This window comes from Streptomyces sp. NPDC057302, assembly GCF_042667685.1.
Classification (GTDB): Bacteria; Actinomycetota; Actinomycetes; order Streptomycetales; family Streptomycetaceae; genus Streptomyces.
The window spans coordinates 1-54,396 of sequence record NZ_JBHUZJ010000069.1 but is presented as its reverse complement, the minus strand read 5'-3'; the positions used below and the strand labels follow the sequence as shown (position 1 = coordinate 54,396).

Here is a 54,396-nt window from a genome sequence, read left to right as displayed (position 1 = left end):
CCGGTGCGGTGTGGCGGCCCTCGTCGGCAGTTGATGACGTCTGATGGCGCTCGATGGCGCATGTTTCACGTGAAACAGTGCGTTTCACGTGAAACACGCTCACGGGGAGCTCGGTCAGCCTGACGGGCCGCCGAAGATGCCTCCATCGCTGTTCCCACCGTCTTCGCCTGGTGGATCCGGCGTGGCCGGTGGCGACTGTCCACCGGTATTCCCTTCGGAGTCTCCGCCTTCCGAATTACCGCCGTTGTTGTTGCACTGCCAGTCCCAGTCGGCACAGGACTCACCGGGCTCGGGGCTGTCTGACGGACTCGGAGAAGGCCCCGTGTCCGAGGGGGTCGGCGAGGGAGTCTTCTCCGGCTCCTCGGTCTTCGACGGAGTCGGGCTCGGGGCGGGCGGCGGGGTCTCACCGACGACCTGGCCGATCGGCTCCGGGACCGGGAAGTTTTTCACGCGCTGGCCCTTCAGGGCCTGCTCCATGTAGTCCTTCCAGATCTGCGCGGGGAACGAGGCTCCGTGGATCTTCTCCTCGCCACCCGTGCCGAACATCTCCAGGAACTCTCGCTTCTTGTTCCCTTCGTTGTCGTCGAGCCGGTACATGCTGATCGCGGTCGACAACTGCGGGGTGTAGCCGACGAACCAGGCGGACTTGTTACCGTCGGTCGTACCGGTCTTGCCCGCCACTTGGCGGCCGCTCAGCTGGGCCGAGGTGCCTGTGCCCTTCTCGACGACGGTCCTGAGCACGTCGGTGACGTTGTCGGCGACCGACTTGTCGAAGGCCCGCTTGGGCGGCGCATCGTGCTGGTAGACCGTGTTGCCCTTGTGCTCGACCGTCTTGACCGAGTACGGATCGTTCTGCTCGCCGCTGGACGCGAAGGTGGAGTAGGCGCCGGCCATCCGGATCGCACTCGGCGATGACGTACCGAGAGAGAAGGACGGGTAATTGGCGCTGGCCAGGCTGTTCGCCTTGAGACCGGAGTCGACGGCCGCAGCCTTCACCTTGTCCAGGCCGACGTCCATGCCGAGCTGTACATAGGCCGAGTTGACGGACTCGCGCATCGCCTCACGGAGGTCGATCTGGTAGGTCGGCGGGTTGTAGCTCTGGTCACCGTCGTTGGTCTGCAGCCACTCCTTGCCTTCCTTGTCCTTCCAGATGCTGCCGTCGTAGTTCTCGATCTTGAGCTTGTTCTTGCCGCTGTAGAGGCTCTTGGGGTTGACGATGGTGCGCTCGTCGGTCTGGTCCGGCGGCCCCCCCTTGTCGCGGGTGCCGTCCTTGAACGCCGCTGCCAGCACGAAGGGCTTGAACGTCGAGCCGACCTGCGCACCGGTCTGGTCCGCGTTGTTGGTGAAGTGCTTGGTCGCGTCCTCACCACCGTAGATGGCTTCGATCGCGCCATCCTCCGGGTTCACGGAGGCCCCACCGAACTGGACGTGAGTGTCCTTGTCCGGCCGCTGCTTGGGTTTGATCTTCGCCTTGCGGACCTTCTCCACGGACTTCTCGAGCTTCTTGACCTTGTCCCTGTCGAAGGTCGTGTGGATCTCGTAGCCACCCTGCTGGAGGTCGTTGGCCGTGATCTTGCCGTTGCTGTTGTTGATCACGTAAGCCTTGGCCAGGTCGACCAGATAACCGACCTGCCCGCCCAGCTGAGCGTTGGAGCGGGGATTCTCCAGCTTCGGGAAGTCGTCGTACTTGCTGCGGGTCGCGGCGGTCAGGTGACCGTCCTTGACCTCCTCGTCGAGGATCCACCGCCAGCGCTTCGTGGCCCGGTCTCTGTTGGCCTGCGGCGAGGCAGCGGGGTCGACCTCAGGGGAGCCCGCCGGGTCGTAGTAAGTAGCGCCCTTCAGCACCGTCGCCAGGAGCGCGCACTGGCTGGGGTCCAGCTCGCTGGCGTCCTTGTCGAAGTAGGCGCGGGCGGCGGCCTGGATGCCGTAGGCACCACGGCCGTAGTAGGCGGTGTTGAGATACCCCGCCATGATCTTTTCCTTGGATTCCTGCCGGCCGACCTTTATGGAGATGAAGAGCTCTTTGAACTTACGCGTGAACGTCTGGGACTGGTCGCCGAGGCGCGCGTTCTTCACGTACTGCTGGGTGATGGTCGAGCCACCCTGGGTCTCGCCGCCCTTGGCCATGTTGACCACCGCACGCGCGATACCCATGGGGTCGACGCCCTTGTCGTCCTCGAACGACTTGTTCTCGGCCGAGATGACGGCGGTGCGCATCTCCTTGGGGATCTTGTCGAAGTCGATGATCTGGCGGTTCGTCTCACCGCCGGTCGCGACCATCTGCTTGCCGTCGTTCCAGTAATAGACGTTGTTCTGCGCCTTGGCCGCTTCGCCGACCTTCGGTACCTCCACCAAGGCGTACGCGATCCCCGTGACCGCCATCAGGCCGCCGAGGAACCCGACGAACAGGCCGGTGACCAGACGCCAGGACGGAACCCAGCGCCGCAGACCGTCCTTCTCCGCACGCGGGTAGTCGATGAAGCGCTTCTTACGGGGCTCATGGCCGCCACGGCCTCGACCGCGGCCGGGCCCGTTCGGGCCGCCACCACCACGCCGACCGCCGCCACCGGCGCCACCGCGCCCGGCACCGGCCCCGTCGGCCGCTCGGCGTCGGCCTCCGCCCGCACCGACAGCGCCACTGCGCTGCGCGGCACGGCGGGCCTCGGCGCGGCCGCCGTAGGAACGGTCCCCGTCGTCGGGGGCCCCCGTTCCGTGCGAGCCGGTTGAGGAAGTGGGCGATCCATTGGCGCCACGCGGTGCCGCGCGGCGACCCGACGACGCGCCTGGTGCGCCGCGTCTGGCCGCGGCGCGTCCGCCGCCCTGCGGCTGCGGCGGTTTGCGACGGTGCTCGCTCATCGAACGATTACTCCTCGGGCAGGCGCAGGTATCCGCGCCTGGAAACGGCGGCTGGTTTCCGGTCCCCCCGAAGTACGGATGCGCCCCTCTCAGCGCTCACCCGCACTACACCAGGGTCAACGACGCCCTCAGGCATCACTTGGTTCCCGGCGGTCTGCATGGCGCACAGACTACGCACCGTCAAAACCCCCTTAGGACCGAAGTTCACCCCAAATCAGGCAAGTTACTTCCTACGAATCGGTGATGTGACGCCGTTCACCGTTTCCCCCCTTGTCTCAGCAGGTGGGCCGTTCTATCGTCTCGATGTATCGAGTCGATACATCAGCTCGGCATAAAGTCCGTGTCGACAGACGCTGGCAGACGGGAGGCGAAGATGAGCAGACGCTCCGGCATCCTCGAGTTCGCCGTGCTCGGCCTGCTGCGCGAGTCCCCGATGCACGGCTATGAGCTGCGTAAACGACTCAATACGTCGCTGGGAGTGTTCCGCGCCTTCAGCTACGGGACGCTCTACCCCTGCCTCAAGACGCTGGTCGCCAACGGCTGGTTGATCGAGGAGTCGAGCGGCACCCCTGAGGAGGCCCTCGCGGCTCCCCTCTCCGGGCGCCGCGCCAAGATCGTCTATCGGTTGACGGCAGAAGGTAAGGAGCACTTCGAGGAGCTGCTCTCACAGACCGGCCCCGACGCGTACGAGGACGAACACTTCGCCGCCCGCTTCGCCTTTTTCGGCCAGACATCGCGGGACGTACGCATGCGGGTGCTCGAGGGGCGTCGCAGCCGCCTCGAGGAGCGTCTGGAGAAGATGAGCGCCTCCCTGGCCCGTACTCGGGAGCGCCTGGACGACTACACGCTTGAGCTGCAGCGGCACGGAATGGAGTCCGTGGAGCGCGAAGTGCGCTGGCTGAACGAGCTCATCGAGAGCGAGCGAGCGGGGCGCGACCAGCAACGGTCCGCCCCGGACGGCTCCGCTCAGCACGACAGTACATCTGGGGAGTCGGGCGGCCTGCCCCGGCGGCGGGAGAGCAACCCGCCGCCGGATCCGTCCGATGACACCGCCAAGTGAGGCCCCGCGGTCCGCAGGGTCTCATCCGGAATACACAGATCACACAGGGAGCAACCGGAATGGGTTCGGTTCGCGTAGCCATCGTCGGCGTGGGCAACTGCGCCGCCTCGCTGGTCCAGGGCGTCGAGTACTACAAGGACGCAGACCCGGACGCCAAGGTCCCGGGCCTGATGCACGTCCAGTTCGGCGAGTACCACGTCGGCGACGTCGAGTTCGTCGCCGCCTTTGACGTGGACGCCAAGAAGGTCGGCCTCGACCTCACGGACGCCATCGGCGCCAGCGAGAACAACACCATCAAGATCTGCGACGTGCCGAGCAAGGGCATCACCGTCCAGCGCGGCCACACCCTCGACGGCCTGGGCAAGTACTACCGCCAGACCATCGAGGAGTCCGACGAGACCCCGGTCGACGTCGTCCAGATCCTCAAGGACAAGCAGGTCGACGTCCTCGTCTGCTACCTGCCCGTCGGTTCCGAGGACGCTGCGAAGTTCTACGCGCAGTGCGCCATCGACGCCAAGGTCGCCTTCGTCAACGCTCTCCCGGTCTTCATCGCCGGCACCAAGGAGTGGGCCGACAAGTTCACCGAGGCGGGCGTCCCGATCGTCGGCGACGACATCAAGTCCCAGGTCGGCGCCACCATCACGCACCGCGTGATGGCGAAGCTGTTCGAGGACCGCGGTGTCCGTCTCGAGCGCACGATGCAGCTCAACGTCGGCGGCAACATGGACTTCAAGAACATGTTGGAGCGCGACCGCCTCGAGTCCAAGAAGATCTCGAAGACGCAGGCCGTCACCTCGCAGATCCGCGACCGCGAGCTGGGCGAGAACAACGTCCACATCGGCCCGTCGGACTACGTGGCGTGGCTCGACGACCGCAAGTGGGCGTACGTCCGCCTCGAGGGCCGCGCCTTCGGTGACGTCCCGCTGAACCTGGAGTACAAGCTCGAGGTCTGGGACTCCCCGAACTCGGCCGGTGTGATCATCGACGCCCTGCGCGCCGCGAAGATCGCCAAGGACCGCGGCATCGGTGGCCCGATCCTCTCCGCGTCCTCGTACTTCATGAAGTCCCCGCCGGTGCAGTACTTCGACGACGAGGCGTACGCCAACGTCGAGAAGTTCATCAAGGGCGAGGTCGAGCGCTAAAGCTCGCCACGTGAACGGCTGTTGAGGCTGTCGAGGGTCCCCGGGCAATGCGCCCGGGGACCCTCCTCGTATGTGAGGCTGTGCCCCATGGCTGTCGTCGGTGACCTGCGCGTACTGCTGCGCCTGCGGGACTTCCGACGGCTGCTCGCCGTGCGGCTGATCTCCCAGGGCGCGGACGGCGTCTATCAGGTGGCCCTCGCCACGTACGTCGTCTTCTCGCCGGAGAAGCAGACCTCGCCGGCCGCGATCGCCTCCGCGATGGCGGTGCTGCTCCTGCCGTACTCACTGATCGGGCCCTTCGCCGGCGTCCTCCTCGACCGCTGGCCACGCCGTCAGGTCTTTCTGTACGGCAACGTGCTGCGGGCCGGGCTCGCCTCGGTGACCGCGGTGCTGATGCTGAGCGACGTGCCGGACTGGCTCTTCTACGTCTCCGCGCTCTGCGTCACGGCCGTCAACCGGTTCGTCCTCGCCGGGCTCTCGGCGGCGCTGCCGCGCGTGGTCGACACCGAGCGCCTGGTGATGGCCAACTCCCTCTCGCCGACCGCGGGGACGCTGGCCGCGACCGTGGGAGGCGGTCTCGCGTTCGTCGTACGCCTGACGGGTTCCGACTCGGACGCGGTGGTGGTCCTGCTCGGGGCCGCCCTGTACCTCTGCGCGGCGCTGGCCTCGCTGCGAATGGCCCGCGAACTCCTCGGCCCGGATCCGGAGCTGCTGCGGCCCCGGCTCGGCGCGGCGCTGGCCGGTACGGCGCGGGATCTGGTGGCCGGGGTGCGTCATCTGTCGCAGCGGCGTCCTGCCGCCCGTGCGCTCCTCGCGATGACGTTCATGCGGTTCTGCTACGGCGCCCTGTCCGTCATGGTCCTGATGCTCTGCCGGTACGCCTGGTCGTCCTCGGAGTCCGACGGGCTCGCCCTGCTCGGGATCGCCGTGGGGGTCTCGGGGGCGGGCTTCTTCGCGGCGGCCGTGCTGACGCCCTGGGCGGTGAACCGGCTGACGGCCGGCGGCTGGATCGTCGTCTGCGCGGGCTCCGCGGCGGTCCTGGAACCGGCGCTCGCCCTCCCGTTCACCCCCGTCCCGCTGCTGATCGCCGCGTTCCTGCTGGGCCTGACGACCCAGGGAGCGAAGATCGCCACGGACACGGTGGTGCAGTCCTCGGTGGACGACAGCTTCCGTGGCCGGATCTTCTCGGTCTACGACGTCCTGTTCAACGTCGCTTTCGTCGGCGCGGCCGGGGTTGCCGCCCTGATGCTGCCGCCTGACGGGCGATCGGTTCCACTGGTGGTAACGGTGGCCGTTATCTACGCGGCAATTGCAGCCGCTATGGCCAGATTTGACGCACAGTAAGTGTCACATCAATGCCACAGAGCCTCCTTGGGCTACAGAGATGTCACCGCCTCCCTATAACTTACGGACGTCGTATCCGCGCCATCGCGCTTCCGTTCGAGGGGGACCCCCAAGTGACTACTCCGCCCCAGGGCCAGAATCCGTACGGCCAGGGCGTGCAGCCGCACCCCGGCCAGCCGGGACAGCCCGGCCAGCCCACCGTTCCGCAGCAGCCCTACCCGCCCTACAACCAGGGCGCCCCGGTTCCGCCTCCGGCAGCTCCGAGCGGTGGCCGGAAGGTCAGCAAGCTGGTCCTGCGGATCGGTGCCGTCATCGTCATCGGCATCGTCATCGCTGTCGTCAAGTGGCAGCTGGGCAAGAGCGACGCCGAGACCACCGCCGTCGGTGACTGCCTGCACAACAAGGGCACGCAGTCGCAGCCGGACATGAAGAACGCCGACTGCTCCTCCAGCGACGCCGATTTCAAGGTCGTGGAGAAGTTCGACGACACGAGCAGCGTCAGCAAGTGCCAGACGGTGAAGGGGACCGAGGTCGGCTACTACCAGACCGGCGGCGGCCACGACGTGGTGCTCTGCCTGAAGTCCGCGAAGTAGCGACGACGTAGCCGAAGGGGCACTGTTTCACGTGAAACAGTGCCCCTTCGCATATCCGGATCCGGTGCGATGTTTCACGTGAAACATCGCACCTGGCCCCCGCCTCACTCCTGTGCGGCCCACCACTCCTTGAGCGCCGCGATCGCCGCGTCACGCTCCATCGGCCCGTTCTCAAGCCGCAGCTCCAGCAGGAACTTGTAGGCCTGGCCGATCACCGGACCCGGCCGTACGTCCAGGACCTGCATGATCTCGTTGCCGTCCAGGTCGGGGCGGATCGAGTCCAGCTCCTCCTGCTCCTGGAGCCGCGCGATGCGCTCCTCCAAGCCGTCGTACGCACGCGACAGCGCGTTGGCCTTGCGCTTGTTGCGGGTCGTGCAGTCGGACCGCGTCAGCTTGTGCAGCCGACTGAGGAGAGGGCCCGCGTCGCGTACGTAGCGGCGTACGGCGGAGTCCGTCCACTCGCCCGTCCCGTAGCCGTGGAAGCGCAGGTGCAGCTCCACCAGGCGCGAGACGTCCTTCACGAGCTCGTTCGAGTACTTGAGCTCCGTCATCCGCTTCTTGGTCATCTTGGCGCCCACCACCTCGTGGTGGTGGAAGGAGACCCGGCCGTCGTCCTCGAAGCGCCGCGTCCGCGGCTTCCCGATGTCGTGCAGCAGCGCCGCGAGCCGCAGCGTCAGATCGGGCCCGTCCTCCTCCAGCGCCATCGCCTGCTCGAGAACGATCAGCGAGTGGTCGTAGACGTCCTTGTGACGGTGGTGCTCGTCACGTTCCAGACGCAGCGCCGGAAGCTCGGGCAGCACGTGGTCGGCGAGGCCCGTGTCGACAAGTAGAGCAAGTCCCTTCGCCGGGTTCGGCGAGAGGAGCAGCTTGTTCAATTCGTCACGGACCCGCTCCGCGGAGACGATGTCGATGCGCTCGGCCATCGCCTTCATCGCGGCGACGACGTCCGGAGCCACCTCGAAGTCCAGCTGCGCGGCGAACCGTGCCGCCCGCATCATCCGCAGCGGATCGTCGGAGAAGGAGTCCTCCGGGGTGCCAGGAGTGCGCAGGACACGCTCCGCCAGGTCCTCAAGACCGCCGTGCGGGTCGACGAACTCCTTCTCGGGGAGCGCGACGGCCATCGCGTTGACGGTGAAGTCACGGCGTACGAGGTCTTCCTCGATGGAGTCGCCGTACGACACCTCGGGCTTGCGCGAGGTCCTGTCGTACGCCTCTGACCGGTAGGTGGTGACCTCGATCTGGTAGCCGTCCTTCTGGCTGCCGACCGTGCCGAAGGCGATCCCGACCTCCCACACCGAGTCCGCCCACGGCCTGACGATCTTCAGCACGTCCTCGGGGCGGGCATCGGTCGTGAAGTCCAGGTCATTGCCGAGCCGGCCAAGGAGCGCGTCCCTGACCGACCCGCCGACCAGGGCGAGGGAGAACCCGGCCTCCTGAAAACGGCGGGCAAGGTCGTCCGCGACAGGGGACACACGCAGCAGTTCACTGACCGCGCGGCGCTGCACCTGACTCAGTGCGCTGGGATTTTCTTCATTGGCGTTCGGCACAACAGAAAAGGGTACGTGCCCCGGACGCCCCCAGCTGCCCGGTTTTCGACGGGGCCGCCGAGGCCGCGCGCCCCTCCCCGGCCAGGTCTTCCGATCATGTGGAGCAGTCCGCGGCACTTCGCCACAGCGCACCTCGTTACCATGCGTGGACGCACAACCGACGACCACTGACGACAACGAGGACGGGCAACGCGTGGCCGAGGCGGCAGACTTCCCGGGGACCAGTCCCTCACCTGCCCGCCGGTGGCTGCGGCGTACGGCAGCGTTGCTGGCTGGGGCCCCATTGCTGGCCGGCATGCTGCAGCTGTCGGCGGAGCCGACCGCGCACGCCGCGGCGCCGAGCGAGGAAGCAAGCGCGGCAGCAGACGCCACCGGTTCGAACACCGTCGACGTCTCGCTCAACAAACTCACACCCTCCGCCCCGTCGGACGGAGACACGCTCACCGTCTCCGGCACCGTCACCAACGAGGGCAAGCAGGCGGTGACGGGAGCCGAAGTCGGGCTGCGCCTGGGGCCGGTCCTGAACGGCCGGAGCCAGATCGACTCCGCCGCCAAGCGCACCGGCTACCAGCCGGGAACCGACGGCACGGAGGTCGGCGGCAAGTACGTCAAGAAGTTCTCCAAGCTCGCCCCCGGCATCCGTCAGGACTTCAGCATCTCCGTGCCGGTCAAGGCGCTGGACCTCGGCGCCGACGGCGTCTACCAGCTCGGCGTCTCACTCACCGGCCGGACCGCCACCCAGCCCTGGTCCCAGGTGCTCGGCTTCGAGCGGACCTTCCTGCCGTGGCAGTCGGGCGCCACCGGCACGAAGACCAGGACGACCTATCTGTGGCCGCTCATCTCCACCGCGCACCTCACGGCGGAGACCGGCTCGGACGAACAGCAGACGCCCGTCTTCACGGACGACGACCTGGCCAAGGAGCTCGCTCCCGGCGGTCGCCTGGAGCAGATGCTGTCCCTGGGCAGCGGCCTCGATGTCACCTGGGTCATCGATCCCGACCTGCTGGCATCGGTCGACGCGATGACGCGGAACTACCGGGTGCAGACCGCCGACGGCAAGAGCACCACCGCGGGCAAGGGCCAGGCGGTCGCCAAGGAGTGGCTCAACAAGCTCGAGCAGACCGTGAAGGAGAAGAAGGACAAGAAGGTCGTCGCGCTGCCCTTCGCCGATCCCGATCTGGCCTCGCTCGCCCACAACGGCAAGGCCGTCACCGGCTCCCTGGGCCAGCTCAAGGACGCCACCGACGCGGGGGCACTGGCCGTGGAGTCCATCCTCCACGTCAAGCCGCAGTCGGACTTCGCGTGGCCCGTGGACGGCGCCCTCGATCCGTCGATCGTCGATGTCTCCACCTCTGCGGGCGCCCACTCGGTGATCGCCCGCAGCGACAGCCTGCGCGAGGCCGCCGGGCTGCCGTACACGCCCAGCGCGGCCCGGCCCATCGGCGGCGGCACGACGGCCGTGGTGGCCGACGCACGCCTCTCCACGGCCTTCCAGGGCGACATGACGGGCGCCGAGAGCTCCACACTCGCCGTGCAGCAGTTCCTCGCCCAGAGCCTGATGGTCACGCTCCAGGATCCGGACAAGCAGCGGAGCATCGTCGTCGCCCCGCAGCGCATGCCGTCCGCCAGCCAGGCCCAGTCGATGGCGAAGGCGCTGACCGGCCTCTCCGACGAGCGCTGGTCGCAGCCGCAGGACCTGTCGGCGGCCGCGAAGGCGAAGCCGGATTCGGCGGCCAACACCCAGGTGCCTTCGGCCGGGGCCTACCCGGCGTCGCTGCGCAAGCAGGAGCTGCCGAAGTCGGCCTTCAAGTCGATTCAGAACACCCAGAACAAGCTCGACCGCTTCCAGACGATCCTCAGCGAGCCGGACCGCGTCATCACGCCCTTCGGGCGGGCCATAGACCGCGAGATGTCGACGTCCTGGCGGGGCAGGGGCGCCGAGGCAGCCACCTACCGCCAGGGCGTGGAGAACTACCTGACCACGCTCATCGACCAGGTGGCGCTGATCAAGAAGTCCGACGCGAAGCTCTCGGGGCGCAGCGCGACGATCCCGGTGACGGTGCAGAACAACCTGGTGCAAGGCGTCGACCACATGGTTCTGCGTCTGACCTCGGAGAACCCCACGCGCCTCAAGATCGACGACAGTGCCTACTCGGAACAGCCGGTCAAGATCGCGGGCGGGCACGCGCAGTCGGTGAAGTTCACCACCACGGCCAACGCCAACGGCCCGGTCCCGGTCTACGCCCAGCTCTACACCGAGGACGGCCAGCCGTACGGCAAAGCGGTCCGCTTCGACGTGAACGTCACCGAGATCACCCTCACGGTGATGCTGGTCATCGCGGGCGGCGTGCTGCTTCTCGTGCTCGCCGGATTCCGGATGTACACGCAGCGCAAGCGGGCCGCCCGGCAGCAGGCCGAGGAGGGCCCCGAGGACGGCCCGGACGGCGAGTCCGGCACGGAGTCAGGGGAGGACGACCCCGAGCAGCCGAGTGACCCGACACCGGACACCGCTCCGGAAAGCACCGACCCGTCGGACACGGGTGAGAGAGTGGACCGTTGAGCGATGTCGTGGCCGGTGGGCCCGGGGACGATGAGGTGGGGTAATCCATGAACGCGCCGTACGACGGTGACCGTGGCCAGGGCGCGGGCGGTTCCGGTCCCCCTGAGGACGGGCAGGTGCCACCCCAGCCTGCCCCGGACCTGTATCTCCAGGACGCCTACGACCAGGACCCCTACCGGGCACAGGACCTCGCCGCCCAGGACCCGGTGACGGAGGCGCTGTACGACCGCGCCGCGCACCCCCCGCCGCCTCCCGGTTACTACCAGGACCCTCAGCCGCTCTACGCCCAGCCGCCCTCCCCGCAGCACGCCCCCGACCCCCGCGTGTGGGCCCAGACCCCGGCCCCCGAACCCGAAGGCCCGACCCAGTACCTCCCGTACGGCGACGACGCCCGTACGACGCAGTTCGTGGGCGTCGACGACCTGGTCACCCAGGCCGGCGAGGAGCGCCACGAGCCGGACGCCTTCGCCCACCTCTTCCGGGACCAGCAGCCGGGCGGCTACCGCGAGCAGGCCGCCACGTATCAGCAGGGCGGCGGCTATCCCCAGGACGGCTACCCCCAGAACAACGGGTACCCCCAGGGCAACGGGTACCCGCAGGGCAACGGCTACCCGCAGCAGGCCGGCTACCAGCCGCCCGAGCCCCCGATGGTCCCGGCCCCGGCAGCTCCCCCGGCTCCCGCGCCGGCTCCGAAGTCGGGTGGCGGGGGTCGCGCGACGAGCGTGCTGAAGTCCAGTGCGGTGATGGCCGCGGGGACGATGGTCTCCCGGCTCACCGGTTTCGTACGCACCATGGTGATCACCGCGGCCCTCGGCGCCGCAACGCTCGGTGACGCCTGGACCGTCGCGTACACACTGCCGACGATGATCTACATCCTGACCGTCGGCGGTGGCCTCAACTCGGTCTTCGTGCCCCAGCTGGTGCGCGCCATGAAGGACGACAAGGACGGCGGCGAGGCCTACGCCAATCGCCTGCTGACCCTCGTCATGGTCGCGCTCGGCCTCATCGTCGCTCTGGCCGTCTTCGCCGCGCCGCTGCTGATCAAGCTCATGTCGACCCCCATCGCTAACAACCCGCCGGCCAACAACGTCGCGGTCACCTTCGCCCGCTACTGCCTGCCCACCATCTTCTTCATGGGCGTGCACGTGGTGATGGGCCAGATCCTCAACGCCCGCGGGAAGTTCGGCGCGATGATGTGGACTCCGGTCCTCAACAACATCGTCATGATCTTCACGTTCGGCCTGTTCATCTGGGTCTACGGAACGTCCGGTGACTCGGGCATGAGGGTCGAGTCGATCCCGGCGGACGGTGTCCGTCTCCTGGGCATCGGCACCCTACTCGGTCTGATCGTCCAGGCCCTGGCGATGATCCCGTATCTGCGCGAGACGGGCTTCCGGTTCCGGCCGCGCTTCGACTGGAAGGGCCACGGTCTCGGCAAGGCGGTCAAGCTCGCCAAGTGGACAGTGCTCTTCGTCCTCGCCAACCAGGCCGGTGTGCTCGTCGTCACCCAGCTGGCCACCGCCGCGGGCAAGGCCTCCGGCAGGGACGGTACGGGCATCATGGCCTACTCCAACGCCCAGCTGATCTGGGGCATGCCGCAGGCCATCATCACCGTCTCCGTCATGGCGGCCATGCTGCCGCGAATCTCCCGAGCGGCCCACGACAACGACCCCGGCGCGGTCCGCGACGACATCTCGCAGGGGCTGCGGACCTCCGCGGTGGCCATCGTCCCTGTGGCTTTCGCTTTCGTCGCCCTCGGCGTCCCGATGTGCACCCTGCTGTTCGCCTCCAGCGGCAGCCAGTCCGCCCAGTCCATGGGCTTCGTCCTGATGGCGTTCGGCCTGGGACTGATCCCGTTCTCGGTGCAGTACGTCGTCCTGCGCGGCTTCTACGCCTATGAGGACACCCGGACGCCCTTCTACAACACCGTCATCGTGGCTGCCGTCAACGCGGCGGCGAGCGCCCTCGCCTACGTTCTGCTGCCCGCCCAGTGGGCTGTGGTCGGCATGGCCGCCTCGTACGGCCTCGCCTACGCGGTCGGTGTCGGTGTCGCCTGGCGCAGGCTGCGCAACCGCCTCGGCGGCGATCTGGACGGCACTCAGGTCCTGCGTACCTACGCCAGGCTCGCCATGGCCTGCATCCCGGCAGCGATTCTCGGCGGCGCCGCCGCCTACGGGATCCTCAAGGCTCTGGGTGACGGCGCAGGCGGCTCCCTCATCGCTTTGGTGGTCGGCGGGATCATCCTCGGAGGCGTCTTCTTCGTGGCCGCCCGAAAGATGCGGATTGCGGAGCTCAATTCCATGGTCGGGATGGTCCGCGGCCGTCTCGGACGGTGAGATACAGGGGTTCGCACAACCATCACCGGCCACCGCGTGTCGTGCATAGCGCCGGACTGTGGGCACAATTGGGTTTGGCGTCTGACGAAGCGCGATGGATGGGGAGGCAGGAACGACGGTGGCGGAACGGAGCACGGCTGCCGTCGACGTGGCAGACAACAGCGGCGATGAGCCGCTGACCGCGAAGGCGGACGAGGCCACGGCCGACGGGGTGGCCCAGACCCGGGAGCGGGAAACGGCAGAAGAAGGCGCGGCGGAGACCGGTGAGCCCACAAGCCCGGGGGCGGCATCACCCCCCGAGCTGCACAGCGGTCACAAGCTGGCCAGACGCTATCGACTCGAAGAGTGCGTCACCCGTCTGGACGGTTTCAGCAGCTGGCGTGCGGTGGACGAGAAGCTCCGCCGGGCCGTCGGCGTGCATCTGCTGCCGGCCGACCATCCGCGGGCACGATCGGTACTCGCCGCGGCACGCTCGTCGGCGCTGCTCGGCGACCCCCGCTTCGTACACGTCCTGGACGCGGTCGAGGAGAACGACCTCGTCTACGTGGTGCACGAGTGGCTGCCCGACGCCACGGAACTCACCGCGCTGCTCGCTGCGGGCCCTCTCGAGGCGCACGACGCGTACCAGCTCGTCAGTCAGGTCGCCCAGGCCATGGCGGCCGCCCACCGTGAAGGTCTCGCCCACCTGCGGCTGACCCCGAGCGCGGTGCTGCGGACGTCCTCAGGTCAGTACCGCATCCGCGGCCTCGCCGTGAACGCGGCGCTTCGCGGCATCAGCTCCGACACCCCGCAGCGCACGGACACCGAGGCGGTCGGCGCGCTGCTGTACGCCTCGCTGACCCAGCGCTGGCCGTACGAGGACGACGCGTACGGCCTCTCCGGGCTGCCCAAGGGCGTCGGCCTGATCGCCCCCGAGCAGGTGCGCGCAGGCGTGCACAGGGGCCTCTCCGAGCTCGCCATGCGCGCTCTCGTGAACGAGGGGGCGACAGCCTCCCGCCAGGAGCCGCCGTGCACGACGCCGGAGGAGCTGGTGAAGGCGATCGGTGAGATGCCGCGCATCCGCCCGCCGGAGCCCGCGTTCACCGCACCGCCCGAGTATCAGCGCACGACCTACCAACAGGGCACCTACGGCCGCAACGCTCCCCGTCCCGGTGCCACCCAGCCGGTGCCGACCCCGCCACCCCCGCTGCAGAGCCGTACCGGAAAGGCCCTCAAGTGGGCCGTGTCCGCGCTGCTGATCGCGGCCTTGGGCCTCGGCAGCTGGCAGCTCGCGGACGCGTTGATGGACCGGGGCAAGTCAGAGGACCCCGGCAGCTCGGACACGACCGACGAGGGCGACAAGAACAAGCCGAAGCCCACGCACCCGATAAAGATCGCGAATGGCCAGGAGTACGTGCTGGAGGGCGAGGCCCAGGATCTTCAGGGCGTCCGTAACACGTACGACGGCGACGACTCGACGTACTGGCGGTCCAACAGCTTCATAGAGGGTCCCAAGCTGGCCCCCTACAAGCCGGGCGTCGGCATCGTGTACGACCTCGGCAAGGAGCAGGACGTGTCGGCCGCGTCGCTCGGGCTGCGCTACGGCGGTGACCACACGACGGTCGAGCTGTACGCCACGGACTCGATGTCCTCGACGACCCCCCCGAGCTCGATGAAGAAGATCGGGACGGTCTCGACCTCGGGCCAGACCGCGAAGATCAAGGCGAAGAAACCGGTCAAGTCGCGGTACGTACTGGTCTGGCTCACCGATGTGCCGAAGTCACCGCGGGATGAGTACAGCAGCGCCGGGTACAAGCAGGCCATCACGGATGTGAAGTTCACGGGCTGAGGGTCAGGCTCACCGGGGGAGGGGGTTCGACGGTGGACGACACCACGCACGGCGAGATGAACGACCAGGACCTCCTGGCCCGCCATGTGGCAGGGGACAAGGACGCCTTCGGCGAGCTCGTCCGGCGCCACCGCGACCGCCTGTGGGCCGTGGCCCTGCGCACGCTGGGCGACCGCGAGGAGGCCGCTGACGCCGTCCAGGACGCTCTGGTCTCCGCCTACCGTGCCGCGCACACCTTCCGCGGGCAGTCGGCCGTGACGACGTGGCTGCACCGGATCACCGTGAACGCCTGCCTCGACCGTGCCCGCAAGGCGTCGTCCCGGAAGACCTCTCCCATCGACGACACCGAGCGACTGGAGCAGCTCCTCGAGCCGCACGAGTCCGCGGCGGCCCCCGTCGAGCGCGGCGATCTGCACCGCGAGCTCGTCGAGGCGCTGGGCACCCTGCCGCACGACCAGCGCGCCGCCCTCGTCCTGGTGGACATGCAGGGCTACCCGGTCGCTGAAGCAGCCCAGGTGCTGGAGGTGCCCACCGGCACCGTGAAGAGCCGCTGCGCACGCGGCAGAGCCAGACTCCTTCCGCTGCTCACCCACCTGCGCACGGAGCCTCGTACGCAGCGCGGAGACAGCGACGACGACAAGGACGGCAAGAAGTCGGGCCCGGGAAGGAACCGGACGCAGGGGACATCCGTCCCACCTGCAGCGGGACCACGGGATGCGGGACCAAGCGATTCAGCTGCTGCGAAGGGCGGAGGTGGGCGAGCGTGACAACCACGACCGACTCGGCCGGGCACCCAGAAGTCGCTGAGATCTCCGACCTCACGGAAGGACTGCTCCCCCCGTCCCGAACCATCGACGTGCGACGGCACCTGGACGACTGCTCGCTCTGTGCCGATGTCTACGCATCCCTGGAGGAGATCCGCGGCATGCTCGGCACGCTGCCGGGGCCGCCCCGGATGCCTGCGGACATCGCCGGACGCATCGACGCGGCACTGGCCGCGGAAGCTCTGCTGGACTCCATCGCGCCCGGCTCCGTCGGGTCGACCGACCTGGAACCGATGCCCGAGCCAGCGGCAGCTGTGCGTGTTTCACGTGAAACAACGCCCGCCGCAGCGGGATCCTCCGAGCCGTCCGAGTCATCGCGCACCCACGCCTCCGGTCCGCCCTCAGACAGGCCCGCAGGACACCCCCGTGCCGCCACAGGACCTGGACGCGGAAGCAAGACGCGCGGCAGCCGTCGGCGCAACGTCGTACTCGGTGCTGTCTTCACCGCGGCCGCCATCGGTCTCGGCTCCTTGCTGATGCAGAACATGGGCGGCGACTCGGGCGGCACGGGCGACACGCCACCGGGCCACACCGACTCCGCGCACACGTTCTCCGAGGGCACGCTCAAGGGCCAGGTGACCGATCTGCTCACCGAGACGCCCACCAAGGCGCCCGACTCCGGCAGCGAAGAGCCGTCCTTCGGCGTCCGCTCCAGCCCGGAGTCCCCGAAGGACAAGAACGTGCCGAAGCGTGAGTCCACCGTCACCGTCCCGCAGTGCATTCAGCTCGGCATCGGCGACAGGACGCCGCTCGCCGCCGAAGAGGGCACCTACAAGGGGAAGGACGCCTACCTCGTCGTGGCGTCCCATGACTCCGACAGCACGAAGGTCTCCGCGTACGTCGTGGACGCCACGTGCGTGGACAAGGCCTCGTCGGCCACCGCTGCGGGCAAGGTACTGCTGACCACCTCCTACGCGCGGCCCTGACCGTTCCTCGTCGCGACAGGAGAATCGGCCCAGCGTGGCATCCTGACGGTCCCTGACATGCTCCGTGCGCTCGGACACGTCGGGAATGCATGCCCCGTAGGATCCGTTGGGTGGGGTGAGAGACCTGATACAGGCACCCACCAGCAGTACGCAGCAGTCTCCAGAGACGAGGAATCAAGCCGTGACCGACGTCCGTAACGTGATCATCATCGGCTCCGGGCCCGCCGGCTACACGGCGGCGCTCTACACCGCGCGAGCGTCGCTGAAGCCCCTGGTGTTCGAGGGCGCCGTCACCGCAGGCGGTGCGCTGATGAACACCACCGAGGTGGAGAACTTCCCCGGCTTCCAGGACGGCGTCATGGGCCCCGACCTCATGGACAACATGCGGGCCCAGGCCGAGCGCTTCGGCGCCGAGCTGGTGCCGGACGATGTGATCTCCGTCGACCTCAGCGGCGAGATCAAGACCGTGACGGACACGGCGGGCACCGTGCACCGCGCGAAGACCGTGATCGTGACCACGGGCTCCCAGCACCGCAAGCTCGGCCTGCCGAACGAGGACGCGCTCTCCGGACGCGGCGTCTCCTGGTGCGCGACCTGCGACGGCTTCTTCTTCAAGGACCAGGACATCGCCGTGATCGGCGGTGGAGACACCGCGATGGAGGAGGCCACCTTCCTCTCCCGCTTCGCCAAGTCCGTGACGATCGTGCACCGCCGCGACAGCCTGCGTGCGTCCAAGGCGATGCAGGAGCGCGCGCTGGCCGACCCGAAGATCAGCTTCATCTGGGACAGCGAGGTCGCCGAGATCAAGGGCGAGCAGAAGCTCTCCGGCCTGACGCTGCGCAACCTGAAGACGGGCGAGACCGCCGAGCTGCCCGTGACGGGCCTCTTCATCGCGATCGGCCACGACCCGCGCACGGAGCTCTTCAAGGGCCAGCTCACGTTGGACGGCGAGGGCTACCTGAAGGTCGACGCGCCGTCGACCCGGACGAACGTGCCCGGCGTCTTCGCCGCCGGTGACGTCGTCGACCACACGTACCGCCAGGCGATCACGGCGGCCGGTACCGGCTGCTCCGCCGCCCTCGACTCCGAGCGGTTCCTCGCTGCCCTCGTGGACAGCGAGACGGCCGCAGCGACCGTCTGACATCCCATCCTCCCCACCGCACCACCAAGTTAAGGAGCCCGCCGTGGCCGGCACTCTGAAGAACGTGACCGACGCCTCCTTCGAGGAAGACGTCCTGAAGAACGACAAGCCCGTCCTGGTGGACTTCTGGGCCGCCTGGTGCGGACCGTGCCGCCAGATCGCCCCGTCCCTCGAGGCGATCGCGGCCGAGCACGGCGACAAGATCGAGATCGTCAAGCTCAACATCGACGAGAACCCGGGCATCGCCGCCAAGTACGGCGTCATGTCCATCCCGACCCTGAACGTGTACCAGGGCGGCGAGGTGGCCAAGACGATCGTCGGCGCCAAGCCGAAGGCCGCTCTGGAGCGTGACCTCGCGGACTTCATCGCCGAGTAACGACGAGCACCACCGCATCGAGCGATGCGTTGTTTCACGTGAAACAACGAATGGGCCGACCCTCCGGGGCCGGCCCATTCGCATGACAGCGATGAGTGCGTGACAGGAAGCGTCAGAGCGGCCGGAGCACGGGCTCCTTCTGCACCGCCCCGAGCAGTCGGTCGAGCGCCAACTCGACGTCCTCCTTCCAGGAGAGCGTCGTACGCAGCTCAAGCCTCAGCCGCGGATACGAGGGATGCGTGCGGACCGTCTTGAAGCCCACCGCCAGCAGATGGTCGGCGGGCAGCACACAGGCGGGCTTCTCCCACCGGGCGTCCCCGAAGGCCTCGATCGCCTTGAACCCGCGACGCAGCAGATCCTTCGCGACCGTCTGGACGATCACGCGCCCGATGCCCTGGCCCTGATAACCCGGCATGATCCAGGCGGTCATCAGCTGCACGGCATCGGGGGACACCGGGCTCGTCGGAAAGGCGGTGGCGCGTGGCACGTACGCCGGCGGGGCGTACAGCACGAAGCCCACCGGAACATCGTCGACGTAGACGACGCGGCCGCAGGATCCCCACTCGAGCAGGACTGCGGAGATCCACGCCTCCTTCTCGAGCTCGGGCGTACCGGCCTTTACCGCGGCCTGGCCGCTGACCGGGTCCAGCTCCCAGAAGACACACGTCCGGCAACGCTGGGGAAGGTCCGGAAGGTTGTCCAGCGTGAGCGGTACGAGCCGACGCCCCATGAAGGCTGTTCCTCACTTCCTTCGCCCGCCGCATCACGGGCGGCAGTCAGAGCGCTCCGTTCCTTCAGCAGGCTGCCGACGAAACCGCCGACGGCTCCCAGCCCAAGGCCCGCAGTCATCAATCCGGTGCGGCTCACCGATCGCATGGCCCTCTCCTCCCCAATGAGGTGCCGTCAGCTGGATGCGCCATACCCAATCGCATCGTATCCACGATGCGATTGCACCGATACCGTAAGAAAGCAAAGAGCGGGCCGTGTTCCGGTACACACCGGACACGGCCCGCTCTCGGCGGACTACCTGATGAGGCTCAGGCCTCTTCGCCCTCGGACGTGTCGTCCTCGGTGGAGTCCTCGGACAGCCCGTTCTTCAGGACCGGACCCTCGCCCGGGGCGAGGGTCGAGAGGATGCGCTCCAGGTCCTCCAGCGAGGCGAAGTCGACGACGATCTTGCCCTTCTTCTGCCCCAGGTCCACCCGCACGCGGGTCTCGAACCGGTCCGACAGACGAGTGGCGAGGCTGGTCAGCGACGGCGACACCCGAGCGCCCGCACGCGGCCCCTTGGCCCGCGGAGCACTCTGCGGCCGCGAACCCATGAGGGTCACGATCTCCTCGACGGCCCGCACCGAGAGCCCTTCGGCCACGATCCGGTGCGCGAGGCGGTCCTGCTCCTCCGAGTCCTCGACGGACAGCAGAGCACGAGCATGGCCCGCGGAGAGCACCCCGGCGGCGACCCTGCGCTGAACCGCCGGCGACAGCTTCAGCAGCCGCAGCGTGTTCGACACCTGCGGGCGGGAACGGCCGATGCGGTCCGCCAGCTGGTCGTGTGTGCAGTTGAAGTCCCTGAGCAGCTGGTCGTAGGCGGCAGCCTCTTCCAGCGGGTTCAGCTGCGCACGGTGCAGGTTCTCCAGGAGCGCGTCCAGGAGGAGCTTCTCGTCGTCCGTGGCACGGACGATCGACGGAATGCGCTCGAGTCCCGCCTCGCGGCAAGCCCGCCAGCGCCGCTCACCCATGATGAGCTCGTAGCGCGAGGGTCCTACCTGCCGTACGACGACCGGCTGGAGAAGCCCGACTTCCTTGATGGAGGTCACGAGCTCGGCGAGGGCGTCCTCGTCGAAGACCTCACGGGGCTGCCGCGGGTTGGGCGTGATGAAGTCGAGAGGCAGCTCGGCGAAATGCGCGCCGACGGGGCTCTCCTCCGCCTCCACCGCTTCGTTCAGCGGCCGCTCCGTTTCAGGTGAAACGGGGCTCTGCGGGAGCGCCGCCACCTTGGCGGCCGCTACACCCCGCTCGGCGGTGAGTACCGGTGCGGCACCGGGCGAGGCCGAAGCACCGCTCATGGCCTGGGCGGTCGACTTCTCCGTCGGGGCCGCAGGGATCAGGGCGCCGAGGCCACGACCCAGCCCTCTCCGTCGCTCGCTCACTGCATCCCCTCCGTCGTGCTGTGCTGATCATTCTGGGCGCCCATGTGGGCGTGCTGTACGTCGTAGCGAATGCCGACGCCGCGTAGTGCGATCTCCCGTGCCGCCTCGAAGTACGAGAGGGCACCGCTCGACCCCGGATCATAGGTGAGCACCGTCTGCCCGTAGCTCGGCGCCTCGGAGATGCGGACCGAGCGGGGAATGCTCGTCCGCAGGACCTCTTCGCCGAAGTGGGTGCGCACCTCGTCCGCCACCTGTGAAGCGAGCCGGGTGCGGCCGTCGTACATGGTGAGCAGGATCGTCGAGACGTGCAGATGAGGGTTGAGGTGCCCTCGCACCAGATCGACGTTGCGCAGGAGCTGGCCGAGGCCTTCCAGTGCGTAGTACTCGCACTGGATGGGGATCAGCACCTCCGCGCCGGCAACCAGGGCGTTGACCGTCAGCAGGCCGAGCGACGGCGGGCAGTCGATGAGGACATAGTCCAGCGGCTGCTCGTACGCCTGGATCGCCCGCTGCAGTCGGCTCTCCCGCGCCACCAGCGACACCAGTTCGATCTCCGCACCGGCGAGATCGATGGTGGCCGGGGCGCAGAAGAGTCCTTCGACATCGGGGACCGGCTGCACGACTTCGGAGAGCGGCCTGCTGTCGATCAGCACGTCATAGATGGACGGCACTTCCGCGTGGTGGTCGATACCCAGAGCGGTGGAGGCGTTGCCCTGCGGGTCAAGGTCGATGACCAGGACGCGCGCGCCGTGCAGAGCGAGTGAAGCGGCGAGGTTGACGGTTGTCGTCGTCTTGCCCACTCCACCCTTCTGGTTGGCAACCACCATGACTCGGGTCTGCTCGGGTCGTGGCAGGCCCTCGCCTGCACGACCCAGGGCTTCCACCGCCAGTTGGGCAGCACGACCGATAGAGGTGTCGTCCATCGGGGGCGGTGTTTCACGTGAAACATCCTCCCCCGCCGACTCGGTACGGGGACCGGGGACCGGATCGGTCATCGGTCCCGCGATGTTGGCGTCGGACCGCAAGGATTCACTCTCCTCGACTTCAGGCTCGCAATGAACAGAGCCTCCCATGCTTTGAGGGTCGTGAACCAGCGAGGCCCGGTCTTCTGTGGACGAATCCACCTCTGTGGACAACTTCGTTCCCTTATCGAGGGAACCGAGTGGCCGCCGATCGCGAGGTTCCGCAGCGCGGCCGCGACTGATGATGCCATGCAGCAGTGAGCGACGTTTCACGTGAAACACGATGCACGGCAGCCGGGGTGCCGCTTGCGCGACACCCCGGTATGCGTACGTTTGGCAGCTTTTGTGGAGTACGGCTCGTCGTCAGGACGGATGAACGACGAGCGTGAGGGCGCTCAGCGGCGACGCCGGGTCCGTCCCGTCCGGGCGGCCTTCGCGCGCTTGGCTGCGAAGCGCACACCGCCGGGGCTCTCCCCCACCTCGACCCGCACGACCGTGGAAAGCGGGTCCACCACTCCCTCGCCGACGTGGAGCACCGAGGTGTTCACCGCGCCGAGCTTGCCCAGTGCGGCCCCTGCGGCCTTGACCTCTTCCTCGGCCGTGTCGCCCTTGAGCAACAGCATCTCCCCGTAGGGACGCAGGAGCGGCACACCCCAGGCCGCGAGGCGGTCCAGTGGCGCAACGGCCCGCGCGGTCACCACGTGGACGGGAGGCAGCTTCCCAAGGACCTCCTCGGCACGCCCCCGCACGACCGTCACGTGGTCGAGCCCGAGCAGCTCGACCACTTCGGTGAGGAAGGTCGTCCGTCGCAGCAGCGGTTCAAGCAGCGTGATCTTCAGATCCGGCCGGACGAGAGCCAGCGGAATACCCGGCAGCCCCGCACCGGAGCCGACGTCGCACACCATCACGTTCTCGGGCACGACCTCGGAGAGGACCGCGCAGTTCAGCAGGTGCCGCTCCCACAGCCGAGGCACTTCGCGAGGACCGATCAGGCCGCGCTGCACTCCCGCATCGGCCAGCAACTCCGCGTACCGGACCGCGTCCGTGAAGCGCTCACCGAATACCGCCCGGGCCTGCTCGGGCGCCGAGGGGAGCTCCGCTGCCTCCGTCACGGGGACCGTCCTTCCGTACCGCACTGGTGTGGCTGACTATCAGGCTGACAAAGACCGGCCCCGCCTGCGAACAGACGGGGCCGGGGAAACAACGTGCGATCAGGCGGGGAGCACGACGACGAAGCGCTGCGGCTCCTCGCCCTCGGACTCGCTGCGCAGACCGGCGGCCTTGACCGCATCATGCACGACCTTGCGCTCGAAGGGCGTCATCGGCTTGAGGTTGACCGGCTCGCCCGAGCTCTTCACCTCGGCCGCGGCCTTGGCACCCAGCTCGGAGAGCTCCTCGCGCTTCTTGGCGCGGTAACCCGCGATGTCCAGCATCAGGCGGCTGCGGTCACCGGTCTCGCGGTGCACCGCGAGGCGCGTCAGCTCCTGGAGCGCCTCCAGGACCTCACCGTCACGGCCGACGAGCTTCTGCAGATCACGGCCGTTCGAGTCGCTGATGATCGAGACGGCGGCGCGGTCGGCCTCGACGTCCATGTCGATGTCGCCGTCGAGATCGGCGATGTCCAGCAGGCCCTCGAGGTAGTCCGCCGCGATCTCACCCTCCTGCTCAAGACGGGTGAGAGTGTCGCCGGCCTCGACCTCGGCCTCAGCCTCGGCGGGGGCGGTGGTGCCTTCCGTCACGGGATGGACTCCTTCTACTTCTTGGACGGGTGCTTGGGGCGCTGCTGGCCCTTGCGCTGCCCGGACTTGGCTTGGCTGCGTGCGTTCCCTGACCCGGTCTTGCCGCCCGCGGCCTTGCCCTTGGGAGCGGCGTCCTCAGGCTCGTCCGGAGTCTTCTCCAGCGACGTCTTCGCATCCGAAGGCGTCTCCGTGTCACTCTCCGCCTTGCTGTGTGCGGCGGCGGACTGGCGCTGCGACTTGCTCTGGCGCTTGGGCTGCTGCCGCTTCGGGGCACCGCCGCCGGCGACCGGAGTGCCGTCCTCGGTCTCCGTGGCGACGGCGGACTCGCTCGGCGCGACCGAGCCGTCGGCCTGGGCGGCCAGCCCTTCCTTGCTCAGACCGTTGATGAACTTGCGCTCGAACTCGTTGCGGTCACGGCCCTTGGCGACGATCGCCTTGATGACGTTCGCGTTGCCACGGCCCCGCACCTTCTTGGTGTGCGCGAGCTGCTTCTGCAGGCGCTCCAGGAACGCGGCCTGGGCCTTGGAGCCCGGAGTCGGGTTCCGGCGGATCACGAACATCTGCTGGCACATGGTCCACAGGTTGGTGGTCAGCCAGTAGACGAGGACACCGACGGGGAAGTTGATGCCGAACACGGCGAACATGATCGGGAACACGTACATCAGCATCTTCTGCTGCTGCATGAACGGCGTCTTGACCGTCGTGTCCACGTTCTTCGTCATCAGCTGGCGCTGCGTGTAGAACTGCGAGAACGACATCAGGACGATCATGATCGCGGTCACGACGCGGACGTCGGTCAGCGAGGCGTGGAGCGCCTGGACCTTTTCCTCGCTGTCCATGAACTTCGCGGCCAGCGGTGCACCGAAGATGTGCGCCTTCTGCGCGCTCTCGAGCAGCGGCTTGTCGATGACGCCGATGGTGTCGTTCGAGGCGATGCCGGAGAGCACGTGGTAGAGCGCGAAGAAGAACGGCGACTGCGCCAGGATGGGAAGGCACGAGGAGAGCGGGTTGGTACCCGACTCCTTGTACAGCTTCATCATCTCTTCGGACTGACGCTGCTTGTCGCTCTTGTAGCGTTCCTGGATCTTCTTCATCTCGGGCTGCAGCGTCTGCATCGCCCGGGTGGCCTTGATCTGCTTCACGAAGAGCGGGATCAGGCAGATACGGATCAGGATCACCAGGGACACGATGGACAAGCCCCAGGCCCAGCCCGTGTCGGGGCCGAAGATCGCCCCGTACAGCGAGTGGAACTGGACGATGACCCAGGAAACGGGTGTCGTGATGAAGCTGAACAGACTGGCAATCGTGTCCACTAATCAGGCTCCTTGAGCATGGGACGGGGTCTCGGCGGCCGGGCTCGGAGTATCCGGGGAGGTCTCCCCGGACGGCACGCCAGCGGCGGAGGGCCCGCCCTTGCGTTCCTGCCACGTGGCACGCAGCATCTCGTGCCACCGCGGGCGCTTGCGCGGCGGGACATGGTCGACACCACCGAGCGACCACGGATTGCACCGCAGGATGCGCCAGGCCGTCAGCGCCGTTCCCTTGATCGCACCGTGCCGGTCGATGGCGAGGTAGCCGTAGCGGGAGCACGACGGGTAGTACTTGCACACCGGACCAAGCAGCGGACTGATCGTCCACTGGTACAGCTTGATCAGAGCCAGCAGTGGGTACTTCATCGAGCGCCCCCTCCCAGCAGCCGCTGAAGAGCGGCGTCCAGGTCTTGGGCCAGCTGTGCATGGGCGGCGTCGCCCGAACCGGGCAACGCTCGTACGACTACCAGGCTACCGGGGGGCAGCTGGGCCACCCGGTCACGCATCAAATGGCGAAGCCTTCGCTTCACCTTGTTGCGCACGACGGCTCCGCCGACGGCCTTGCTCACGACGAAACCCGCACGCGTCTGGGGAACGCTCTCCCCAGGCGCGTGCGGGTCCGTTGCACCGCTACGTAGATGGACGACGAGGAGCGGGCGTCCGGCCCGTCGTCCTCGGCGTACCGCGGTCGCGAAGTCTTCGCGCCGCCTCAGCCGATGCTCGGTAGGCAGCACGACGTCATGACCTAATGCGATTAAGCGGAAAGGCTGGCGCGACCCTTGCCACGACGGTTCGCGAGAATCGCGCGGCCGGCGCGGGTACGCATCCGCAGGCGGAAGCCGTGGGTCTTGGCGCGGCGACGGTTGTTCGGCTGGAAGGTGCGCTTGCTCACTCGGGGGCTCCAGAAATGATTGTGTGGTGGCGGGACATCGCCTGGCTGTCACCGTGCGCCCACGAGAAGCTCGCGAATACGCACCGAGTGCACCGCTTCACAATCACAGATCGTGATCTTTGCCCATCGGAGGCAGGCGGCAGCAGCCATCGACAACTCGACCTGGTCACGGTACGCGGGGCTACGCCATCCGGTCAAACCGACCGTCAGGGGGAGACACTGTGCACAGCCTGTGGACAACAACTTGAACCGCAGCCGTTGCCCTGACTACCGTGGCCAAACTCCGATTCATTCCCTTCTCCCTGCCCATCCCGATTTCCGTCCCAAGAACCACACCTTCGTGGGACCCCGTGAGAGAGCGTGCCTTGTGGCTGACGTACCTGCCGATCTTGCCGCAGTGTGGCCACGCGTTCTGGAGCAGCTGCTGGGTGAGGGGCGGGGGCACGGGGTCGACGCGAAGGACGAGCGCTGGATCAAGCGCTGCCAGCCGCTGGCTCTGGTCGCCGACACCGCACTGCTCGCCGTACCGAACGAGTTCGCCAAGGGCGTGCTCGAAGGCCGCCTCGCACCCATCGTCAGCGAGTCGCTGAGCCGCGAGTGCGGCCGCCCGATCCGTATCGCCATCACGGTGGACGACTCGGTGGGCGAGCCGATGGGCCCGCCGGCGCCGCCGCTCCAGCAGCAGCCCGGCCAGCAACAGCAGCAGCGCTATGAAGAGCCCGAGCAGCACCCCGGCCCCGGTCAGGGACATGAGTCGTACGACGGTTACGGCCGCCGCACCCCGGACGAGCACTCCTCGGGCCGCGGGCCCGACCAGCTGCCGACCGCCCGCCCGGCCTACCCCGACTACCAGCGCCCCGGCCCCGGCGCCTGGCCGCAGCAGCAGCCCCAGCAGCAGGACGACTACGGCTGGCAGCAGCCGCGGCTCGGCTTCCCCGAGCGGGACCCGTACGCGAGCCCTCAGCAGCCCCAGCACGACTACCGCTCGCAGCCGCCGCAGAGCCGCTCCCCGTACGAACAGCACCGCCAGGAGCGGCAGGACCAGCAGGACCGCCACGACCGGCGTGAGCGGCACGAGCAGCCCCCCGGCTCAGGAGGCCACGATCCCCGGGGCGGTATCCACGGCAATGGACATGGCAACGGCCACGGGAACGGACACGGCGTCCACGGCAGCGGCGCCCCCGGCCCGCTGGCCGCGCAGCCGGCCCCCGCTTCGGCCCCGGGCGAGCCCACCGCGCGCCTCAACCCGAAGTACCTCTTCGACACCTTCGTGATCGGCGCGTCGAACCGGTTCGCGCACGCCGCGGCCGTAGCCGTCGCCGAGGCGCCCGCCAAGGCGTACAACCCCCTCTTCATCTACGGAGAGTCGGGGCTCGGCAAGACGCACCTTCTGCACGCGATCGGGCACTACGCCCGCAGCCTCTATCCCGGCACGCGCGTGCGCTACGTGAGCTCCGAGGAGTTCACGAACGAGTTCATCAACTCCATCCGCGACGGCAAGGGCGACACCTTCCGCAAGCGGTACCGCGAGATGGACATCCTGCTCGTCGACGACATCCAGTTCCTGGCGAGCAAGGAGTCGACGCAGGAGGAGTTCTTCCACACCTTCAACACGCTCCACAACGCGAACAAGCAGATCGTGCTCTCCAGCGACCGGCCGCCCAAGCAGCTGGTGACGCTGGAGGACCGGCTGCGCAACCGCTTCGAGTGGGGACTGATCACGGACGTCCAGCCGCCGGAGCTGGAGACGCGTATCGCCATCCTTCGTAAGAAGGCGGTGCAGGAGCAGCTCAACGCCCCGCCCGAGGTCCTGGAGTTCATCGCGTCCCGCATCTCACGCAACATCCGTGAGCTCGAGGGCGCGCTGATCCGGGTCACGGCCTTCGCCTCGCTCAATCGGCAGCCGGTGGACCTGGGTCTGACGGAGATCGTCCTCAAGGACCTGATCCCGGGCGGCGAGGACGCCTCCCCGGAGATCACGGCTCCGGCCATCATGGCCGCGACGGCGGACTACTTCGGGCTGACGGTGGACGACCTCTGCGGGTCATCCCGCAGCCGTGTCCTGGTGACGGCCCGCCAGATCGCGATGTACCTCTGCCGCGAGCTGACGGACCTCTCCCTGCCCAAGATCGGCGCGCAGTTCGGCGGCCGCGACCACACGACGGTCATGCACGCCGACCGCAAGATCCGCGCACTGATGGCGGAGCGGCGCTCGATCTACAACCAGGTCACCGAGCTCACCAACCGCATCAAGAACGGCTGACAAGGCGTCGAGCGGTTCGCTGAGAGCCACGCAGACGTAGCGCCGAAACGTCGTTCAAGGGCGCCCCGGGACAACTTCCGGGGCGCCCTTTGCCGTTGTGCACGCGCGCGTGGACCCCGTCCGGCCCCCTCCAGTGTTCGATTTCCGCAGCTGAGAGGCCTGTTCTCCACAGATCTGTGCACTTTTTTCCTTCCACACCCTGGGGACCGGGAAGTTGTCCAGATGATGTCCACAGGGGACCCTGCTGAGGGATCATCAAGCCTGGTCAGGTGGTTGTGGATTCGTGGACAGAAACTTTCCACAGGCTGTGGATGAAAATCTCGTCCACAGGGTGTGCGTGAACTTGTCCACCGGCAACCCACAGGCTCGAGCCTGTTGTCCCCAGCTTTCTCCAGCTTCTCCACACGGCTGTCCACTGTTCGGCAACGCAACGCGCCCCGTCACCGTGCCGAGTGAAAGGCGTCACACCAAGGAGGTCGGTTGGCCTGTGGGGAAGGTGGGTAAAGCTGGGGACAGCGCTGGGGAGAAGTACCCCTTGCCTGTGCACCGGGTGTGCAGAACTTTCGCCCGTCCACAGAAACCACCGGTTGTCCACCGCCTCCGCCCACAGGCGCAGTGGATAAAAAACTGGCACTGACCTGCGAAAACAGGGTTATCCACGGTTTCCACAGGCCCTACTACTACTGCCTACTAGAGTCACCGGGAAATTGGCTTCGAAGAGGGGCCTGTGCACAACTCGCGCCTCGGGACTCCGACACCTCTCGTCACGACTTGACCCCGACGGGCACCCGCTGTCAGTGCGGTGCGTCAGACTGGACCCCTTGCCAGCAACAGCAGGAGGGCGGCTCAGTGAAGATCCGGGTGGAACGCGACGTACTCGCGGAGGCGGTGGCGTGGGCGGCGCGCAGTCTCCCGGCCCGGCCACCGGCGCCTGTCCTTGCGGGCCTGCTGCTGAAGGCCGAGGAGGGCGCCCTGAGCCTCTCCAGCTTCGACTACGAGGTCTCGGCGCGTGTCTCCGTCGACGCGGAGATCGACGAAGAGGGCACGGTCCTCGTTTCCGGTCGCCTGCTCGCCGACATCTGCCGGGCCCTGCCCAACCGTCCGGTGGAGATCTCCACGGACGGTGTGCGGGCCACGGTGGTCTGCGGCTCCTCACGATTCACACTCCACACACTTCCTGTGGAGGAGTACCCCGCGCTGCCGCAGATGCCCACCGCGACCGGCACGGTCCCCGGTGAGGTCTTCGCGTCGGCCGCCGCCCAGGTGGCCATCGCCGCGGGCCGCGACGACACGCTGCCCGTCCTGACCGGCGTACGCATCGAGATCGAGGGCGACACGGTCACGCTGGCCTCCACCGACCGCTACCGCTTCGCGGTCCGCGAGTTCCTGTGGAAGCCGGAGGACCCCGAGGCCTCCGCGGTCGCCCTGGTGCCCGCCAAGACGCTCCTGGACACCGCCAAGGCGCTCACGAGCGGCGACACGGTCACCCTGGCGCTGTCGGGCTCCGGTGCCGGTGAGGGCCTGATCGGCTTCGAGGGCGCAGGACGGCGTACGACCACGCGTCTCCTTGAGGGCGACCTGCCGAAGTACAAGACGCTCTTCCCCACGGAGTTCAACTCGATCGCGGTCATCGAGACCGCCCCGTTCGTCGAGGCCGTGAAGCGCGTGGCCCTGGTGGCCGAGCGGAACACTCCGGTCCGGCTCAGCTTCGAGCAGGGCGTGCTGATCCTGGAGGCCGGATCCAGCGACGACGCACAGGCTGTGGAGAGGGTCGACGCCCAGCTCGACGGCGACGACGTCTCGATCGCCTTCAACCCGACGTTCCTGCTCGACGGCCTCAGCGCGATCGACTCCCCGGTCGCCCAGCTGTCGTTCACGACGTCGACGAAGCCCGCGCTCCTGAGCGGCAGGCCGGCCCTGGACGCGGAGTCCGACGAGGCCTACAAGTACCTGATCATGCCGGTACGTCTGAGCGGCTGAGCCCACAGGTGTGAGCGGGCGTCCGGGCGTAGGCTCGGACGCGGGTACGAAGGTGCCTCCACGCCACATCGCTACTTAAGGAACCACTGATGGAGCTCGGTCTCGTCGGCCTCGGCAAGATGGGCGGCAACATGCGCGAGCGCATCCGCCGCGCAGGCCACACCGTCATCGGATACGACCGCAACCAGGACGTCGCGGACGTCCACAGCCTTGAAGAGCTTGTGGGCAAGCTCAAGGGGCCGCGTGTCGTATGGGTGATGGTTCCGGCCGGAGCCGCGACCCAGTCCACCGTCGACGAGCTCGCCGAGCTGCTCCAGCCCGGTGACGTCGTCGTGGACGGCGGCAACTCCCGCTGGACGGACGACGAGAAGCACGCCGAGGAGCTCGCGGCCAAGGGCATCGGCTTCGTCGACTGCGGTGTCTCGGGCGGCGTCTGGGGCCTGAAGAACGGCTACGCGCTCATGTACGGCGGCGATTCCGAGAACATCGCGAAGGTCCAGCCGATCTTCGACGCCCTCAAGCCCGAGGGCGACTTCGGTTCCGTGCACGCCGGCAAGGTCGGCGCGGGCCACTTCTCCAAGATGGTTCACAACGGCATCGAGTACGCCATGATGCAGGCCTACGCCGAGGGCTGGGAGCTCCTGGAGAAGGTCGACTCCGTCACCGACGTGCGCGAGGTCTTCCGCTCCTGGCAGGAGGGCACGGTCATCCGTTCCTGGCTGCTCGACCTCGCGGTCAACGCCCTGGACGACGACGAGCACCTGGCCAAGCTGCGCGGCTTCGCCGCCGACTCCGGAGAGGGCCGCTGGACGGTGGAAGCCGCCATCGACAACTCCGTGCCGCTGCCCGCGATCACGGCCTCGCTCTTCGCCCGCTTCGCCTCGCGGCAGGACGACTCCCCGCAGATGAAGATGATCGCGGCGCTGCGCAACCAGTTCGGCGGCCACGCCGTCGAGTCCAAGAGCGAGAACTGATCCACAGCCTGTGCGGGAAACCGTGCAGGTCTTTCAGCAAGTGAAGTAGGCCGGGGGAGGTCGGCGCACACCATGCACGTCACGCATCTGTCGCTGGCCGACTTCCGTTCGTACGCCCGGGTCGAGGTCCCTCTCGATCCGGGCGTCACCGCGTTCGTGGGCCCGAACGGCCAGGGCAAGACGAACCTCGTGGAGGCCGTCGGCTATCTCGCCACGCTCGGCAGCCACCGGGTCTCCTCGGACGCGCCGCTGGTGCGCATGGGCGCCGAGCGTGCCGTCATCAGGGCCGCGGTCCGGCAGGGCGAGCGCCAGCAGCTGATCGAACTCGAACTGAATCCGGGCAAGGCGAACCGCGCCCGTATCAACAGGTCCTCGCAGGTCAGGCCCCGTGACGTACTCGGAATCGTCCGCACGGTGCTTTTCGCGCCCGAGGATCTTGCGCTGATCAAGGGGGACCCCGGTGAGCGCCGGCGCTTCCTCGACGAGCTGATCACGGCGCGCTCGCCGCGCATGGCGGGCGTCCGGTCCGACTACGACCGCGTACTGAAGCAGCGCAACACCCTCCTGAAGTCCGCGGCCCTGGCGCGGCGCCACGGCGGGCGTTCCATGGACCTGTCGACGCTCGATGTCTGGGACCAGCACCTCGCGACCGTCGGCGCCGAACTGCTCGCACAGCGGCTCGACCTGATCACCGCGCTGCAACCGCTGGCGGACAAGGCGTACGAGCAGCTGGCACCCGGCGGCGGACCCGTCGCGCTCGAGTACAAGCCGTCGGCGCCGGGCGAGGGCCACACGCGCGAGGTGCTGTACGAGCAGCTGATCGCCGCCCTCGAAGAGGCCCGCAAGCAGGAGATCGAGCGGGGCGTGACGCTGGTCGGGCCGCACCGCGACGACCTGCTCCTGAAGCTGGGCCAGCTCCCCGCGAAGGGGTACGCGAGCCATGGCGAGTCCTGGTCGTACGCCCTGGCGCTGCGCCTGGCCTCGTACGACCTCCTGCGCGCCGAGGGGAACGAACCGGTGCTCGTCCTGGACGACGTGTTCGCGGAGCTCGACGCGCGCCGCCGGGAGCGCCTCGCGGAGCTGGTGGCGCCGGGCGAGCAGGTCTTGGTCACGGCGGCCGTGGACGACGACGTGCCGGGCGTTCTCGCCGGGACGCGGTTCGCGGTGGCGGACGGCGCGGTGGACCGCGTATGAGCGCCGAAGAGCCCGCCAAGGACGCCCCCCAGGGCCCTGCCAAGGACACGCCGAAGACGCCCGAGCCCTCCGGCATCGACCTCGCCCGGGTCGCCCTGCGCGCGGCCAAGGAGCAGGCACGCGCGCGTGGCGACGCGGCCCAGCAGAAGAAGCAGGCCCGCAGGGGCGGTCTTCGCTCCGGCGCGCGCGCCGACGGGCGTGACCCGCAGCCGCTCGGCTCCGCCATCAACCGCCTGATCACCGAGCGCGGCTGGGAGACGCCGGCCGCGGTCGGCGGGGTGATGGGCCGCTGGCCGCAGATCGTCGGCGACGACCTGGCCAACCACTGCGTCCCGCAGAAGTACGACGAGGGCGAGCGGATCCTGACCGTGCAGTGCGACTCCACGGCGTGGGCGACGCAGCTGCGTCTCATGGCCCCCCAGCTGGTCGCGCGCCTCAATGAGGACCTGGGTCACGGCACCGTGCGCCTCATCAAAGTCCTCGGCCCCGGCGGCCCTCCGCGCCGCTTCGGACCCTTGCGCGCCCCGGGCAGCACGGGCCCCGGCGACACCTACGGCTGAGGCCGTACCGGGTGGTAGCTCGCGGTTGACACCCCGAAGCGCTGAGTGCCGCTGTGAGCCTCCTAGGGCCCCGGGCCGTATATGGGGAGTCGGGCGAGGCCGGTTCAGGACGGCACATGCGGACTCAGGTACCGGCAAACCCCCATCACTGTCGGCGCTACCGGTAGACTGGGAGCTAATCCCGCCCCACTTGTGGGACGCATAGAACAACGCTGACTATCGCTGAACGACGCAGCCGCTCCGGCCACCGCCGGGTGCTTGGCTTGTGCTGTGCCAGAAAGGGCGCTTCGTGGCCGATTCCGGCAACCCCAACGAGAACATCCCGTCTACCGTCGCTGGCGAGAACGGCGAGGTCACAGCCTTGTACGACGCCAGCGCGATCACCGTCCTCGAGGGTCTGGACGCGGTCCGCAAGCGACCTGGCATGTACATCGGGTCGACCGGTGAGCGTGGCCTGCACCACCTCGTGCAAGAGGTCGTCGACAACTCCGTCGACGAGGCCCTCGCCGGGCACGCGGACACCATCGACGTCACGATCCTCCCCGACGGCGGCGTACGCGTCGTCGACAACGGCCGAGGCATCCCGGTGGGCATCCACCCCGTCGAGAAGAAGCCGGCCGTCGAGGTCGTGCTCACCGTGCTGCACGCGGGCGGCAAGTTCGGCGGCGGCGGCTACGCGGTCTCCGGTGGTCTGCACGGCGTCGGTGTCTCCGTCGTGAACGCACTGTCGACGAAGCTCGCCGTCGACATCAAGACCGACGGCTACCGCTGGACCCAGGACTACAAGCTGGGTGTGCCGACGGCCCCGCTCGCCAAGCACGAGGCGACCAAGGACACCGGCACCACGGTCACCTTCTGGGCGGACCCGGACGTCTTCGAGACGACCGAGTACTCCTTCGAGACGCTGGCACGGCGCTTCCAGGAGATGGCGTTCCTCAACAAGGGTTTGACCATCAAACTCACTGATGAGCGCGACTCGGCGAAGGCGACGGCGGGTGCGGACTCGGTCGAGGCGAAGGATGACGCCGTCGACGAGGCCCGCACGGTGACGTACTACTACGAAGGCGGCATCGTCGACTTCGTGAAGTACCTCAACTCCCGCAAGGGAGAGATGATCCACCCGACCGTCATCGACGTCGAGGCCGAGGACAAGGAGCGCATGCTCTCGGCCGAGATCGCCATGCAGTGGAACTCGCAGTACACCGAAGGTGTCTACTCCTTCGCGAACACGATCCACACGCATGAGGGCGGTACGCACGAGGAGGGCTTCAGGGCCGCGCTGACGGGCCTGGTCAACCGGTACGCGCGCGAGAAGAAGCTGCTGCGCGAGAAGGACGACAACCTCACGGGTGAGGACATCCGCGAGGGCCTGACGGCCATCATCTCGGTGAAGCTGGGCGAGCCGCAGTTCGAGGGCCAGACCAAGACCAAGCTGGGCAACACGGAGGCGAAGACCTTCGTGCAGAAGGTCGTGCACGAGCACCTCACGGACTGGTTCGACCGCAATCCGAACGAGGCCGCGGACATCATCCGCAAGGGCATCCAGGCCGCCACGGCCCGTGTCGCCGCCCGCAAGGCGCGCGACCTGACCCGCCGCAAGGGTCTGCTCGAATCGGCCTCCCTGCCCGGCAAGCTGAGCGACTGCCAGTCGAACGACCCGACGAAGTGCGAGATCTTCATCGTCGAGGGTGACTCCGCCGGTGGTTCGGCGAAGTCCGGCCGTAACCCGATGTACCAGGCGATCCTGCCCATCCGAGGCAAGATCCTGAACGTCGAGAAGGCGCGGATCGACAAGATCCTGCAGAACCAGGAAGTCCAGGCCCTGATCTCGGCCTTCGGCACGGGCGTGCACGAGGACTTCGACATCGAGAAGCTCCGCTATCACAAGATCATCTTGATGGCGGACGCCGACGTCGACGGCCAGCACATCAACACCCTGCTCCTGACGTTCCTGTTCCGCTTCATGCGGCCGCTCGTCGAGTCCGGACACGTGTACCTCTCGCGCCCGCCGCTCTACAAGATCAAGTGGAGCCGGGACGACTTCCAGTACGCGTACTCGGACCGCGAGCGCGACGCGCTGGTCGAGCTCGGCCGCCAGGCCGGCAAGCGCTTCCGGGACGACTCGGTCCAGCGCTTCAAGGGCCTCGGTGAGATGAACGCCGAAGAGCTGCGCATCACGACGATGGACCAGGACCACCGCGTGCTCGGACAGGTCACCCTGGACGACGCGGCGCAGGCCGACGACCTCTTCTCGGTGCTGATGGGAGAGGACGTGGAGGCACGGCGCTCGTTCATTCAGCGCAATGCCAAGGACGTTCGTTTCCTCGACATCTGAGTCGGCCGTACGAGCCGCACCTCGAAAGGACTTTGACCAGCAATGGCCGACGAGAACACCCCTGTGATGCCCGAAGAGGAGCCCGTCGTTCCCGGCGTGGGCATGCGTGTCGAGCCCGTCGGGCTCGAGACGGAGATGCAGCGCTCGTACCTCGACTACGCGATGTCCGTCATCGTGTCGCGTGCGCTGCCCGACGTACGGGACGGCCTGAAGCCCGTCCACCGCCGCGTCCTGTACGCGATGTACGACGGCGGATACCGCCCCGAGAAGGGCTTCTACAAGTGCGCCCGCGTCGTCGGCGACGTCATGGGCACCTACCACCCGCACGGCGACTCCTCCATCTACGACGCCCTGGTCCGCCTGGCCCAGCCGTGGTCGATGCGGATGCCCCTGGTGGACTCCAACGGCAACTTCGGCTCCCCGGGCAACGACCCGGCCGCCGCCATGCGGTACACCGAGTGCAAGATGGCGCCGCTGGCCATGGAGATGGTCCGTGACATCGACGAGGAGACCGTCGACTTCACGGACAACTACGACGGCCGCAACAAGGAACCCACGGTCCTGCCGGCGCGCTTCCCGAACCTGCTGATCAACGGCTCGGCGGGCATCGCGGTCGGCATGGCCACCAACATCCCGCCGCACAACCTCCGCGAGGTCGCGGAGGGCGCGCAGTGGGCGCTCGAACACCCCGACGCCTCGCACGAGGAGCTGCTCGACGCGCTCATCGAGCGCATCAAGGGCCCCGATTTCCCCACCGGCGCACTAGTAGTGGGCCGCAAGGGCATCGAAGAGGCGTACCGCACCGGCCGTGGCTCCATCACGATGCGCGCGGTCATCGCGGTCGAGGAGATCCAGAACCGCCAGTGCCTGGTGGTCACCGAGCTCCCCTACCAGACCAACCCCGACAACCTCGCGCAGAAGATCGCCGACCTGGTCAAGGACGGCAAGGTCGGCGGCATCGCCGACGTCCGCGACGAGACGTCCTCCCGCACGGGCCAGCGCCTCGTCGTCGTCCTGAAGCGGGACGCGGTCGCCAAGGTCGTACTGAACAACCTCTACAAGCACACCGACCTCCAGTCGAACTTCAGCGCCAACATGCTGGCCCTGGTCGACGGCGTGCCGCGCACCCTCTCCCTGGACGCCTTCATCCGCCACTGGGTGACGCACCAGGTCGAGGTCATCGTCCGGCGTACGAAGTACCGCCTGCGCAAGGCCGAGGAGCGGGCCCACATCCTGCGCGGCCTGCTGAAGGCCCTGGACGCGATCGACGAGGTCATCGCGCTCATCCGGGCCAGCCAGACGGTCGACGTCGCGCGTGAGGGCCTGATGGGCCTTCTCTCGATCGACGAGATCCAGGCCAACGCCATCCTCGAGATGCAGCTGCGCCGCCTGGCCGCCCTGGAGCGCCAGAAGATCGTCGCCGAGCACGACGAGCTCCAGGCGAAGATCAACGAGTACAACGCGATCCTGGCCTCGCCCGAGCGGCAGCGCCAGATCATCAGCGAGGAGCTCGCGGCGATCGTCGACAAGTTCGGCGAGGACCGTCGCTCGGCGCTCGTGCCGTTCGACGGCGACATGTCCATGGAGGACCTGATCGCCGAGGACGACATCGTCGTCACGATCACGCGCGGCGGCTACGTCAAGCGTACGAAGACGGTCGACTACCGCTCCCAGAAGCGCGGCGGCAAGGGCGTCCGCGGCACGAAGCTGAAGGAAGACGACATCGTCGACCACTTCTTCGTGTCGACGACCCACCACTGGCTGCTGTTCTTCACCAACAAGGGCCGCGTCTACCGCGCGAAGGCGTACGAACTCCCCGACGCCGGACGCGACGCCCGCGGCCAGCACGTGGCGAACCTGCTCGCCTTCCAGCCGGACGAGAAGATCGCCGAGATCCTCGCGATCCGTGACTACGAAGCGGTGCCCTACCTGGTGCTCGCCACCAAGGGCGGCCTGGTGAAGAAGACGCCGCTCAAGGACTACGACTCGCCTCGGGCCGGTGGCGTCATCGCCATCAACCTCCGCGAGACGGACGACGGTTCGGACGACGAACTGATCGGCGCCGAGCTCGTGTCGTCCGAGGACGATCTGCTGCTGATCAGCAAGAAGGCGCAGTCGATCAGGTTCACCGCAACGGACGATGCGCTGCGTCCCATGGGCCGCGCGACCTCGGGCGTCAAGGGAATGAGTTTCCGCGGCGGCGACGAGCTCCTCTCGATGAATGTCGTCAGGCCGGGTACTTTCGTCTTCACCGCAACCGACGGTGGGTACGCCAAGCGCACCAACGTCGACGAGTACCGCGTCCAGGGTCGTGGTGGCCTCGGCATCAAGGCCGCCAAGATCGTGGAGGACCGCGGCGAACTCGTGGGCGCGCTGGTGACGGAGGAGACGGACGAGATCCTCGCCATCACCCTGGGCGGCGGTGTGATTCGTACGCGAGTCAACGAGGTCAGGGAGACGGGCCGTGACACCATGGGCGTCCAACTGATCAACCTGGGCAAGCGCGATGCCGTGGTCGGTATCGCTCGTAACGCCGAGGCCGGTCGCGAGGCGGAGGAAGTCGACGGCGACATCGTCGTCGACGAATCGGCCGACGCCGAGCCGGTCGTCGGTACGGACGAGGGCACGGAGTCCACGGCCGAGTAGCGCGAGGAGAGAGTCATCGTGAGTGGAGCCACGGGCGCCGGAGCAAGTGGAACCGGCCCAGCCGGTACAGACGGTGTCCGTGGCTCCGCCACTGATTCTGATGACTCACACGAGTCTCGTGGATCCCAGGGGGGAACCGTGACCGACACCCGAGGGCCGCAGCCGGCTCAGTCAGCGCAGTACGACGGGTCCTATGCGGCCGGTGCTCAAGGGACCCAGGGGTCCCAGGGGACACAGGGCGGCTCGGGCGCGCTGCCCGGGGAGCGGCAGCCCCAGCAGGCCCAGCAGGGCGGCCAGATGTACCACCCGCCGCAGGCCTACCAGCAGGACTCCCAGACGGGTTCGGTGCGCAGGCCGCGGACCGGGGCGCGCACGACGCCTCGTACGCGCAAGGCGCGGCTGCGGGTGGCCAAGGCCGATCCGTGGTCGGTGATGAAGGTCAGCTTCCTGCTCTCCATCGCGCTCGGCATCTGCACGATCATCGCGGCCGCCGTGCTGTGGATGGTCATGGACGCCATGGGCGTCTTCTCCACGGTGGGCGGCACGATCTCGGAGGCGACGGGCTCGAACGAGTCCAACGGCTTCGACCTGCAGTCCTTCCTGTCGCTGCCGCGCGTCCTGATGTTCACGACGATCATCGCGGTCATCGATGTGGTCCTCGCCACGGCCCTCGCGACGCTCGGCGCCTTCATCTACAACCTCTCCGCGGGCTTCGTGGGCGGCGTCGAGCTGACACTGGCCGAGGACGAGTAGTCCTTCCGCTTCTTCACGGCTTTCCCTAAGGTCCAGGGCCCCGCTCGTTGAGAGCGGGGCCCTGTCCTGTTTCCTGATCCTGGTCCAGCTCCTGACCGAGCGGGGCTTGGCCGGCGCCTGGTCCCTCACGGCTGGTGGGGCCGGTCCCGGCCCCCGGGGAGAGGGCCGGTCGGGCCGGTCCTGCCTCCCAGGAGGTATCGATTTTGGGACTGGCCCGCACGTGCGCTAATCTTCAGAGGTCAGCGCGCGGGACATACCGCAGCGCGGCGGGGCTATAGCTCAGTTGGTTAGAGCGCATCCCTGATAAGGATGAGGCCACAGGTTCAAATCCTGTTAGCCCCACCAGCCAAAAGACCCCCAGTCGATCATGACTGGGGGTCTTTGACATCCACGGGTGACATCAGCCGATGAGTGGATCTTCCAACAGGTCGGCGAGCAGCGAGACGGCTTCGCGCTCACCGTCGCCCACAACGTGTGTATAGACGTCCATGGTCATGCTGATCTGACTGTGCCGCAGGATCGCCTGAGCGACCTTGGGATGCACCTTCAGGAACGCGAGCAGGGTGCCGCAGGTGTGCCGCGCAAGCCGGACCGTGATCCGGCGGACTCCGGCCCGCTTCACCAGAGCGTTGAACATCCGGGAGAACCCGACCGGGTCCGTCAGCCCGCCCCGCTCGGACGAGAAGATCACGTCATGACCCGGCTCCTGCGCCCAGGCATCACCGACGATCTTCCGCTCCAGCTCTTGCAGCGCACGCCGCTCTTCCAGGGCACGGGCGCAGAACTCCGGCAGGGGCAGCACCGCCTGTGAGGACTCGGTCTTGAGGTCCTTGAGGACCAGGCCCACGCCCTTCTCGCGCTGTACCTGCTTGGTCGGCGTGAACTGTCCGGTCGTGAAGTCGATGTCCTGCCAGCGCAGGCCCAGGACCTCACTGCGGCGGAGCCCGAGGACGAGCACCAGGACGCAGGCCGCGTAGAAGCGGTGGGCACGCGACGCCCGGAGGAAGGTGATCGCCTCAGGGGCGTTCCACGCCTTGCCCTTGTCCTTGCTGACCTTGGGCATGTCGACCAGCAGAGCGACGTTGCGCGTCAGCAGCTCTTCTCGCACTGCGCGGTTGAGCGCGTTGCGGAGGGTCCGCAGAACCTCAAAGCGGGTCGCCGCACCGACTTTCGCGCGCGTGAGAGCACTCATGAACGCACGGAGCTGTGCCGGGGTGAGCTTGACCATCGACTTCTTGCCCAGGTGGGGCGCGAGGTAGAGCCGCACCTTGGACTCATACTTCACGTACGTGTTGTGCTCTTTCTCCGGCTTCACGATGTGCTCCAGCCAGTAGGCCAGCCACTCGCCGAGCGACCACGAGCGAGACGGCACCGGGACACCGTTCCGTTCCTGGTCCTGGAGCTTTCCGAGCTTCTCGGCCGCTTCATCCCACGTGGCGCCGTACACGTACTTCCGGACGCGGTTGCCGTCCGAGTCGGTGACGTACGCGGCTCCCTGGTAGCGGCCATCTGCCCGCTTGGTGATCGTTCCCCCACCGTTGGGGCGACGCTTGGCCATCAGGCAGCCTCCCCAAGCTGACTGCGGACGAAGTCGCCCACGGCATTGGCGGGGATACGTCGGCAGCCATCGACCTTGATGGAGACCAGCCGGTGCGTGCGGATCAGGTCGTAGACCTTGGTCCTGCCGACCTTGAGCATCACCATGACATCCGGCACGGTCAGCAGCTCAGGTGTGGCGGTGGTCATGCTGCGCTCCCTTCCAGGTCGATTTGGTCGTGCAGGGCTTCGCGGGCTGTCTCGCGGTTGAGTTGGATGTCCCGGGCGATGGAGGCGGCGAGCCAGGACTCACCGGGGGTGTAGCCGTGGCCGGCGTAGGTCCAGTGGGCGAGCGTGAGCGTGGTCGACTCGGGGTGTTCGTTGGGGTCCGGTAAGCCGAGGGCGGTGTGTTGCTGGGCGGCTCGGTAGTCGGCGCGGACCTGCCGCAGGGCGCCCAGGGTGGTCGAGTAGCGGCGGGACTTGGTGGAGAAGTGGCCCCGGAAGCCGAGCATGTGAGCCCACTCCCGCAACTTCCGATCCGGGTAGAGGGCGTGCAGGTCGAGGCATGCCTCGATCAGTCGGCGAGGGTGGTCGGGCACGCCGAGCAGCACGAGGGCTTCTTTGTTGCCGACCCGGCGGTCCACGGTGCCGGTGGTTTCGGCGGCCTTGGTGGCGTACTTGGCGACGTAGGAGGCCACGGCCTGCTCGGTGAGGTCTTCGCCATGGCCGAATGCGCCGATGGGCTGCACATCGAGCTGGGTTCCCCACCGCAGGGTTCGGGCGGGTTGGTCGCCGGCCGGGGGTACGTCGACCGCGACACGAGCGGCCGCGGCTTGGATGGCGTCGGTGAGTAGTCCCATGCTGGCCCAGGGCGGGGGTGGGGAGTCGGGTCCTTCGGGTCCGTCGAAGCGGATCACGGCATGGAAGTGCACGGCCCCGCGCTTCTGATACTCAGCGACCTTTCCGAAGGAGAGCCGGGACTGTTCGCGGGCAGCGGTCTGGGTGAGTCCGGCCCGCCGTGCGATCTCGCGGCGGAGGTAGATCGTGAAGTAGCGCCACAGATCCGATGCGTGGTTGTTCCACAGCACTGCGCCCGCGTAGTCGTAGGTGGCCGGGTCGAGGGCAGTGCCGAGGTCCGGGGCGTCCTCGCCGTGCCGTTGGCCGCAGCGGCAGGCCCGGTTGCCGGGGCGGTTGTGGACCGCTCCGAACGAGGGGGCGGTGAGGGTGGCGAAGACGCGGGGGTGATCGCGCACGGTGTGCGGAGTGCCCTTGTCCGGATCTCCCACGAGTCCGGCGCGGATGAGGTGGTAGGTGTCTCCGGCGTAGGTCCAGGCGCAGGAGGGGCAGCGTGAGGCGCGGCGGTTTCCGCAGGCCAGTCGGAGTGTGCCGCCCGGCTCGTGGTCGGTGATGTAGGCGTGCAGCACGGTCTTGGTGGTCGGGTCGATGGTCCTAGTGCCGCCGGTGAGGCGGATCGGGTCGGAGCAGCCGCCGGTGCGGCGGATCTGTTCGTGCCAGCGGTCGAAGTCGTCGGCGCCGGCCACCCGTAGTACGTCGGTGAGGGTGGCCGGGTCGAGACCTGCCAGGGTGGCGGTGTCCATCACGCGAACGCCTCCTGCCGGGCGGTCAGGAAGGCGGTGCCGATCCAGCGTGTGTAGGCCGGGGGGATCGCTTCGGTGAGTTCCTCGCGGACGTCGGTCCAGGTGATGCCCATGGCTTGTTGCATCTCGGGGACCGTGGCCTTGCCGCCGCCCTCCCCGTACGCGGCGACGTAGGGGCCCTCCCGGTAGACGCCGTGTCGGTAGCCGCGCACGTAGCCCCGGTGTCGGGGATGGGCTGGCCGTGCTGTGGCCCAGCGGCCGAGTTCGAAGTTGCGGTGCCGCAGCACGTCGAGCCCGAACATCTCCCCGCACAGGGACACGTCCTTGCGGATCTCTGCCTTGCCGCTGGGCTGCTCGATCACGTACGGCAATCCGGTCTGGTCGAGCAGGTCCCGCGTAGCGGCCACCAGGTCCGTGTGGGCACGGCCCCAGCCCTGCGACTGGTTGGTGCCGACGGTCAGGGCGCAGCCGGCTTGGCAGGGTGGGGAGGCGTGCACGAGCGTGTACCGGGCGATCTCGCCCGTGGTGATCAGGTGGGCGAGGTATTCGAGCGCGTCGCCCCGGTGGTAGGGGAAGGGGTAGCGGGGGCGATCGACGATGTCGCAGCCGTCGACCTGGAATCCGGCGAGGTGGTATCCCCAGCCGGCCCCGCCGGAGCAGGAGAACAGATCCAGGACCCGCAGGCCCATGGGGAGCGCCATGGCTATCACCGCCCGGCCGGAATGCGAGCGGCGGATGCCGGGGTGGTGTGGCCGGTGCCGTTGCAGCCCCGGCAGGTGATGTGGAGGGTGACGCGGGAGCCGTCACAGTGGCGGGCACCGGTGGTGATCGCCACGGTGGGGAAGCCGTCGCAGTTGCGGCAGACCGGCCGCTTGAAGGCGTACTGAGGCATGATGAGTGAGCCCTTTCGGATCGTTGATCTGGATGGGGTGAAGCCGTCCGGGGCGGCGGAAACTTGGCGGTTGAGGCCGCCCCGGAGGGCCCTAGTACTTGCGGTAGCGGCTCTTGGAGCGAACCGGCCGAGAGCGCGCAGGGCGCCGGCGAGGAGAGCGAGAGCGCCCCTTGGAGATGCGGCCGGACGAACCGCCGCTCTTGGACGCGCGGTTGAGGGTGTAGCTCAGACCGCAGCTCGCGGAGAGGACCGCGATGATCGATGCGGCGATGATCTGGACGACGAACGCGATCACGAACAGCACGAGCACGGTCCCGGCGGTGATGGCCAGGGTGAGCAGGATCGGGCCCTTGTAGGAGCGGGGAGCCTCCTGCACGATCACGACCGATCGCGGGTCGGTGCCGGGCGGAAGCCGCTCGTACAGGTCGGCGGGGATGTGACCGGCGCGGAACTGTTCGTCGGGCAGGTGCATGACAGGCTCCTTGTCAGGCCGTGCAGCGGTGGGTACGGGCCGAGAGTTCGGCCGCCGAACGGTCACGGAAGTCCGTGGAGAATCCGCACTTGGGAGCCGTGCAAGCGGCGGTGTGCTTGGTGCGTCCGCGTCCGTCGTTGTAGCTGCCGACCTGGACGGGGCCGATACGGACCAGGTCGTAGAAGCGGTTCGGGCGGGGCATGGTGGATCTCCTTTCGTGTCAGGCGAGTTGGGTGACGAGCGTGTTGGCGAGTGCTTCGGGGACCCCGAGCCGGGCGCGCAGGGTGGCCGCGTCGATCCGGGTTCCGGTCCGTGTGTGGTGCTCGGTGGCGACCTTGCGGGCGTGCTCGACCAAGGCCGGAGGCACCACGGGAGCCGCTTCGGGCAGGGCCGGGGCCGGGTCCGGCGCCGGGATTTCCTCGTGCTCGGGTTCCGGGGTCGGGGTGGGGTTTTCGGGTGCGGGGGCCGGGGCTGCGGGCGCCGGCGGAACCGGCATCCGGTCCCCGGCTTGCTTGGGTGAGTGGGCCAGGAGCGTGCCGCCGAGGAAGGCCAGCGCGGGCCATCCGGCGACGCCGAACCGCAGCCAGGCCGGGGGGTGTTGCATGTCGAGGAAGCCGGCGGTGGCCACGTTGGCACCCAGCGAGGCGACCAGCGCGATCAGGAACCAGCACCAGGCCAGCCGAGCCGGTCCGCCGGCGCGGAGCCGACGCCATGCGGCCACCAAGAGCAGGTCGACCGAAATCGGATACGCCCAGGCCTTCCAGCCGTCTTGTCCGGCAGCGGCGGCCAGGTCATGCAGGTGAGCGAAGGACAGAGCCCCTGCGATCACGGCTTGCACGAGCACCGCATCCACGCGGATCGAACGGTTCATGTCCTCACCTCCTTCGCGGTGTTGAGCCGGGGGCGGGGCGGGGAGTCGTGTCCGGCCGCCCTGCCCCGGCGGGTTCAGCGGCGGTCGAAGCCGGGGCAGCCGTTGACCATGTGGTCCACGCACTGCGGGCAATCCCCACGCAGGCCCTGGTGCACGGTGCGGTCGTGGGCGTGCCGCCAGCACTGCGGGCACTCGCCCTTCGGCGTGGACCCAGCGGTACGCGGTGAATTTCCGAACAGACCCATGACGGGCTCCTCTCTTGTTGGGTGTTCAGTCCTGGAGCGCTTCGCCGGTGCCCCAACACTTGGTGCACAGGGCGGCCTGTTGATCGGCGGTGGCGCGTCCCTTGCGGGCGCCGACCCGGACGGTTTCGGTGATCTCGCCCTTGCCCTTGCACTCCGGGCACTTCTTCGCCGAAGCCTTGGCGGCGGGCTTGCGTGCGGTCATGAGGTGACCTCCCATCTGGTTTGCGGCATGGGCGGGGTAGGGACGTGACGCGAGACGGTCACGCCGGCCGGAGGTGGGTGCGCTGTTACTCGGTGACCGGCCGGGGAGCCACCAGCGGCGGCGCAGGCTCCGGCGTCGGCTCGGTACGAACGACCGGCCGGAAGGGCGACAAGAACGCCAGCTCGGGAGTCAGGTGCGCGAACTCCAGGCAGATGGCCGCAGCCTCAGCGGGGGTCATGGCGGGGGTGCGGATGCGAGACCAGCCGCCGGAAGAGTCACCGGCCACCGCGACACCCGGCCGGTCGGGCGGGATCGTCGTCACGGCCTGGACCGCTTCGGGGGCGATGTCGCCCAGGCCCATTTCACCGGTCTGCTTGTCGTTGACGCGATGGACGACCCGGCCGGTGAGCTGAGCGCGCAGCGTGGTGGCGCCCTTGCCCAGTTCGGAGCCGAAGCGCTGCCCGCAGATCTCCAGGTAGATACCGATGGCGCGGGCCATCTGCGCGAGCCGCACCATCTGCATGACCATCTGGTCCCGAGCCGCCTCATCCTTCTTCGCGGCCACCAGGAACAGTTCGGCCACCTCGTCGACCAGGACCACCAGCGGCACAGACCGGGCCTGTTCGGGCAGGTCCCACAGGTCGGAGACGCCGTGCAGGCTGAGCAGATCGAAGCGGTCTTCCATCTCGGTGACCAGCGCATCAAGGAGGCGTCCGGCCTCTTGTGGGGTGGTCGCCAGCGCCGACAGGCGAGGGGCGTACCGGCTCTGTTCCACCCCGCGCTTGCAGTCGATGCCAACCAGACCCACCGGCAGCTTGGCCAGGCCAGCCATCAGATTGCGCTGATACATCGACTTGCCCGACTGATTGGCGCCCAAGGTCAGCGCCATCGGCACCTTGCGATAGTCCCTGGTGAAGATCGAGCCGTCCTCGCGCAGCGCGATGGGAACGACCATCGGACCCTCAGTCTTTGAGCGACGGGGCATGCGCACCCGGTTGAGGACGTCGTAGCCGGTCATCCGTAGTTCGACGATGCCCGGACGGGTCTCTTGCACGATCACCGAGCGGACTCCCCAGGCGTGCCGCAGCCGTTCGGAAGCCGCCGCGAGATCCGCTGGTTCCAGGCCGGCGGGGAGCCGCAGCGAGATCCGCAGTCCGGTCGAGGTGGGCCGCACCCGGCGGACCTTCGGGGGTTGCGGCCGGACCTCCCGGCGGGCCACATTGCGGGTCATGAACGCCCGCAGACCCGAAGGCTGCACCGTGAGCCCGCACACCTCCATCGTGGAGCGGTAGGTCACCGTGAACCGGCCCCAGGTCAGCGGCAGACCGACCAGCGACCAGTACACGCGAGGAGCACGGACCTTCGCGAAGCCGAGCCCACCGACGATTACCGCCACAGCGGCAAGCAGTAACCAGGTCCGAAGGTCCATGATCAGGCCTCCGTCGAGATGGCGACCGCGCGGAACGAGATCCCGTGACGCTTCTGGCCGTTGAACTCGTTCTCCCAGTCACGCGCCTTGAGGCCGATCACCGAGACCGGCGTACCCGGCGTCAGGCTCTCGGAGATTCCCGTCTCCGGCACGGTCACCTGGTAGAGGTTCCCCTCCCCCTCATCCGAGATCAGCAGACCCACCGTCGAGAGCGCCGCACCGGTCTCCCGGTCCATGGCCCGCTCCCCGGTCTGCTTGCTGATCACCTTCGGCACGGCCGGTGTCGCCACGAACACGACAGCGGTCGAAAGGTCGATCTTGAAGGACGGCATGTAGTGCTCCTTGGTCCAGGGCGCACGCTTGGTGACGCCCAACTGGCTTGAGCCACTTACTGGCTTAAGCCAGTTGACCACACGAGGGTCGTTGGGTCAACAAGGTGGCTTGAGCCAGTTGCTAAAGTGGGGGTATGACTCCGTCCAGTCCCTCGACCCCACCGCCTCCGAGCAGGCGAATTGCTGATGACTTGCGTCGCCAGATCGAGGTTGGGGAGCTACACAGCGGGGACAAGTTGCCGTCCGAACGAGCCCTGGCCGAGCAGTACGGCTCCGCACGCAACACCGCACGAGAGGCCATCCGGATACTTGCGGAACAAGGACTCGTCACCGCGAAGCACGGCAGTGGCGTCTTCGTCCGAGAGCCGCAGAGGCTGTTTCGGTTCGGCAGCGATCGGTACTCGATCAAAAATCGCGAGACGGGACTCACGCCGTTCAGGCTCGAAGCCAAGAAGCAGGGCAAAACCCCGAGGATCGATGTCCCGTCCATCGCGCAAGAGCGTCCGCCGCTGGACGTGGCAGAACGACTGAAGGTGCCCGCCGACGAAGAGAGCGTGATCCACCGCGAGAACCACTACTTCGCAGACGAGGAGCCCGTACAGATCGTTTCGACCTACCTGCGATGGGATGAAGCGCAAGGCACGCTCCTGATGCAGCCCAAGACTGGCAAGGATGGCATCTACGGCCGTCTCGAAGATCTTGGGCACGTCATGACCCACGTGCGAGACGAGATCAGCGCAAGGATGCCCACGCCGGCAGAGGCCGCGATCCTCGACCTATTGCCCGGCGTGCCCGTGCTTGAGGTCTTGCACACCAGCCTCGACCAGGACGGCATCCCGTTCGAGGTCTCTCGGTACGTGCATCGAGCCGATCGAACCGGGCTTCTATACGAAATGCCGGTCGAGTAGAGAGGAACCCCTCATGCAGTCCATGACGGTGCGCCCCTTTGAGGAAGCGGACCTAGACTCCGCCGCTGCGGCCCTGGTCGAAGTCCACGAGACGGACGGGTACCCGGTCGAGGGTGTTGAAGACCCACAGGCGTGGCTCAGGTCGAAAGACGTGCTGGCTGCGTGGGTAGCAGACGTGGAGGGGAAGATCGTCGGGCATGTGGCCATCATGCGATCGCAGGGCGAGGATGCCGTCTCGCTCTGGACCGAGCAAAGCGGAGACGACGAAGCCAACGTAGGCGTTCTCGCACGCCTCTTCGTCGTCCGGGAGGCACGGAAGCACGCCGCCGGGAAGCGCTTGATGGAAGCCGCGACGGACTTCGGCCAAAAACAGGGCCTACGCCTAGTACTCGACGTGATGACGAAGGATGCCGCAGCCATTCGGCTCTACGAACGGCTCGGTTGGCGGAAGATCGGCGAAGCTACCCACCACTTCGGCGACGGAGAGAGCATCCTTGCCGTCTGCTACGTCTCGCCGAAGGGCTGAGCTGTTACAGGTTTCTCTACTTCATCAAGCCCCGCCCGTTGGGCGGGGAGGGAGTGGCCCCATGGCCCCCACCTGGTTCTTTGGCTTGTGATGTTCGGTCGATGCCTCAGCCGTGGCGCACTTGGAATAGACAGAACCTCTCAGCCGCCACGCGGGGAACCTCAGCTCCCCATTGCTTCGCCCCCAGGACTGCACCACAGCCCCGGCATTGGCCTTCGGCTTGTTGAGGTCCTGGGGTCTTCGGGAGCGGGTTGGGGGTCTCTTGGCCTTCGGCCATCCGGAGCTCTGGCCCGATGGCTTCTCCGGCCGCCGCTACTTGGGATCACACCCCACCGGCCCACACGCGGGCCGGCGGGGGCTCGGAGCTCGGGGCTGCGCTCATGCCTTCGGCCCGCGCTGCCCCGGCCCCGGCCCCCGCCACCTGAAGTTGCCTTGGGATGATCCCCGTTTCACGCTCTGGCACGCCAAGGGCCGCTGCACCGGACCGAGCCTGATACCCCACCCCATCCCACGCCCGTGCCCCACAGAGCCACGGCCCAGCTTGGGCAGGCACCGCCCCATGGTCGGCACGCTTGGTGTGCCACGGACCCCACGGGACAGCTTTGGATCAACAAGCAGGTGCGCCACGGCTGAGGCATCGACCGAACCCCACCGGCCGGGAAGTGGTGGGGGAGGTGGGGGCTGGGGCGGTCGGCTCCACGGCTTTAGGCAGCCACCATGGGGCGAGCCTCGAAGATCATGGCCCCAACGTCGTGCTTTAACGGGCAGGTCCACAGACTGCCCGACTCGCCGGAAGCTTAAGGGGCCATGATCACTCGCCCCATGGCAGCTCCCGCCCAAAGCCGCTCCACCGACCTTGGCGCCCGGCTTTAGGGGACGAATCCGGAAGGCGCCCGTTATCCATGTGACGTGTGCCATGCTGTTGCCCCGATGGCTCGCATCTACATTGCTGAGATCCGGATCAGCGACACCATGGCTGAGAAGATCCAGAGCAAGCATGGGGTGACACCTGCCGAGGTGCGCGAAGCATGCCAAGCGCCCAGCCGGTACACGAAGGCTGGTTGGAGCGACGAACCCGAGAGGGGACTACGCCTCATCGTTCATGGGGAGTCCGAAGCGGGAAGGTATCTAAAGATCGTCCTCTTCCCTGTGGACATCGCCGATGGCATTTATCGGCTTGGCACAGCGCTTGCCGCTACCCGATGAAGGATTCAGGATGGTCAGCATGGAGCCTGTGGACGAGTTCGCTGACATTGATCTCACGGAAGACGAGATCGACGCCATGATGGCCACGAGCGAGCCGGTTGAACTTGTGGCACCTCCGTACCGCCCCCCGCTGCTAGAGGTGACCGTCAAGAGCGCCCCTCGAACCTACGGGTCGAAGCCGTACGTTCGGCAAGTACCCAGAGCCACGAAATCAGCGCATCGCCTGGCTGACCTAGCTAAGCTCTCCTGACTGTGGGTATCGCAAATGACACGCACGTCTCGATCTTCCTAGCCGACTTCGCGAACGCTGATCCGACGGGCAAGGTAAACGCCATCGGCGCCGGCTGGCAGATGGTGACCATGACCCCCGAGACGGGTGCAACGGCACCCCATGCTGTTGTTGTCTTGATCTCGGCTGCCCCCTCTGTGGAAGACACCGAGGTCAACACCACGCTGACGTTGTGTGATGCGTCCGGAGAGGTAGTGCAGATCCCCGGACCGGCTGGCGATCCGCAAGCCCTTCAGGTGGTCCAAAGCGTCAGGCTGGACCGCCCCACTGTGCAGCAGTTCCCCCAGCGAGAGAAGCTGTGGAGCCAAGGCAAGGTGATCATTAACCTGCCGACCGGGCTACCGCTTCAGGTGGATCACGAGTACCAATGGGTCTTCAAAATCGAAGGGGTAAGTGGGCCTCAGTGGATGGCCCCGTTCTTCGTGGTGCAGCCCTCAGAGCTGCGAGAGCAGGATCAGCCGTCGGGGACAGCCGAAGTTGACCCCACCACTGGCCCTTAGAGATTCAGCCTGGCTGAGTGCAGAGGTTCGACACGACGAGCCGAGTCTGGGCTGTCAAGCGGGCTCGGCGGCTCTGACATCAGCGACTGACACCAACAAGCACGAACGGCACCGACCAACGCTGAACTCCAGCGGCCAGCAAACTCAGGTATTGCACAGGCCTGGACGAGGTCGGGGAACCCCTCACGCGACCTGATAAGGATGAGGCCACAGGTTCAAATCCTGTTAGCCCCACAGACATGAAGAAGACCCCCAGCCCGTATCGGCTGGGGGTCTTCTTCATGTCTGAGGGGCCCCTGGGGCAACGGCCGAGCCGGCCGGGGCCGTGCTTACGGCTCCGCGGCGAGCCCGTCGGGATGGGCCTCGGCCTCAACGGCCGTCTCCGTGTCGTCCGTGGGCAGGTGGCGGCAGCTGGGCGACGATCCGTGCGCCTCGGCGCGGATGCGCTGCTTCATCGTGGGCGGCAAGGACCGTTCGTACGCCGCTGCCCAGAAGGCCGCGAGTGGTGCCGTCATGGCCGGTGCGCTCGTGCACGTTTCCGTGGTCTGCTGCGCGGGCGTGGCCGCCGTTGCCGTGGTCGTGAATCCCAGTGTGGCGAAGAGCGCGAGGAAGGCGCTGATGAGCGTGGTCCACAGCTTCATGGCCTTGGTGCCGGTCATGGCGTCTCACTTTCGGGTTGGGCGATTTGCGTACTTTCCTCATGATGTGTATGCGGCGTCGAGAGTGGGGGACCGACGCTCGTGGCGCGTCGATGTTCAGATGAACACCACCCGGATGGCCGTAAGGGCCCTCTGAGGGGCCTGGGAGGGGTCCGGGTGAGGTGAAGAGCGGCGAATGTCGCGTCGGGCCGTGAGGCGCCAAGGAGTGGCGGCGCCCGATTCGACTGCTGTGTTCGGGGCGGGAGTTGGGGTGGATCCAGGTCACCGATCGGTATCGATCGATGTGTATAGTCGGTCGCCAGAGGTCCCTTACGTCAAGAAAGACGAGGTCGCGCGGTGAAGAAGCTTCTCCTGGTCGCACTGGCTGCCATCGGCGGACTCCTCGTGTACCGCCAGATCCAGGCGGATCGCGCCGAGCAGGATCTGTGGACGGAGGCGACTGACTCCGTGCCCACGGGTTCGTGAGTACCGACAACAGTCTCTTTACAAGGCCCCGGTCGCTTTTGCGGCCGGGGCCTTGTGCTGTCCGGATCTTTCCGGCCGCTCGCCTTCGCCCGCGCACGCCATCGCCTTGCGTGAGCAAAGGGTGTCGCTTCTTCGTGCGGGCATGGGTGGCCGGTACTGATGGGTGTTCGGGGAGGGGTGGCGCGTGATGGGGCGGCTGCGCAGAGGCCGGGTGGCACTGGCCGCGGGGGCGGCGTTGTGCGTGGTGGCGGCGGTGCCGGGGCGGGCCGCGGCGGACACGCCGACACCGAGTCCGTACGTATTCGCCGACCGGGCCGTGCCGGTCGAGGGCGCGAAGAACAGCATGGGCGCCGTGAAACTCACGCCCGGGTCGACGTACAAGAGTTCCCTGGCGCGCGGCGGCAAGGTCTACTACCAGCTGCAGCTCGACGCCAGAGAGACCGTGTACGTCTCGGCCACCGCCGTTCCCGGGCTCGATGCCAAGGTCGTCTACGGGGACGGCGTCGAGGTCTCCTTGCAGGACGCGAACGGCAACAGGTGCAACTCCGGAGACGCGCGATTCGGTACGGCGCAGAGCCCGCGGCCCATCACCGCCTGGGCGGTACGGGCGGTCGGCCCCGCCGAGAACCGGTGCAAGGTGGCCGGCACGTACTACGTAGTGGTCGAGCGGAACAGTGATCCCGGCTCCAGCACGCAGACGTGGGACACGGAGCTTCGCGTCGTCTCGGAGCCTGGAGTGGCCAAGGGCGCCCCCATGACGCCACCCGACGCGTGGAACTCCGCCTCGCCCACGCCGCCCACCGGTATGCGCAAGGAGCGCAGGGGCGGCACGGGCTTCAACGATGCGCGGGCCCTGCGGGCGGGTGTCTGGGGCGACCGGATCGAGCCCGGACAGACTCTCTTCTATCGCGTGCCGGTCGACTGGGGACAGCAGCTCTCTGCCAGTGCGGAACTGGGCAGCGCGAGCGGGGGCGGCGGCGAGTACGTCACGTCGGCGCTCGTCATGTCACGGTCCAATCCGGTACGCGCACGCATCGACGACGCCGATACGGCCTACGACGGCCAGCAGAAATCGGCCACGCTGGAACCACTTGCCCCCGTCGCATACGAGAATCGGTACTCCCCTGTCGATGGTGTGGCCGCGACGCGGTTCGCCGGGTGGTACTACCTCTCCGTCCACCTCAATCCGAAGGTCGCCCGAGAGTTCGGCAAAGGTCCGCTGGGCCTGACGCTGCGGGTGAACGTCGACGGAGCCGCGAAGAAGGCGCCCGCGTACGTCGGGACGGCGCGGCCCTCGGACGAGTTCAGCGTCACCGGCCAGGACAAGGACGCCGCGGTGCGGGGCGATACGTCTGCCGGGGGCGGGAGCGAGGGCGGCGACGGCAGCGGGAACGGTGACGGAGACGGAGACGGAGACGGAGACGGCATGAAGCTGGTCGCCGCCGGGGGGTTCGGCGCTGGGACCCTGCTGCTGATGATCCTGGGGGTGTGGACGGTGATCGGGCGGAGGCGTGCGGGACGGGCCGGGCGTGCGGCTGCTGCGGATTCGCCGTACGGGCCGCCGACGGCCTGGTAGCTGCAGCGGGGCAGGCCCTGGGGCAGGGCCGGGTCAGGTCCGGGTCAGGTCCGGGTCAGATACGAGTCAGGGCCCAGATGCCCACCGCGAAGCACGCCAGCGCTGCGAGCAGCATCGGGATCGCCACCTTCAGGGGCGGTCCCGGCCGTTTCTGCCGATGGCTCTGCGGAACTGGTCGGCTCTGGAGTGGAACCTGCGGGGCGTGAGCGGTGTATGGATAAGTAGAGGCTGCTACGCGGTGTGCCGATGGTGTCGCGGAGGGTGCACGTTCGTGGGTCGGGAGGTGCATGGGGGCGTGGGCCTGGGCCTGGATCTGGGCTTGAGCCGGGGCTGGGACCGGAACGGGGATCTGCTCGGGCACCGGAGCCGACACCTGGGCCCGCACCTCGTGCGGCACCTGGATCGGAACTTGGTGGGGGGAGGGGACATGCGGGGACTGAGCGGGGAGCGGGGGCGGCGTGGCCTGCTGCGGCGGTGGGGTGGCCTGCTGTGGCTGAACCTGTGGTGGCTGCGGCTGCGGCAGTGGCTGGATCCGCGGTGGCTGCGCCGGCGGGAAGCTTCCCGTCTGTGGCGCGGAGAGAGGTGGGGGCGGTACGGCGGGGGGAGCGAAGTCGGGTGGCGGCGGCGCCGCGAGGGGGCCATCGGGCCCGAACCCCCGGGGGAGCGGGCCCAGTTGGTCGAAGATTTCGACGATCTCGTCGTCGGGGCCGGGCTCGGGCAGCAGCTCGGCGGCCGAGTTCAACGCCTTGCGCGCGCCCGTGGCGGTGCGGAACCGTGCGAGCGGGTCCGGCTGGAGGAGCGTGGCGACGACCTGCCACAGCGGCTCCGGCACGCCCTGCGGCGCCCCAGGCGTCCCGTGCGCGGCGAAGTGCTCGATCAGGGCCTTGGCGTCCGGTTTGGCGCCCTGAAGCAGATAGAGGGTCACCAGGCCCACGGCAAAGAGATCGGCGGTGAAGTCCGGCTCGGCACCCATCATTTGCTCCGGCGCGAAGTAACCGGGCGTCCCCACCACATAGTTGGTCTCGGTCAGCCGTGGCTCGCCCATCCGCATCGAGATGCCGAAGTCGGAGAGCCGCAGGTGCGGGCGCGCGGTGCCGGTGGCCTCCAGCAGGATGTTGGCGGGCTTGATGTCACGGTGCACGACCCCCTCGGCGTGCACCGCGGCCAGGCCGGAGAGCAGCTGGTCCAGGAGCGTGCAGACCAGGCGGGGCGGCAGCGCGCCGTAGTCACCGATCACATGGGCCAGCGAGCCGCCGGCGACCAGGGCCATGGTGAACAGGACCTTGTCGTCGTCGGCGGCCCAGCTGGCGGGCGCGAGCACATGGGGGTGGTCGATCCGGAGCGCCTGCTCCCGCACGAAGCGCAGCAGCGCGTGCGCGTCGCTCTGTTGCAGGACCTTGGCGGCCACATATCGGCGCCGCCTGTGGTCCCAGGCGCGCCAGACCGCTCCGACTCCCCCGCGTCCGACCGGGTCGACCAGTTCATAACGGCCGGCGAAGACCTCACCCATGGTCGCGCATCGCTCCCCCTCCGGGCCGCCCGGTGGCCCGGCCGACGGCTCAGTTCTGGTGCGCCTCGTAGTGGGCGACCGCGTCCGCGGTGCGTCCGGCGCCGTATACCCGGAGGAACTCTGCCAGTTCCGGGTGGGTCGGTGCGAGGGAGTCCGCGGCATCGATGATGTCGCCCGCCGCCGCGACGGAGCGCAGCAGCGACTGGATCTCACGCACCACACGCTTCACCGTGGGCGCACCCGAACTCGTCGTCGACTGCGAGGTGTTGGTCAGGACGGAGCCGCCCTGGGACTTCTTGATCTCATCCATGCGGTCGGTGGCCTCGGCGGCGCTCACGCTGCCGTCGGCGACCTGGCCCGCCAGCTCCTGGAGGAGCTGGACGCGCTGGACGACCGCCGGGTTGCCGATCTTCGCGCGCTGCCCGCTCATGAGCTGGGACAGCATGGGCGCGGACAGACCCAGGACGCCGGCGAGGCGTGCCTGGTTGAGGCCCAGATCATCGATGAGACGACGGAAGAGCGCCCCCAGCGGCTCTCCGTACCAGTTCCGCTGGAGCTCTCGTGCTCTCGCGGTCGTCTCTTGTTGTGCGGCGTCCATTGCGTCTCCCCATCGCTTCCCCAAAAACCGTGGTTCGCTGCCGCGAACCACGCCGAGCATCTTACGGAGCGTGGTCGTTCACCGGGACCCCCAATCCTTTTGCGAGATCCGGGGGGTGACCCGGTACTCTGGTCTCCGTCGCCCACCGGAGCGGGATCCTTCCGGCTGGGTGCACCATTTTCGGGGCCTTAGCTCAGTTGGTAGAGCGCTGCCTTTGCAAGGCAGATGTCAGGAGTTCGAATCTCCTAGGCTCCACAGAAACGCCGTAGGGCGGGATCACCTCAGCTGAGG

The 54,396-nt window shown here is 67.9% G+C and carries 51 protein-coding genes and 2 tRNA genes; 27 read left to right on the top strand and 26 right to left on the bottom strand.

Annotated features, from left to right (window positions below; translation table 11 throughout):
- Nucleotides 1–114: 114 nt before the first annotated feature.
- Complete coding sequence (locus tag ACFUPX_RS33910; protein ID WP_383331597.1) at nucleotides 115–2,856, bottom strand: transglycosylase domain-containing protein; 2,742 nt, start codon at nucleotides 2,854–2,856, stop codon at nucleotides 115–117.
- A gap of 373 nt (nucleotides 2,857–3,229) precedes the next feature.
- Between ACFUPX_RS33910 and ACFUPX_RS33905 the strand changes: the two genes are divergently transcribed.
- The 4 genes from ACFUPX_RS33905 (at nucleotide 3,230) to ACFUPX_RS33890 (ending at nucleotide 6,995) form a co-directional block, all read left to right on the top strand.
- Nucleotides 3,230–3,916 carry a PadR family transcriptional regulator gene (locus ACFUPX_RS33905; RefSeq protein ID WP_383331594.1) on the top strand — a complete coding sequence of 229 codons (687 nt, stop codon included), beginning with the start codon at nucleotides 3,230–3,232 and terminating at the stop codon, nucleotides 3,914–3,916.
- A 59-nt stretch (nucleotides 3,917–3,975) separates the two neighbouring features.
- Entirely contained in the window at nucleotides 3,976–5,058 is a 1,083-nt protein-coding gene (locus tag ACFUPX_RS33900) for an inositol-3-phosphate synthase (RefSeq protein ID WP_383331591.1), read from the top strand.
- 87 nt (nucleotides 5,059–5,145) lie between these two features.
- Nucleotides 5,146–6,402, top strand: a complete 1,257-nt coding sequence (locus ACFUPX_RS33895; RefSeq protein WP_383331588.1) for an MFS transporter — start codon at nucleotides 5,146–5,148, stop codon at nucleotides 6,400–6,402.
- 113 nt (nucleotides 6,403–6,515) lie between these two features.
- Nucleotides 6,516–6,995 carry a hypothetical protein gene (locus tag ACFUPX_RS33890; protein ID WP_383331585.1) on the top strand — a complete coding sequence of 160 codons (480 nt, stop codon included), beginning with the start codon at nucleotides 6,516–6,518 and terminating at the stop codon, nucleotides 6,993–6,995.
- A 104-nt stretch (nucleotides 6,996–7,099) separates the two neighbouring features.
- Here the strand turns inward: ACFUPX_RS33890 and ACFUPX_RS33885 are convergent, their stop codons facing one another.
- Entirely contained in the window at nucleotides 7,100–8,542 is a 1,443-nt protein-coding gene (locus tag ACFUPX_RS33885) for a CCA tRNA nucleotidyltransferase (RefSeq protein ID WP_383331582.1), read from the bottom strand.
- 193 nt (nucleotides 8,543–8,735) lie between these two features.
- Between ACFUPX_RS33885 and ACFUPX_RS33880 the strand changes: the two genes are divergently transcribed.
- From ACFUPX_RS33880 to trxA, 7 genes are all read left to right on the top strand, one after another.
- Nucleotides 8,736–11,102 (top strand): DUF6049 family protein, encoded by a 2,367-nt coding sequence (locus ACFUPX_RS33880; RefSeq protein WP_383331608.1) that lies wholly within the window; start codon nucleotides 8,736–8,738, stop codon nucleotides 11,100–11,102.
- Nucleotides 11,103–11,149: 47 nt separating this feature from the next.
- Complete coding sequence (gene murJ, locus ACFUPX_RS33875; RefSeq protein WP_383331579.1) at nucleotides 11,150–13,438, top strand: murein biosynthesis integral membrane protein MurJ; 2,289 nt, start codon at nucleotides 11,150–11,152, stop codon at nucleotides 13,436–13,438.
- Between the two features lie 118 nt (nucleotides 13,439–13,556).
- Nucleotides 13,557–15,266, top strand: a complete 1,710-nt coding sequence (locus ACFUPX_RS33870; RefSeq protein ID WP_383331576.1) for a protein kinase family protein — start codon at nucleotides 13,557–13,559, stop codon at nucleotides 15,264–15,266.
- Between the two features lie 56 nt (nucleotides 15,267–15,322).
- A complete protein-coding gene (sigM, locus tag ACFUPX_RS33865) occupies nucleotides 15,323–16,033 on the top strand; it encodes an RNA polymerase sigma factor SigM (protein ID WP_383331606.1) in 711 nt (236 codons plus the stop codon).
- Complete coding sequence (locus tag ACFUPX_RS33860; protein WP_383331573.1) at nucleotides 16,030–17,016, top strand: anti-sigma factor family protein; 987 nt, start codon at nucleotides 16,030–16,032, stop codon at nucleotides 17,014–17,016. Before sigM ends, ACFUPX_RS33860 begins: the two co-directional genes overlap by 4 nt.
- A 181-nt stretch (nucleotides 17,017–17,197) precedes the next feature.
- Nucleotides 17,198–18,157 carry a thioredoxin-disulfide reductase gene (trxB, locus tag ACFUPX_RS33855; protein WP_383331570.1) on the top strand — a complete coding sequence of 320 codons (960 nt, stop codon included), beginning with the start codon at nucleotides 17,198–17,200 and terminating at the stop codon, nucleotides 18,155–18,157.
- Between the two features lie 43 nt (nucleotides 18,158–18,200).
- Nucleotides 18,201–18,533 carry a thioredoxin gene (gene trxA / locus ACFUPX_RS33850; RefSeq protein WP_135332065.1) on the top strand — a complete coding sequence of 111 codons (333 nt, stop codon included), beginning with the start codon at nucleotides 18,201–18,203 and terminating at the stop codon, nucleotides 18,531–18,533.
- Nucleotides 18,534–18,645: 112 nt separating this feature from the next.
- Here trxA and ACFUPX_RS33845 read toward each other — a convergent pair whose 3' ends face one another.
- The 9 genes from ACFUPX_RS33845 to rpmH all read right to left on the bottom strand — a co-directional run bounded on the left by ACFUPX_RS33845 (nucleotide 18,646) and on the right by rpmH (nucleotide 25,586).
- Nucleotides 18,646–19,263 (bottom strand): GNAT family N-acetyltransferase, encoded by a 618-nt coding sequence (locus ACFUPX_RS33845; protein ID WP_383331566.1) that lies wholly within the window; start codon nucleotides 19,261–19,263, stop codon nucleotides 18,646–18,648.
- Nucleotides 19,264–19,570: 307 nt separating this feature from the next.
- On the bottom strand, nucleotides 19,571–20,683 hold the full coding sequence (locus ACFUPX_RS33840) for a ParB/RepB/Spo0J family partition protein (RefSeq protein WP_383331564.1): 1,113 nt from the start codon (nucleotides 20,681–20,683) through the stop codon (nucleotides 19,571–19,573).
- Entirely contained in the window at nucleotides 20,680–21,756 is a 1,077-nt protein-coding gene (locus ACFUPX_RS33835) for a ParA family protein (protein WP_383331603.1), read from the bottom strand. The genes ACFUPX_RS33840 and ACFUPX_RS33835 overlap by 4 nt, the downstream gene beginning before the upstream one ends.
- A gap of 284 nt (nucleotides 21,757–22,040) precedes the next feature.
- On the bottom strand, nucleotides 22,041–22,757 hold the full coding sequence (gene rsmG / locus ACFUPX_RS33830) for a 16S rRNA (guanine(527)-N(7))-methyltransferase RsmG (RefSeq protein ID WP_383331561.1): 717 nt from the start codon (nucleotides 22,755–22,757) through the stop codon (nucleotides 22,041–22,043).
- Nucleotides 22,758–22,856: 99 nt separating this feature from the next.
- Nucleotides 22,857–23,384, bottom strand: a complete 528-nt coding sequence (locus ACFUPX_RS33825; protein WP_383331558.1) for a protein jag — start codon at nucleotides 23,382–23,384, stop codon at nucleotides 22,857–22,859.
- A gap of 14 nt (nucleotides 23,385–23,398) precedes the next feature.
- On the bottom strand, nucleotides 23,399–24,697 hold the full coding sequence (gene yidC, locus ACFUPX_RS33820; protein WP_383331555.1) for a membrane protein insertase YidC: 1,299 nt from the start codon (nucleotides 24,695–24,697) through the stop codon (nucleotides 23,399–23,401).
- A 3-nt stretch (nucleotides 24,698–24,700) separates the two neighbouring features.
- On the bottom strand, nucleotides 24,701–25,060 hold the full coding sequence (yidD, locus tag ACFUPX_RS33815; protein WP_344518424.1) for a membrane protein insertion efficiency factor YidD: 360 nt from the start codon (nucleotides 25,058–25,060) through the stop codon (nucleotides 24,701–24,703).
- Nucleotides 25,057–25,428, bottom strand: coding sequence for a ribonuclease P protein component (rnpA, locus tag ACFUPX_RS33810; protein ID WP_383331552.1), 372 nt, complete (start codon nucleotides 25,426–25,428; stop codon nucleotides 25,057–25,059). Before rnpA ends, yidD begins: the two co-directional genes overlap by 4 nt.
- Nucleotides 25,429–25,448: 20 nt before the next feature.
- Nucleotides 25,449–25,586: a 50S ribosomal protein L34 gene (gene rpmH / locus ACFUPX_RS33805; RefSeq protein ID WP_006381191.1), complete on the bottom strand. Its 138-nt coding sequence runs from the start codon at nucleotides 25,584–25,586 to the stop codon at nucleotides 25,449–25,451.
- Between the two features lie 367 nt (nucleotides 25,587–25,953).
- On the opposite strand from rpmH, the gene dnaA reads away from it, so the two are divergent.
- From dnaA to ACFUPX_RS33760, 9 genes are all read left to right on the top strand, one after another.
- The gene (gene dnaA, locus ACFUPX_RS33800) at nucleotides 25,954–27,849 is read left to right on the top strand and encodes a chromosomal replication initiator protein DnaA (protein ID WP_383331549.1); all 1,896 of its coding nucleotides are present in this window, start codon (nucleotides 25,954–25,956) and stop codon (nucleotides 27,847–27,849) included.
- Nucleotides 27,850–28,698: 849 nt separating this feature from the next.
- Nucleotides 28,699–29,829, top strand: coding sequence for a DNA polymerase III subunit beta (gene dnaN, locus ACFUPX_RS33795; RefSeq protein ID WP_383331546.1), 1,131 nt, complete (start codon nucleotides 28,699–28,701; stop codon nucleotides 29,827–29,829).
- 89 nt (nucleotides 29,830–29,918) lie between these two features.
- Entirely contained in the window at nucleotides 29,919–30,803 is an 885-nt protein-coding gene (gene gnd, locus ACFUPX_RS33790) for a phosphogluconate dehydrogenase (NAD(+)-dependent, decarboxylating) (protein WP_383331543.1), read from the top strand.
- A 72-nt stretch (nucleotides 30,804–30,875) separates the two neighbouring features.
- Entirely contained in the window at nucleotides 30,876–31,997 is a 1,122-nt protein-coding gene (recF, locus tag ACFUPX_RS33785) for a DNA replication/repair protein RecF (RefSeq protein ID WP_383331540.1), read from the top strand.
- Entirely contained in the window at nucleotides 31,994–32,557 is a 564-nt protein-coding gene (locus ACFUPX_RS33780; RefSeq protein WP_383331537.1) for a DUF721 domain-containing protein, read from the top strand. Before recF ends, ACFUPX_RS33780 begins: the two co-directional genes overlap by 4 nt.
- A 265-nt stretch (nucleotides 32,558–32,822) precedes the next feature.
- Nucleotides 32,823–34,892, top strand: a complete 2,070-nt coding sequence (gyrB, locus tag ACFUPX_RS33775; RefSeq protein WP_383331534.1) for a DNA topoisomerase (ATP-hydrolyzing) subunit B — start codon at nucleotides 32,823–32,825, stop codon at nucleotides 34,890–34,892.
- A 42-nt stretch (nucleotides 34,893–34,934) separates the two neighbouring features.
- Nucleotides 34,935–37,538, top strand: a complete 2,604-nt coding sequence (gyrA, locus tag ACFUPX_RS33770; RefSeq protein ID WP_383331531.1) for a DNA gyrase subunit A — start codon at nucleotides 34,935–34,937, stop codon at nucleotides 37,536–37,538.
- An 18-nt stretch (nucleotides 37,539–37,556) separates the two neighbouring features.
- The gene (locus ACFUPX_RS33765) at nucleotides 37,557–38,291 is read left to right on the top strand and encodes a DUF3566 domain-containing protein (RefSeq protein ID WP_383331528.1); all 735 of its coding nucleotides are present in this window, start codon (nucleotides 37,557–37,559) and stop codon (nucleotides 38,289–38,291) included.
- A 268-nt stretch (nucleotides 38,292–38,559) separates the two neighbouring features.
- Nucleotides 38,560–38,636: transfer RNA gene (locus tag ACFUPX_RS33760), tRNA-Ile, on the top strand.
- A 55-nt stretch (nucleotides 38,637–38,691) separates the two neighbouring features.
- Here the strand turns inward: ACFUPX_RS33760 and ACFUPX_RS33755 are convergent.
- The 12 genes from ACFUPX_RS33755 to ACFUPX_RS33700 form a co-directional block, all read right to left on the bottom strand.
- The gene (locus ACFUPX_RS33755) at nucleotides 38,692–39,849 is read right to left on the bottom strand and encodes a tyrosine-type recombinase/integrase (protein ID WP_383331525.1); all 1,158 of its coding nucleotides are present in this window, start codon (nucleotides 39,847–39,849) and stop codon (nucleotides 38,692–38,694) included.
- Nucleotides 39,849–40,037 (bottom strand): helix-turn-helix domain-containing protein, encoded by a 189-nt coding sequence (locus tag ACFUPX_RS33750; RefSeq protein ID WP_383331523.1) that lies wholly within the window; start codon nucleotides 40,035–40,037, stop codon nucleotides 39,849–39,851. Before ACFUPX_RS33750 ends, ACFUPX_RS33755 begins: the two co-directional genes overlap by 1 nt.
- Complete coding sequence (gene repSA, locus ACFUPX_RS33745) at nucleotides 40,034–41,428, bottom strand: replication initiator protein RepSA (protein ID WP_383331520.1); 1,395 nt, start codon at nucleotides 41,426–41,428, stop codon at nucleotides 40,034–40,036. The genes ACFUPX_RS33750 and repSA overlap by 4 nt, the downstream gene beginning before the upstream one ends.
- The gene (locus ACFUPX_RS33740; protein WP_383331518.1) at nucleotides 41,425–42,126 is read right to left on the bottom strand and encodes a DNA methylase; all 702 of its coding nucleotides are present in this window, start codon (nucleotides 42,124–42,126) and stop codon (nucleotides 41,425–41,427) included. Before ACFUPX_RS33740 ends, repSA begins: the two co-directional genes overlap by 4 nt.
- Nucleotides 42,127–42,131: 5 nt before the next feature.
- Nucleotides 42,132–42,317, bottom strand: coding sequence for a hypothetical protein (locus ACFUPX_RS33735; protein ID WP_383331515.1), 186 nt, complete (start codon nucleotides 42,315–42,317; stop codon nucleotides 42,132–42,134).
- Nucleotides 42,318–42,408: 91 nt separating this feature from the next.
- Nucleotides 42,409–42,789: a hypothetical protein gene (locus ACFUPX_RS33730; RefSeq protein WP_383331513.1), complete on the bottom strand. Its 381-nt coding sequence runs from the start codon at nucleotides 42,787–42,789 to the stop codon at nucleotides 42,409–42,411.
- A 13-nt stretch (nucleotides 42,790–42,802) separates the two neighbouring features.
- Nucleotides 42,803–42,991: a mobile element transfer protein gene (locus tag ACFUPX_RS33725; protein ID WP_383331510.1), complete on the bottom strand. Its 189-nt coding sequence runs from the start codon at nucleotides 42,989–42,991 to the stop codon at nucleotides 42,803–42,805.
- Between the two features lie 18 nt (nucleotides 42,992–43,009).
- Nucleotides 43,010–43,660: a DUF2637 domain-containing protein gene (locus ACFUPX_RS33720; protein WP_383331508.1), complete on the bottom strand. Its 651-nt coding sequence runs from the start codon at nucleotides 43,658–43,660 to the stop codon at nucleotides 43,010–43,012.
- Nucleotides 43,661–43,734: 74 nt separating this feature from the next.
- A complete protein-coding gene (locus ACFUPX_RS33715; protein WP_383331505.1) occupies nucleotides 43,735–43,905 on the bottom strand; it encodes a pRL2-8 in 171 nt (56 codons plus the stop codon).
- A 25-nt stretch (nucleotides 43,906–43,930) separates the two neighbouring features.
- A complete protein-coding gene (locus tag ACFUPX_RS33710) occupies nucleotides 43,931–44,107 on the bottom strand; it encodes a hypothetical protein (protein WP_383331502.1) in 177 nt (58 codons plus the stop codon).
- An 85-nt stretch (nucleotides 44,108–44,192) separates the two neighbouring features.
- Complete coding sequence (locus ACFUPX_RS33705) at nucleotides 44,193–45,536, bottom strand: FtsK/SpoIIIE domain-containing protein (protein WP_383331499.1); 1,344 nt, start codon at nucleotides 45,534–45,536, stop codon at nucleotides 44,193–44,195.
- Nucleotides 45,537–45,538: 2 nt separating this feature from the next.
- Nucleotides 45,539–45,868, bottom strand: a complete 330-nt coding sequence (locus ACFUPX_RS33700; protein WP_383331496.1) for a hypothetical protein — start codon at nucleotides 45,866–45,868, stop codon at nucleotides 45,539–45,541.
- 134 nt (nucleotides 45,869–46,002) lie between these two features.
- Here ACFUPX_RS33700 and ACFUPX_RS33695 point away from each other — a divergent pair, with 134 nt between their 5' ends.
- The 4 genes from ACFUPX_RS33695 (at nucleotide 46,003) to ACFUPX_RS33680 (ending at nucleotide 49,297) form a co-directional block, all read left to right on the top strand.
- A complete protein-coding gene (locus ACFUPX_RS33695) occupies nucleotides 46,003–46,776 on the top strand; it encodes a GntR family transcriptional regulator (RefSeq protein WP_383331493.1) in 774 nt (257 codons plus the stop codon).
- A 13-nt stretch (nucleotides 46,777–46,789) separates the two neighbouring features.
- Nucleotides 46,790–47,302 (top strand): GNAT family N-acetyltransferase, encoded by a 513-nt coding sequence (locus ACFUPX_RS33690; RefSeq protein WP_383331490.1) that lies wholly within the window; start codon nucleotides 46,790–46,792, stop codon nucleotides 47,300–47,302.
- Between the two features lie 930 nt (nucleotides 47,303–48,232).
- Nucleotides 48,233–48,508, top strand: a complete 276-nt coding sequence (locus ACFUPX_RS33685; protein WP_383331488.1) for a hypothetical protein — start codon at nucleotides 48,233–48,235, stop codon at nucleotides 48,506–48,508.
- Between the two features lie 252 nt (nucleotides 48,509–48,760).
- Nucleotides 48,761–49,297 carry a DUF6941 family protein gene (locus tag ACFUPX_RS33680; protein WP_383331485.1) on the top strand — a complete coding sequence of 179 codons (537 nt, stop codon included), beginning with the start codon at nucleotides 48,761–48,763 and terminating at the stop codon, nucleotides 49,295–49,297.
- A gap of 329 nt (nucleotides 49,298–49,626) precedes the next feature.
- On the opposite strand, the gene ACFUPX_RS33675 is transcribed toward ACFUPX_RS33680, so the two are convergent.
- Nucleotides 49,627–49,956 carry a DUF6344 domain-containing protein gene (locus tag ACFUPX_RS33675; protein ID WP_383331482.1) on the bottom strand — a complete coding sequence of 110 codons (330 nt, stop codon included), beginning with the start codon at nucleotides 49,954–49,956 and terminating at the stop codon, nucleotides 49,627–49,629.
- A gap of 336 nt (nucleotides 49,957–50,292) precedes the next feature.
- Here ACFUPX_RS33675 and ACFUPX_RS33670 point away from each other — a divergent pair, with 336 nt between their 5' ends.
- Nucleotides 50,293–50,421 (top strand): DLW-39 family protein, encoded by a 129-nt coding sequence (locus ACFUPX_RS33670; protein WP_003999697.1) that lies wholly within the window; start codon nucleotides 50,293–50,295, stop codon nucleotides 50,419–50,421.
- A gap of 187 nt (nucleotides 50,422–50,608) precedes the next feature.
- Nucleotides 50,609–51,997, top strand: a complete 1,389-nt coding sequence (locus tag ACFUPX_RS33665) for a hypothetical protein (protein ID WP_383331600.1) — start codon at nucleotides 50,609–50,611, stop codon at nucleotides 51,995–51,997.
- 55 nt (nucleotides 51,998–52,052) lie between these two features.
- Here the strand turns inward: ACFUPX_RS33665 and ACFUPX_RS33660 are convergent, their stop codons facing one another.
- Nucleotides 52,053–53,507 carry a serine/threonine-protein kinase gene (locus ACFUPX_RS33660; RefSeq protein ID WP_383331479.1) on the bottom strand — a complete coding sequence of 485 codons (1,455 nt, stop codon included), beginning with the start codon at nucleotides 53,505–53,507 and terminating at the stop codon, nucleotides 52,053–52,055.
- A 49-nt stretch (nucleotides 53,508–53,556) separates the two neighbouring features.
- Nucleotides 53,557–54,105 carry a DNA-binding protein gene (locus ACFUPX_RS33655; protein ID WP_160506124.1) on the bottom strand — a complete coding sequence of 183 codons (549 nt, stop codon included), beginning with the start codon at nucleotides 54,103–54,105 and terminating at the stop codon, nucleotides 53,557–53,559.
- 182 nt (nucleotides 54,106–54,287) lie between these two features.
- Between ACFUPX_RS33655 and ACFUPX_RS33650 the strand changes: the two genes are divergently transcribed.
- Nucleotides 54,288–54,360: transfer RNA gene (locus tag ACFUPX_RS33650), tRNA-Ala, on the top strand.
- Nucleotides 54,361–54,396: the final 36 nt, after the last annotated feature.

Bases quoted from the DNA above. Each gene is read 5' to 3' on its own strand.
- ACFUPX_RS33725 (WP_383331510.1), bottom strand. From the start codon at position 42,991: ATGCCCCGCCCGAACCGCTTCTACGACCTGGTCCGTATCGGCCCCGTC.
- ACFUPX_RS33755 (WP_383331525.1), bottom strand. From the start codon at position 39,849: ATGGCCAAGCGTCGCCCCAACGGTGGGGGAACGATCACCAAGCGGGCA.
- ACFUPX_RS33895 (WP_383331588.1), top strand. From the start codon at position 5,146: ATGGCTGTCGTCGGTGACCTGCGCGTACTGCTGCGCCTGCGGGACTTC.
- ACFUPX_RS33665 (WP_383331600.1), top strand. From the start codon at position 50,609: ATGGGGCGGCTGCGCAGAGGCCGGGTGGCACTGGCCGCGGGGGCGGCG.
- ACFUPX_RS33835 (WP_383331603.1), bottom strand. From the start codon at position 21,756: ATGGGAGGCTCTGTTCATTGCGAGCCTGAAGTCGAGGAGAGTGAATCC.
- gyrA (WP_383331531.1), top strand. From the start codon at position 34,935: ATGGCCGACGAGAACACCCCTGTGATGCCCGAAGAGGAGCCCGTCGTT.
- ACFUPX_RS33675 (WP_383331482.1), bottom strand. From the start codon at position 49,956: ATGACCGGCACCAAGGCCATGAAGCTGTGGACCACGCTCATCAGCGCC.
- ACFUPX_RS33730 (WP_383331513.1), bottom strand. From the start codon at position 42,789: ATGCACCTGCCCGACGAACAGTTCCGCGCCGGTCACATCCCCGCCGAC.
- ACFUPX_RS33720 (WP_383331508.1), bottom strand. From the start codon at position 43,660: ATGAACCGTTCGATCCGCGTGGATGCGGTGCTCGTGCAAGCCGTGATC.
- yidD (WP_344518424.1), bottom strand. From the start codon at position 25,060: ATGAAGTACCCACTGCTGGCTCTGATCAAGCTGTACCAGTGGACGATC.
- murJ (WP_383331579.1), top strand. From the start codon at position 11,150: ATGAACGCGCCGTACGACGGTGACCGTGGCCAGGGCGCGGGCGGTTCC.
- ACFUPX_RS33845 (WP_383331566.1), bottom strand. From the start codon at position 19,263: ATGGGGCGTCGGCTCGTACCGCTCACGCTGGACAACCTTCCGGACCTT.
- ACFUPX_RS33900 (WP_383331591.1), top strand. From the start codon at position 3,976: ATGGGTTCGGTTCGCGTAGCCATCGTCGGCGTGGGCAACTGCGCCGCC.
- ACFUPX_RS33690 (WP_383331490.1), top strand. From the start codon at position 46,790: ATGCAGTCCATGACGGTGCGCCCCTTTGAGGAAGCGGACCTAGACTCC.
- recF (WP_383331540.1), top strand. From the start codon at position 30,876: ATGCACGTCACGCATCTGTCGCTGGCCGACTTCCGTTCGTACGCCCGG.
- ACFUPX_RS33710 (WP_383331502.1), bottom strand. From the start codon at position 44,107: ATGACCGCACGCAAGCCCGCCGCCAAGGCTTCGGCGAAGAAGTGCCCG.
- ACFUPX_RS33655 (WP_160506124.1), bottom strand. From the start codon at position 54,105: ATGGACGCCGCACAACAAGAGACGACCGCGAGAGCACGAGAGCTCCAG.
- sigM (WP_383331606.1), top strand. From the start codon at position 15,323: ATGAACGACCAGGACCTCCTGGCCCGCCATGTGGCAGGGGACAAGGAC.
- ACFUPX_RS33660 (WP_383331479.1), bottom strand. From the start codon at position 53,507: ATGGGTGAGGTCTTCGCCGGCCGTTATGAACTGGTCGACCCGGTCGGA.
- ACFUPX_RS33910 (WP_383331597.1), bottom strand. From the start codon at position 2,856: ATGAGCGAGCACCGTCGCAAACCGCCGCAGCCGCAGGGCGGCGGACGC.
- ACFUPX_RS33735 (WP_383331515.1), bottom strand. From the start codon at position 42,317: ATGCCTCAGTACGCCTTCAAGCGGCCGGTCTGCCGCAACTGCGACGGC.
- ACFUPX_RS33685 (WP_383331488.1), top strand. From the start codon at position 48,233: ATGGCTCGCATCTACATTGCTGAGATCCGGATCAGCGACACCATGGCT.
- ACFUPX_RS33700 (WP_383331496.1), bottom strand. From the start codon at position 45,868: ATGCCGTCCTTCAAGATCGACCTTTCGACCGCTGTCGTGTTCGTGGCG.
- ACFUPX_RS33750 (WP_383331523.1), bottom strand. From the start codon at position 40,037: ATGACCACCGCCACACCTGAGCTGCTGACCGTGCCGGATGTCATGGTG.
- ACFUPX_RS33695 (WP_383331493.1), top strand. From the start codon at position 46,003: ATGACTCCGTCCAGTCCCTCGACCCCACCGCCTCCGAGCAGGCGAATT.
- gnd (WP_383331543.1), top strand. From the start codon at position 29,919: ATGGAGCTCGGTCTCGTCGGCCTCGGCAAGATGGGCGGCAACATGCGC.
- ACFUPX_RS33715 (WP_383331505.1), bottom strand. From the start codon at position 43,905: ATGGGTCTGTTCGGAAATTCACCGCGTACCGCTGGGTCCACGCCGAAG.
- ACFUPX_RS33705 (WP_383331499.1), bottom strand. From the start codon at position 45,536: ATGGACCTTCGGACCTGGTTACTGCTTGCCGCTGTGGCGGTAATCGTC.
- ACFUPX_RS33780 (WP_383331537.1), top strand. From the start codon at position 31,994: ATGAGCGCCGAAGAGCCCGCCAAGGACGCCCCCCAGGGCCCTGCCAAG.
- ACFUPX_RS33905 (WP_383331594.1), top strand. From the start codon at position 3,230: ATGAGCAGACGCTCCGGCATCCTCGAGTTCGCCGTGCTCGGCCTGCTG.
- ACFUPX_RS33740 (WP_383331518.1), bottom strand. From the start codon at position 42,126: ATGGCGCTCCCCATGGGCCTGCGGGTCCTGGATCTGTTCTCCTGCTCC.